This window comes from Lachnoanaerobaculum orale (genome assembly GCF_003862485.1).
Lineage (GTDB): Bacteria > Bacillota > Clostridia > Lachnospirales > Lachnospiraceae > Lachnoanaerobaculum > Lachnoanaerobaculum orale.
In genome coordinates, this window is record NZ_RRCM01000001.1 from 1297374 (window position 1) to 1355044 (window position 57671).

Consider the following 57671-nt stretch of genomic DNA (forward strand, 5'->3'; position numbering starts at 1 on the left):
AGAAAAACAAGTTGACAGAGCTAAGCTAATGCTTGAAAAAGGTAGCATCAAAAAAGAAAGGCGAAATCCTAATGACCCTGCCAGGTTTATTAGTAGCCTTGCGGTGACTGATGATGGAGAAAAGGCAAATGTACATAACTTTCTTAATACAGATAAAATAGATGAAGAAACTAAGTATGACGGTATGTATGCTGTCTCAACAGACCTACTTGACGATAATGTAAGTGAAATACTAAGTATAAGTGAAAAGAGATGGCAAATCGAAGAGTGCTTTAGAATTATGAAAACCGAGTTTGAGGCAAGGCCTGTGTACTTACAAAGAGTTGACAGAATTACGGCTCACTTCTTAACTTGTTTTTTAGCATTGATTATTTACAGATATCTTGAGAAAGCTTTAGAACACAAATATACATGTGAAGAGATTCTAAAAACCTTAAAGGATTTTAATTTTGCGTATGTAAAAGAGCAAGGTTTTATACCGCTATATAAAAGAACGGAGCTTACAGATAAGCTACATGAGATTTGTCATTTTAATACAGATTTTGAATTTATAACAAAAAGTCAAATGAGAACAATTAAAAAACAAAGTAAGGGAAAATAAAATACTATTTTTTTAGTTTCAAAACGAAATGTAAATACCCTCCAAAGCCGCTAAAACAAAGGGTTTGAAGGGTATTTTATCTTTCAAAACTGTCAAAGACGGGATTATGTATTTTGTTATATAATCGTTAGAATAAAATTAGAGGAGCATCAATCATGGATTTTGAAAAATTGAAATCATTTAGAAATATAAACAACAACTTTGCAAAATTACTCGGCATAGAGCTTACCGAGCTTTCAAACGGCTATGCCAAAGCCACAATGAAAGTCACAAAAGAATTTTTAAATCCCATAGGCTCAATACATGGAGGCTGCCTCTATACCATCGCCGACATAGCAGGCGGTGCCGCCGCAAGTTCCTACGGAATACATGTTACTACAATAGACGGCAACTTCCACTATCTGCGTGCGGGAATAAACACTAAGGAACTTTCCGCTACAGCCACCGAAATAAAGAAAGGAAAGAAAATCTCCGTATACAGCATATCTGTAAAAGATCAGGACGATGTCGAGCTTGCGGTCGGTATATTTTCATTTATGTCACTGGGGAAAGCGATAGAGATATAAGATGTATGAACTCCATATGCTCATGTTTTATATTTAACGAAAAAGTCTGTCACTGATTGTATACAATCACAATATCATAAAAAGCCCCATTTAAGCCATTCTCAGAAACAGATTGACAGACTTTTTATCCTGTAATACAATGGTTTTAGGTCAAAACAAGGGTTTTCACCTATTACTATGGCTTAAATGCAGTTGTGAGTACCTTACCTATAAGGAATGGAAACATTTTACCTCCACTTCAGTAAGTGTAGGTTTCACGTGAGTACCTTACCTATAAGGAATGGAAACTATTCTCTCCACCTCTTTGCCTTTTGCTTTAGATTGGTGAGTACCTTACCTATAAGGAATGGAAACTCGCCCTTTGCTATCTGCTTATGATATGAGGGTATTTTGTGAGTACCTTACCTATAAGGAATGGAAACATTATAAGTATCAGATTCCTTCTCTTGAAGTTTCCGTGAGTACCTTACCTATAAGGAATACACCCCAACCGGTATTTTGATATATCTGTTGGCTCTACCTTACCTTTAAACAACAAAAAACAGTAGCACCATTTTGATACTACCGCCTTTTTGTATTGTCTATATTTTATTTTCTTTTCTGATACTGTCTACTTCTTCATTTATTCCTCTAATATCTATTCCAAATCCCTTCTCACAGTTATCCTCTATGTCCTTACTTTTCAAATAATTTATATCCTTTGCAGAATCTGAATAACTATGATTTGATAAATGTACTGAAAAAGGTATGCCTTTTTGTATGACCATTTGTTTTAGACACATTCTGAGAACAGTTGATAAATCAATGCCCAGCTGATTACAAATATCTTCAGCATCAATTTTTAAATCCCTGTCAATCCTAAACTGTATTAAATCCTGCTTATTCAAATTTCCACTCTTCCCATTATCCAAGCCTCTTCAAATTCTTAATATAATTTACAATAAAATTTTTTAAGTTAATCATACTTACTCTATAGTTGGAATTTCCGTGGTTAAACACATTTCTGATTATTTTCAGAGTGCGGTGGCTTTGCAACAGAGGAACCACTTTAGCTCTAAAATCATCTAACACTATATTTCCAATCCTATCATTGTGAATATATCTGCTTTTTATTTCCAACTTATCACCTTGGTTATTGCTTCCGGGATAATAATAGCGCAAAGCATGATTTGTTAAATTTCTCCATTCTACATTCGGTTCTCTACTTCCCTCTATCAAATGATATACATAAAAAGCCAATTCCTTGCCTCTGTCTTGATTTTCAAACCTGAATTTATTCAAATATTTGTTAAATGCACTGTATTCATCCTCTCCAAAATTTTTCAGTTCTTCCCTATTAAAGTATAATATTTCTTTATCTTGATAATAATAAGGAAGCATGGATTCTATAAATGTAAGAGCCTGCTGAATCAATCCTCTGTTTACACACCAGATAATAAGGTCCAAAATATTGGGGTCTTTTAGCAGATCACCGTATTCATCTTTTATTTTTTGCTCAAAGATTCCCAATGATGTACCCTTTAATATACTGTTTCCGTCTTCACTTACTCCGGCTTCAAACTCTTCTCCAAGTTCTTTTAATCCCTCAAGGAACGGTTTTGAGTCGGACATCTGCGCACCTAATGAAATCTTTTGCATATGCTTTGTGATTTGCCTTGCGGTATTTTGTACAGCCGGATCCGCTCCGGTTAGATATGAAAACTCATTTTTACTGTCAAAGTATTCCGATAATACATCTGCATTACCGAAGTGTAGAAAATCATTGATACCTGAGAAAAAACTGAAAATATTAAAAGCAGCACTTTGGTCTTCTATTCTGCCTGAAGCCATATTTATACCCATTATCATCTTTGGTCTTATTGCTTCTCCCACTGATAACAATGAGATAACTGCACCTAGAGCAATTACTACATCCCTTAGTCCTCCATGAGTATCAATATATAGTCTGAACGATCTTTTTTCCTGATTCTTTTGACTGCGTATAAACTCTGCTGCCATTGCAATAGCTCCCAATTCATCATCCGGAAAATAACATTCCTCTTCCTTAGATGCAGGTATCAAAGGAACAGACGGATCAATTATATCCTCTTCCTGAAGTCTATGTTCAGTTGGAAGTTGATTCTTATATAATTTTATCACCTGATAGTTTATTTTATGTTTTCCTTTTTCAGGTGATTCATCAATTCTTTCTTTTAGGTAAGACACTGCACTGTGTATATTACCATTGTTGTCTGTTCCATTCTTTTCATCCTTTTCCAAGGTTTTCCTGCTGCAAAGCATTATAATATTTACCTCATCTTCAGGAGGCATTCGCTTCAAAAAATAACGTACTATACTTTCTCCTTGAGATTTGCAGTCCTCAATAATAATATCTTTTCCGTCGTTTCCTATACCTTGAAATTGATCTCCAATTTCCATTCTCGGGTGGTTTCTACCGTTAAATGTGCTGACAGCCATAAGTATTGTGGATGACATAATATATTCCTCCTCTTATAATATTTTACCTACTTTCTCTTTTCATCTTCCTTAAGTTCCATTACAGGTAATTTCTGCTCATTAATGTCTGTACTACCGGAGTTTAAAATATACTTAGGTTTATTGCCTCCCAATTTTAAATTCTCAGAAAACCACTTTGAAGAAGCCAAGTCATTTATTGCCGGAGTCTGACTCTTATCTTTTCGTTTATCTACCACATATGGGTAAGCTACTTTTGTATTTGCATCCAAATTAGTAAAAACAGTTATATCTAATATACTTCTCATGGCTTCTATTGATTTTTGCATATCAGAGAGTTCTTCTTTATGAATATTCCACTTCTCCAAATCACTGTGTATTTTTTTCGTATACTTATAATGCTCTTGGGTTTCTTCATTTTCATCAACTATACAATCATTGAAAATTCTTTCTTCAAGACTTTCTATCACAATCTTTGCACTTCCAAATCCAAGCGGTTTTCCATGTCCAAGCTTAAAACAAAAATTTCCGTCCGCTTTATTTTCACCCAAACATAATAAAGTAGCAAGTTCATCCAACTGTCTCTGTGTCAGATTCTCAAAATAGACTTTAAATTTAAAGCTTCCCTCATCAATGCCTTCCATTTTTGAGTCGATTTTTTTAATGTCCAAACTTCTTAGGGCTTTGTAATCAGGAATAAAATGTCTATAAAATTTTCTTCCTTTTATATTGCATTCAGCCGCATCATATCCCAAAGAATAATCGTTTACATCTGCATAGAATGGTAGATATGAAGGATGTGGTGTACGCAGTTCAGTAAGATTGTATTTCTTAATTGCTTTATCAATATTACCATCAAATATGGCATCAGTGATACGGATATGGCTACCAAAACCTTCCTCATCTCCTACCATACCAAATAAACTACAAGCTTTACAAAGTTTTTTCACATCATGGCATGGCATTCTGCCTTCATCATTTGTTCCCAAAATTTCATCTATTGATGTTTCATAACGAAATCTTCCAATATTGGCAAAAGAAAAATAGTACTTTACTTTTTTATTTTCACTTTTATTTTTCTTATACCATATCGGAAGTACAGCATTAGTTGCTTCTTCAAATCTCTTCAAGTCTACTTGTGTGTACCCACTGTGCTGATCTTTGTCTCCAGGTTTTCGAGAACTGACAAATTTTTGATTTGTCTTCTCATCCATATATTTTTTCTGTATTTCTTTTAATTGCTCAAAGCACTTCTCAATAACTTTAGATTCTTGTGATTCTACATTATTTTTTTCAAATATACTTTCATACTTTTTTCTATTAATATATTCGCCGATACAGTAGTAACCTAATATATATCCGTCTTTTTCATCCGCTGAAGTACCAAGTACTCTATATTGAGGTATTCTCTTTCCCTGCCTATTTTCAATATTCTTAACTACTCCTTTAAAGTAAACAGCTTCACCATAATTACCAATAACATCACTATAATTTACTGTTATCCCATTATCAAACGGTTTTGCACCATATTCTTCTATAGGAAGCAAATATCTTGTAGCTGAGTATAATTCCCATTTTCCATTTTCTTTTACCAGTAATCCGGGCAAAAAAGGGCTCTTTGTCCTTGCAGTAACATATTGCCCACTTCTTGCAGTAGAATAGCATGAATCTGTCAAGGCCTCATAAATGCTGCGAAGAGGACCTCTTATCGAGCTTCCGGGTATCACAGGCTTATCCCAAACTTTAAAAAAAGGATATGAAAAATGTTTTATCTCCCTGTTTTTCGTATTCTTTTCTTTTCTATCTTCTATCTCTTCTTTTTCCAACACATCCGGAATCAATAATGGAGTTTTGGGATATATACGACAAACAAAAACTCCTGTATGACTTTCGAGCTCTTGTTCCTGTTCTTCTCTATTTACTGTTTTGCTTCCTTCTGAAAAAGTATATGGATTTATAAAGAAAATTTTATCGCTGCTCTCATACTTATATTTTATTTTGTTATTTTTCCCATTCCACTTATTTTTATATTCGGGCATCCTTATTCTCCTTTCAAATCCTTACTATAGTCCCTTTTATCAGCACTTTCAAAGTCAACCAAGCGGTAATCCCTTATAAACGCCTGACCTGATTCATTATCCACTCCAAAATAATGACGAATTCTTATTGCGGCTCTGTCTAAATCCGCTATATCTTTTGGAAGATTATAACTTCCGCCGGCTGTTGTATTCATTACCCCGGGAGCTTTGTTTGACCTGCTTGTATCAATGTCAAGAAGCTGTACTTCATCAAAGTAGTCCACGCCTTCTTCTTTGTTGTCATCTTCCTTCTGGCATCTATAACTGAAATCTTTTCCTATATCACTTCTAAAGAGCTTCCATTCTTTGTTCTTGTCAAAAACACGAAGTTCCAGCAGCTTATTCACGTTTTTAATAATGTCTTTATTCCAAATACCTATATCAAATTTATCCGTATACTGTGCAACAAAGAATGTACCGTCTGTAGCATCAGGAAAGTCTTCATTTATCTCATTTAACACTTTTTCTATATCATTATTTTTGACCTGTATGTGTTCCATCCTCTGTCTCCTTTTTTCCAATCAATGCTTTCAAAGTCTCATATAGCTTGTCAAATACTACAGAGTTTGTTTCACCCTCAAGCTTACCTTCGTTCAGTTTTACTCCGTTTATTTCCAGTATGGAAAAAATACCTCTTCCCACAGATGTTGCTCCTCCGACTGCCAAATATCCTTCATGGAGGTCGGTTAATGTGGCCGCCAAAGCATTGATAAAATCATCCGAATATACCACAGCTGTATTATAAGGATCTCCAAAACTTATATCCAATGTAGTTTCCCCACCTATATATATTTTCTCTGTAAACAATGCGCCTTCTGCAGTACTTCCAAGGAATCTGTCGATAGCATTTCTTGAGATTTTTTTAAACTGCCCACCTGTCAGTTTGCTTTCATTAAAATAAATAAGTGACTTCTCTTTTACTTTACTGTTTACAGTACCGAAATAATAATAAGTTTGAATATCATCTTTACCTCTTTCAAATTTTTTGACCTTACTGCAATCAATCAGCTCTTCCATTCTATGGCCTATAGCTCCTGCCCAAGTGGTGCCGGGAATAACCGCCACCTCTTCCGATCCGTTCTTATCAAACTTTACAGTTGTCAGCTGCTCTTGATCAGGAGAAGATTCCTCATCACTGCATTCTGTGCTGTATCTTCTTATAGAAAGTCCTCCTTCCAATCTTAGTTTTAATGAAAGCTTATTATTATCTTTTAATGTCCATTTTTTATCTTCATTTAGAGTCTTTATCATATCTTCATATGAATCGCCAACTTTCCATGACTCGTCATCAAAAAGATTGAATTCCAACCAATCCTCTATACCATTATCAGGATTTTTTACAAGTTCAAAGCTTCTTCTGATGATTTCTACATCACATATTTTGCCATATCCCCTGGTAGTCTTTGCACCGAATCTGATATCCGTTTCTTTCCAGATTTTTGCAATATTTGTCAGCACTTCATCAGCTTTTACTTTTTCATTTATGTCCGATTGTTCCTCGGATATCTCTATAAAAGTTTGAAACTTACAATCACCTTCCAAAATTTCCCGGTCAAATTTTGCCTGTTTTTTTGCACTTTTATACTCATTTAGGGCAACACCGTCCCTTTGAGAAATACGGTATTTAGGATTTCCGTCCTTATCTTTATTATCTCCTACTAAAGTGGCATCATAAAATATGATTCTACTCTCTATAATATCGTCGTCACTATTGAACTTATTTCCTGTATTGGTTGGTGAATATCCAAAGTAATACTTCCACGCCTTCTCATCCATAATCCCCTGACAGGCTTCTCTAAGCACTCCGGCTACAGCACTTCCAGGAATATAAGGAATCCCCCTTGCATCACGTAAAATATCCTGATCTGTAATATCATTTCTTCCACTGCCGATACATAAAGGAGAGTCCGGTTGAAAGGTTATTTTTAAATAATGTTTTTTTATAATTTTCCCCATTTCACTGCTCCTGCTAATTAAATTTTTTCAAATACTTTTGATTTGCCAACAACTCAAGCATCAAGTTACCCCACCAACCAAGAATATGTGAATTAACTTTTTTCTCATCCGTCAGTTGGCATAACAAGCTGTATATTCTGCATTTTTCCGATTCATTATACTTATCCGTGTTTGCTCCAAGTATCTTTTTAATATCCAAACTGCCTAAATCATTTTTATCAGGTAGCTTTGTCCCGAAGAATCTCTCTGCAACTTTTCCGATCTCATTTCTTTCCGTATCACGCTTTATAGATACAATACGTTTTGCAAAATCAATATACTTCTCATTTGCAACCGATTCACTGTCAGGTAAAGTCTCTTTTACCATAAGATTCACACGCCCTATGGTAGATGGAGACATGATAAGCTTTGAATTGTCTTTATCCATTTTTACAAGCATATCTTCAAGTATATTTTGGTAAAGTACTTTATATAAGCTCTGTTTTAATATCTCTTTGACCTCATCATTAATATTAGAAAGCTCATTATCAGCTTTTGTAGATTTATTATCTTCATTATCCACTTTTAATTCGTATGGAAGTTCATCTCCTTTATAAATACTGACCTTCCCGAAGCCCTCTAAATTTCGTTCGCCTACATAATAATTTTTGATATCGACATCTTTCTCTGCTTTATATACAAATGTAGAACCTGACTCTATTCCTGCAATAGGAGCTTTTCTAAGATTCCAAACACCCGAATAACCATATATCATTGCAGGCTGTATGGAACAGAACGGGTAATCAGTCTCTCCTATTTGAATATCTTCATCCGCTTTTTCATTTAATAAGCCAAGCTGCTCTCCTATAATTTTATATACCTTCTTCGGCTCCTGTGTATATCCGTAATCATCAGAAAAAATACCTCTTGAAGCCAATGAAACATATATCAGCTCGCCTTTTTTAACATTAAAATCATTGATTATGTCGGTATTTAGCGATATAATACGGCATTTTCCATACTGCGCAGTCTTTGACTTTCCGAAACTGAAATTTGTCTTTCTTAAAAGGTTCAAAATAAGTTCATAATCCCTTCTGCCGCATATAATATTTCCTGCAAAGATTTGTCCTTCTTTCAATGCAGTCTGTGAATACAGCAGGGCATCATCACCTCTTCTGTGGTGATAGATGACCCTTTGCTTCGGCTCACAATCTAAAATATTCAATGAACCGGACTTATTTAATTTTTCAAGGTGTATATATTTGCCTTTTAATTTCTTTGGTTGATTTCCGTTTGCAGGATTATAGTCATCACTGCTATAACCTTGATTCTCTGAATATTTTAAGCTGTTTACATATTTCTTGCTTTTTTTCATCTTGTTTATGAATGAAGGTGCCGGATAAAAATTATGTTTTCCATCTGAAATATTAAAATCAGAATATATGGTATCTCCGTTTAAAAACAAACGAACAAACTCTTCATCATCTGCACTGTTACCCTCTATACCAAGATAGCTTCCTGCCAAAGTCCCCAACACAGACTTACCGGAAATATACTTAAGTGTAGTATTTTTATCATCTCCACTGATTATCAATGGCCCAAGATTTTCAAAAAATACAGTAATATTAAGTTTTTGATTTAAATCTTTATTTATTTCTACATTTTCAACAATTTTAATATTATCTTTTGTATCGGCTGCTTTATCCTCTGCCTTAAACTCGCATTTTACACATCCAAGTCCACGATTTCTATTCATACCTATATGACGAAGTGACTTACATATCTGTTTTAATTTATCTTCTTGACCATCCGGGTATTCTACCTTTGCAATGAACTCAAGTCTGTTTTCTTTATCAAAAGGTGAAAATTGATGGATGATTCTTGTAAATCTAAGTGAATTGTCATCCGCAACACCGTTTTCCATCCTTGTTTGCGCCTTCACATCGGAAAAAAGATCCAGTACTTCATAAGGTGATATATATTTTTTAATTTTTTTATTTTCTTGTAGAAGTTTCAGACCCACCTTTATCTGTTCATATCCTGATATATACGCATTCTCAATTTTGATACCCTTTGTAGAATCATCGCCGCTTACTCCAAACAGATAATTTAAAGGATCTGTAGATTCTTCCCACAATCCCGAGTCACTTAAAAGTTTTGCACATTCTCTTAAACACCCCTTCAGTCTTCTTGCCGGTATAAAAGGAAGTCCAAGATCATCATGCTCTACCTCGGAGTCAATAGTTCCATAGTATGAATATCCGTTTCCCGAACATAGATCCGAGTACAGTGTAATATGTATTTCACCTTGTTTTTTATTCTGCATTTTCTTCTTCCTCTTCTTTTGCCTTTCCATATCCTGTATCATACATACGTACAAGATCCTTTAGGAGTTTCTTATTATTTATAAAATACTCAACACTCTCAATATCTGATTTAAATCCCATGCTTTCCTTTTTATCTTTGGACATATGAGCTATAATTCGTCTAAGCTCTGTTCTTAGTGCTGATTCCGAAAGCGATACGGGGATTGCCAAACCTTTAATATTGCTTCTGCCAAGAAGTGAAAGCTTTGTATGGAAATCTTCAACATCTCCCAATGTAAGGAGATTATCCCCTTTCAGCTTTTCTATTATTTTTTTATTATCAGCCTCTTCTGTTGCTTTTCCTTTTTCCCAAGGCGGCAAGTTTTTATTTTTTACAGGTTTATAGTGATATGATGTCTTTTCTTCAATATTACTTTCCACCAACCAAGGTCTTGAATTATCATCATCTCCATTTTCTTTGCGAATATCACTTAACTTAAAGCCTATTCCGCCTTGACAGTACTCAAAGTCCATAAGATTGGCCAATGTCAAGCCATTTTCCTTCATATAATTTTTGCAGGTATCCTCACAGCACTGCTCAGCAATACGGTATGCATCTGAGAATGGTGTATGACTGTGGAAAATAGCCGCTCCGGCACATGATGAATATGGTGAAGGTATCTTTGAAAGATATTCTTTTATAATCTCATAAGATTCATCGGCTCTACATATGATAGTCATCTCATCTCCGGCTCCGATTAGGATTCTGCTTCTAAAATGTTTTTTATCTGAGGACTGCTTCTCATCTTCTTTTAACATATCCTTCTTTCTGTCATCAATAAAAGTTTTCTGTATTTTCTTGGAAAATTCTCTAAGTAAATTTACGCAGTCGTCATAATTTTTCTTTCCATTTAAGCATGCCTGTACCTTGGCACCCATAGCATTTCCGTCAATATAAAATATTGCCAACATGCTGTCTTCACCCTTTGTCTCGGCCACGATATTGTCTAATATCGTCTCACCCATCTCATCACTATGCTTCCCGGCTTCTTCCCAATATTTTTTCAGCTTGGCATTTGTCTCTGTAGAACATTTAAAATATGACTTTCCTGAAGCACTGATATCTTTCGGTGCATGATCATACATATAAGTCAAAGGCATTGATGATACCGGAGATGTCTGTACTATAGGCAAACTTCCATATGGCTGTGTACAAAGTGCAGTGCTTTCACGAAATCTGTGCCTTTGATACAGCCTCTCATAATCTCCCGGATTCTTGGAATCATCACTATGGTAGTTATCTTCTCTAATGTTTCCGATATATGTGGCAACTACTCTTAAAGTTCCTATCTCTTTAAGTATTTTCTTTGTAAAAATCTCTGTGGTCTTTTTCATTGCTTCTTCATTCTTATAAAGCATCAAAAAGTTTCCACCTCCGTCATAGACAATCTCACCTATATACTGATTACCGTTCATTCTCTCTTCAAATTCCTTGAAGCTGAATTTCTTAAGTTTATCTTCATTCGGATCATACCTAAAAACAGCATCACTACCTTTAAATTCTTCATTTATACAATCTCTATATACCTTTGCGGCATCATATAAGTAATCTTTAAACAAATCTCTGATTATTAAAGATGCTCCAACAATCTCCTTTAACTTTGAACTCTTATAAATAAATTCCTGTTTTCCTCGTATATCATACATACAAAGGACATAATCTTTTTCAGCCATAGCTTCTCCTTTAACAATATCACTTTTAAGACTTTGGTATCAGATCTGTTCAAACATCCCGAATCCTTGAGAATTCCTTGAGCCCAAACCTGTATCATATAAAAACTGCAAGCTTTCTATATCCGACTTTAACGTAAAACTTCCCTTCCAAGCCGTTATAAATATTTCACCTCCGAACTTTGTTACATATTTATTTCTTGCTATGTTAAAATCCTTATGTGGAAGTAAGAAGATTCCTGTACTGTTCTTTTTTCCTACTACAGCTTTAAATTTTCTTTGAAAGTTCTTTGTTAAGTAGTAATTAAAGTACGGATCTGTCGGTTCAAGATAATTTGTTTTTGTTTTCTCACCTTCCCGATATGCAATATCTACACAAACAGGTGACAGCATTCTGATTTCCAACTCTTCATCCAATATCTTGGTATTAGTAACCTCATATCGAATCAGAAAAATTCTCTGTCCTGCCAGTTCAAATACTTCTTCATTTTCCAATGCCTGCGCAAGTACCTCGCAGAAAAAAGGAACAGGACTTCTTATTTCCCACTCTATAACATTGTCAAACATTATTTTAGAACCCGACACTTGAAAATGACCATTCAACAAGCTGAATACAAAGAGTTTGAAACTTTGTCCTTCGGTTTGAAATCCTTTATTATGCAGAAAATCTGAGAATTCAGGATATTCAGAGAGTCTTTTATAAATAAATCCCTGTAGAATATGATGATATGAAATAGGTAACGCAAGCTTATCCTCTATCTGAAAATATAGTTTAAATTCCATGTCTGCTCCTTTATAAGCTCTTTTTTAATATCTTCTAAACTGTACAAATTCAAAAAGCATCTCTTTATGATATTTTCCTTCATCATCTTTCCACTCTTTGACATTGCGTTTACTGCAAGCTGCAACTAGATCTATACCTTCATTTTTTAACAGAGTTACCAATCTGAATGATAAAGTAAACTCTCCTTGTAAAAGTACTACCTTGTCATTAAGCGCTAATATTTTTTCTTTATATTCACTTGCCATGGCATCCAATTGTTCTTCCGTATACGCCGGATCTACAGGAGGAAAAGGAATCTCCTTGATATCTCCATAAATACTTGCTGCTTTTTTTTGTTTTTCGTCCCACATATCATATGGATGATTGGTAAAGTTAATCATGACTTACTCCTTTTATTTGATATAATTTTTCCATAAAAATATCCGGCACCAAGTATGCCGGATATTAAAATCAGATTTTCAATTTTGTGCTTTGTATAGTATTTAATATAATATCCCTCTTACTGTTTTGGCTTATCCATTTTCGAAGGTACTTTTTATATTAAATAAAGTTATCATTACCAATAATTAAGCTTTATCATAGTACTGTCTTTGTTATATAGCTGATAATATAACGGTACAAACTTTATATTGATTGGTAAATAATTAAATATATCTAAACAATATCGTAAGTTTTATTTATGGAAATGTCAATATGTTTATTTTTAAACTCTAATATCCAGACTTTCTGCCGAAGTTTTGTACCCACTCAAGAGTACCGTTATTGTTGTAGCATCCTACTCCTATAGAATCAAAGTCCTTATTGAGAATATTTTTCTTATGTCCTTCCGAATGCATCCATGAATCCATAACAGCTGCAGGATCTTTTTGTCCTTCTGCAATATTTTCTCCCCAATGATTATATCCGCTTGGAAAAGCTGAAAAACAATCCGAACCGTCAGGTCTGTCATGTGAGAACAACTCCGCAAGCTCATTGGCACGCAAGTGAGCTGTATCCATCAAGCTGTCATCCTTCTTTAATGGCGGAACACCGCGCTTTGCTCTCTCCGCGTTGACAAGTTCTATAACCTTATCCTCATACTCGTCTGTTGATATTTGCTTAGGTTTTTCATCGGAATACAGCTTTGACCAATCAAAACCGCTATTGTTCGAATTATTATTACCAGTACCGCTGTTATCCGAATAATTATAGGTATATGTGTATGTATTTGAATTATTACCTGCGTTATTATTTCTTTTATACGATGAATTAGTGTATTCTATATTCGGCTGATATGCACCGGTACTGTCTACATAGTATCCGTCAGGTGTATATGTATTCGCATCCATACGACCGCCGTTTGAAGGATTCAAATAATACCATACATTATTAAGTGAGATCCAACCGACACGCATATTTCCGTTTACAGCGTCCAAATAATACCAACCGCCGCCATAATTTAGCCAACCTGTTTGCATATACCCTGAAGCACCCATGTAATACCAAGTATTATTTATATCAATCCATGATGACTGTACATAGGAACCGTCGGAATATTCAAACCACCAACCTATCCCGTTTCTCTGCCAGCTTCCTACACTTGCAAAAGCAGGTACCGTCATAGCCACAGTTCCGGCCAACAGCGCCGATGCAAATAAAACACCCTTTCTCATAACATTTTCTCCTTTTACTCTACAAAAAAACATCTACGACACATATAATGCCATAGATGTATTTTAAAACTGTTAAATAAAAATGTAAAGACGGTTACGATAAAGTCTGTGACTTTATTCCATATATGCACCCTTCATCATGCCATTTATCCCTCCTACTCCTTACTGAAAATATATTAAAAAGATGTCGGACAAATACCCGACATCCAAAAATTATACCGCTTTTCCTGTATATAGCTGATAATATCTCCCCTTTTGTTCCAAAAGACTTTCATGTGAACCGCGCTCTATTATTCTGCCCTGCTCCAAAACCATTATTACATCCGAGTTTTTGATTGTTGAGAGCCTGTGTGCTATAACAAATGTTGTTCTTCCCACCATAAGTGAATCCATACCGCTTTGAACAAGCTGTTCCGTTCTTGTATCAATTGATGATGTAGCCTCATCAAGTATAAGTACAGGCGGGTCAGCCAAAGCCGCTCTTGCAATCGAGAGGAGCTGTTTTTGACCCTGTGAAAGATTGGCGCCTCCCTCATGTAAAAATGTATTGTACCCGTCCGGAAGTCTTTCTATAAAGCCGTCCGCATTGGCAAGTCTTGCAGCCGCTCTGCACTCCTCATCTGTAGCGTCAGGACGCCCGTATCTGATATTTTCCATAACGGTATCCGAGAAAAGGTTGGTCTCCTGAAGTACAACTCCCAGAGATCTTCTCAAATCGTCCTTTTTAATCTTTTCTATATTGATGCCGTCATATCTGATCTTGCCGCTTTGAATATCATAGAATCTGTTTATAAGATTGGTGATAGTTGTTTTTCCGGCACCTGTAGAACCTACAAACGCAATCTTTTGTCCCTTATTTGCATAAAGATTTATATCATGAAGCACTATCTTATTCGGAACATAGCCGAAGTCCACATCCTCAAAATCTATATTTCCCTCAAGTTTTGTATAGATTAAGCTTCCGTCACTGTGTTTATGCTTCCATGCCCATATGCCGGTTCTCTCATCAGATTCAGAGATATTTCCGTTTTTGTCTTCCTTGGCATTTACCAAAGTAACATAGCCCTCGTCACCTTCCACAGGCTCGTCCATAAGGTCAAATACTCTCTTACTGCCGGCTGCAGCCATAACTACGGCATTAAGCTGCTGTGATACAGTCATAAAAGGTCTGTTAAAAGCTTTTACAAGTGAAAGGAATGCGGCAATAGTACCTACAGTAACTCCCATATGTCCGCTTATTGCAAAGTATCCGCCAACGACAGCTATTACAACATAGCTTAGGTTGCCTATCTGAGCAACTATAGGCATAAGTATATTTGCAAAACCGTTTGCCTTTGTAGACGCATCATATAAGTCATTATTTATCTTTACAAATCCCTCTATGTTCTTCTCTTCATGGTTGAACACCTTAACGACCTTCTGACCGCTGATCATCTCTTCTATATATCCGTTTACCTTACCTAAAGTACTTTGCTGTATGCCGAAATACTTTCCTGAAAGACCTGCAGCCTTACCTGAAGCCTGTACGGAAATAAAAATCATTATAACCGACACTACAGTCATTATCGGACTTAGAATAACCATGGTGATAAATACCGCCACAAGTGAAAACAGTGCTTCCACAAGCTGTGGGAACGATATACCTATAAACTGACGAAGCGTATCCGTATCATTGGTGTATATCGACATGATATCACCATGTGAATGTGTATCAAAGTATCTGATAGGAAGTTTTTCCATATGTGCAAAAAGATTTCTTCTTATCACTCTCATGGTACCCTGTCCTACATTTACCATTATCCTGTTGTAGGTATAGTTTGCAACCACACCTAACAAGAATATGCAAATAAGTCTTAACAGCTCTTTTGCAAGAGGAGTAAAATCAGGATTTGTCTCCTTTGTAAGCGGAGTTATATAATTATCTATAATCTGTTGCATGGAAGAAGCGCTTATAGAGCTTACTATCGCGGAAATAATAATACAAATAAATACCGCAATAATACTCTTTGTATAATTCTTCATTACAAGTGAAATTACACGCTTCATGCTCTTACTTGCAACCACCTGTACAGTCTGGCTTATTCCACCCTTTTCTCTGTTTATTTCCGACATTATGCACCTACCTTATCAAAATCTGCATTGCCTTCCGCCTGTGCATTTGCTGTGGACCTGTATATCTCATTTGTCTCAAGCAGTTTCTCATGAGTATCAAATCCGACTACCTGACCTTTTTCAAGTACAATTATCTTATCAGCATCCTTTATAGAGGATATTCTTTGTGAAATAATAATCTTTGTTATATCAGGTATCTCTTCTCTAAATGCTCTTCTTATCTTGGCATCCGTAGCCGTATCTACAGCTGATGTGGAGTCGTCAAGTATAAGCACCTTGGGATTCTTTAAAAGAGCTCTGGCAATACATAGTCTTTGCTTTTGACCGCCTGAAACGTTTGCACCGCCACGCTCTATCCATGTATCATATTTTTCAGGCATTCTCTCTATGAACTCATCCGCACAAGCCAGTTCACAGGCTCTCTTTACCTCATCCAATGTGGCATTTTCATTACCCCAACGAAGATTTTCAAGTATTGTATCTGAAAACAACTCATTCTTTTGTAAAACTACACTTACCGCGTCTCTAAGTGCTTTCAGATCGTAGTCCTTTACATTCTTGCCGCCTATATATACGCTTCCGGCTGTTGCATCATAAAGTCTCGGTATCAAATTTATAAAGGATGTCTTTGAACTTCCTGTTCCGCCCAGTATTCCTATAGTCTGTCCTGAAGCTATATGTATATTTATATCTGAAAGTACAGGTTTACCCATACCGGCCTTATAAGAAAAGCTCACATTGTCAAAGTCTATGCTTCCGTCTGCTACTGTTTTGCAGGCATTTTCCTTTGAAGTTATATCGCTTTTTTCTTTTAAAACCTCTGCAATTCTTTTTGCACTTGCCTCAGACATTGTAATCATTACAACTGTGAATGAAAGCATCATAAGTGATATAAGTATGCTCATTACATATGAAAACAGTGATGTAAGTGCACCTGTTGTCAAGCTTCCTGAGGTAATTTGGCTTGCACCGAACCATGAAAGCGCTATTATACAGGCATATACCGTAAGTATCATAAGAGGGTTATTAAGTACTATCCTTGATTCAGCCTTTACAAAAAGCCTATAGATATTTGTAACGGCAACCTCAAACTTGGATATTTCTCTGTCCTCCTGTACATATGACTTTACAACTCTTATTCCTGAGATATTTTCCTGTACATTTGCATTAAGTGCATCGTACTTTTCAAAAACCTGATTGAAAAGTCTTACGGCACTTGTCATTATGATGATCAGTGCCAAAGAAAGGAAAAATGTTGCAATAAAGAATATAATTGACATTCTTCCGGATATGGTTACCGTCATTATAAGTGCAAATACAAGAGTTGCCGGTGCTCTCATAAGCATTCTAAGTACCATCTGATAAGCATTTTGGATATTTGTGATATCTGTAGTAAGTCTGGTTACAAGACTTGCTGTCGAGAAATTGTCAATATTTGAAAATGAAAAATTTTGAATATTTCTAAACATCGCTTCACGCAAATTTCTTGCAAAACCTGATGAGGCCTTTGCGGCAAATAATCCGGCAGCCACTCCGCAAAGCAGTCCCAATATTGCAAGTCCTATCATCACGGAACCGTATTTTACTACCGCACCGTAATCTCCCTTCATGACACCCCTGTCAATTATAAAGGTCATCATATATGGTATTAAAAGTTCAAATACCACTTCACCCAATATAAACACAACTGTGAGCAAGGAAGCGGTCTTGAATTCTTTTATATGTTTTGCCAATTCCTTTAACATATTTTCTCCTTTCTTGAATAAAAAAAAAATTGCACAAAATGTACAATCTTTTTAAAAAATGTAATACCTATCAATATAAAGATACATTTCATGCAGAAAAAGGGACTTGAACCCTCATGATATTGCTATCACACGGACCTGAACCGTGCGCGTCTGCCAATTCCGCCATTTCTGCTTATAACACCACGCGAGAGAAACTCACGTGGTAAGTATAATACAATATTTAAAATTATGCAAGCTTTGACTTAGCAACTTCAGCTAACTTTGTAAAACCTGCAGGATCGTTTACAGCTACATCTGCAAGGATCTTTCTGTTCATATCAACGCCTGCAACCTTAAGTCCGTGCATAAGCTTTGAGTATGAAAGTCCGTTCATTCTTGCTGCAGCATTGATTCTTGCGATCCAAAGCTGTCTGAACTGTCTCTTTCTCTCTTTTCTACCTGCGTAAGCACTTGCCAAAGCTCTCATTACAGACTGCTTTGCAATTCTGTACTGCTTTGAACGAGCTCCTCTATATCCCTTTGCAAGTTTTAAAACTCTATTATGTCTTTTCTTTGCATTTAAAGCACCTTTAACTCTTGCCATTTAAAAACCTCCTAACCCTTCGTCAACTTATAGATATGGTAAAATTTTCTTCATAACCTTTGCATTTGTTGCATCTGTTACGATATCTTTTCTAAGATTTCTTTTTCTCTTTGTTGACTTCTTAGTTAAGATATGTGACTTATAAGCTTTGTTTCTTACAAGCTTACCTGTTCCTGTTTTCTTAAAACGCTTTGCTGCTGCTCTACTTGTCTTTAGCTTTGGCATAATGAATCCTCCTTTTATTACAATATCTTTAAGCCTTCTTTGCTGATAAAAACATTACCAAACTTCTTCCTTCCGCCTTAGAAGGTTTGTCGATTGTCGCCACATCTGAAAGAGCCTCGGCAAAATCATCCAAAATATACTTTGACTTGAACATTCTTGCCATCTCTCTACCTCTGAATCTTAGAGTAACTTTAACTTTGTTTCCTTTCTCCAAGAATTTTCTGGCAGAACCGACTTTTGTATTAAGATCATTAGTGTCAATATTCGGCGATAAACGAACCTCTTTTATTTCTATTGTCTTTTGCTTTTTCTTTGCTTCCTTATCTTTTCTGGCAAGCTCATATCTGAATTTACCATAATCAATAATTTTACAAACAGGGGGTTTTGCCGTTGGTGCAATAAGAACCAAATCCAAACCTGCTTCCTCTGCTTTATCTCTTGCTTCGTTTATTGAAACTATACCTAATTGTTCACCCTCTGATGAAATAAGACGAACCTCTTTAGCTTTTATCTGTTCGTTAATCAATTGTTCGCTAATGTCTTTATACCTCCATTTTCTTTACCAATATAAAAAGGCAGATAGAAAACCATCCGCCCATAAAAATAATCATAACCTTGTATCCGACAAATATATTCACAATCTATCAGATATAAACAAACGTTATAGACCATAGTCACGCAATTGTGCTTGGTGAGGCGAACCTGCTTTCTTTCAACGTTTGTTATTCTACCATTTCTAAAGTCGGCAGTCAATAGCCTTTTCTTACTTTTTTATTACATTTTTCTTATGGATGAACTACTTCATATCCTTCCACATCGTAATAGCCTGCCGGGTCCTTGTCACCGCCAAACCATACATGTGAATAGTTCTTATCCATTGCCACACCTACAGTCTTTATAAACGACCATTCACCTTCTCCGATAATAACTGCATTATGTCCCGGTGAACTCTTCCAAAGATCAAGTGCAAGCTGTGGGTCGATACCTATACTGTGATATACGGAAATCTCATATCCGCTTCCTTTATAATCTGTAAGTTCACCGGGCTTATCCCACATTATTTCTGCGTGTGCGTGATCCGGAGTATATGCTCCGCCGCTCCAATTGCCGAAATGTGACCAGCTGTGTAAATTTCCCTGTATACCTCTCTCATCAAGCTGAAGCCTTGGAGTGTAGTCATGAGAATCCTCTACATGGGCTCTGGCAACAGTTGTCAAAGATTTTGAAAACGACAACTTGGACAGACCGAGGCTTTCCCTGTATTCATTTATAAGATAATAAAGATTGGCTTCCTCATCGCTTAATGAAAGCTTTTTAAGTTCGTTTACCACCTTTGTTCTTTCATCCTGCTCGCCTGTATTGTCATTTGATATAACTGTGGTCATAGGATCTGTAACAACTCCACCGGCAGGTACTACCTGATTTGACTGTGTGCTTGTATTTTGTTCATTATTCTCAGGCTGTTTACCGCTTTGATCATCACTGTCAGGTGAAATATTCTCTAAAACCTTGTCCGTATCCGCAACAGGTCCTATATTGTTTTCTGTAGCGGCCACATGACCGTTGTGTGAGTCGTTATTATCAATACTACTTGTATCCGAAGTTTGTGCCTGTGTACTTTCAGTATTGTCAGTCTCCACTCCCGGACCTACCAAATTTTTAAGTTCATCTTCATCGTCGGCAGGCTTTTGTATATTGCTTACAATACTCTTTTGATTGGCGGATTTTGACTCCTCTATTTTTTCTCCGTTTTCACGCACATACTGTCCGTCAGGAGTCCTTGAACTGACAAGCATAGCTCCGTCAGAGCCGACGTAGTAATTGTCCACCCATGAATCCTCTACCATATATCCGTTGTCATCAAAATAATACCACTTGTTGTCCAAACTTTTCCAAGAATCACTTGGGTATGAACCGTCAACCTGCACATACCACCATCCTCTTTCATCTTTTTGCCAACCCTGTACCAAAGGATCCGCCAGTGCGATTAACGACAAAAAACAACTTGTCAATAAAACTAAAATAAGCCCCAAGATCTTCTTGCTCAAACTCATAGCCAACTCCAAATCTTTCGTAATTTATAAGAATATATTAACACATCTTTACATCTATACACAATAGAAAGATTATGTATACTATTATATTGTTTCAAAGGCGCACAGTATATCATAATTTATTTCTGTATAAAATGCTCTTCTAAGATCAGAATAAGATGTGTATCTTTTCAGTAATACCATCATCTTTGTAATGGTAGCTTCAAGTGTCATGTCATAGGCTTCAATAAGATTAAAATCCTTCTTTACTTTTTGTCCTACCTGATAAATTTCCATGTTGGAACCCTCGTTGACCACCTGAGTCGCCATCACAATAAACTTACCCATCTTTTGCCACTTTTCCATCTCCGCATAAAACTTTTCAAGTACATTGTCGGGGATACCGCCCACTCCGAAACTTTCTATTACGATACAGTCATAGTTTTCAAAAAGGTACTCAAGCATCCCTTCCCTCATTCCGGGAATCACCTTAAGTACACATACCGAATCATTAAGATCAAGGAAAAACCTCACCCTCTCTCTCATAGGTATGTAAGGAATATACCTTATGATATGTTTTTCCTGTATTCTTGCAAGTATAGGAAAGTTCACACTGTGAAATGCGTTAAAAGATCTTGCCATCATCTTCTTTGCCCTTGTACCGGCGATAACATTCCCGTCAAATACCAATACTATATTTTGGGAGTAATCGTCACAGGCGTAGAGTATACTGTCTCTTAAATTGACCTTTGCATCAGTACCGTCTATATTTATCGGCTTTTGTGCTCCCGTTATAACTATAGGTTTTCTTGAATTTTGTATCATATAGCTTAGTGCCGCCGATGTGTACGCCATTGTGTCCGTTCCGTGCAATATCACAAACCCGTCATAAAAATCATAATTTTTCTTTATTGTGCCTGCAATATCTATCCAAATCTTAGGTGTAATATTTGTCGAATCGATATTGCAGATTTGAAGCACATCTATTTCACAAAGCTTTTCCACCTCAGGTACATATGTCAAAATCTCCGGTGCGCTAAGTGCCGGAGAAAGTCCTTCTCCCATCTGCTTTGACGCAATAGTACCGCCGGTTCCAATCACTAAAATTTTCTTCATATTCTCTCCTTGTCAGTATATAAGAATACAGTCAAACAGCTAAAAAAACAAGTATTATTGATTACAAAAAAATGACGCCCCGATTTCTCGGGACGCCATGGGCAATAATTTTTAGGTAGTTTGATTGTGGAATTTTACTTCCACGCTCCGGTATCATTCACATGAAATCCGTCCGGAGTATCTTCATTTATGAACATAGAGCCTAAAGGCCTTATGTCTTTGTTGTCGCCATAGTTCCAACGACCTGTGCTGTTGTCAAAGAACCATGTCTGAGCAGGCGGATTCGGATTGAAGTAATACCAATTTCCGTCAATTTTATCCCATGAGATATGCATATGTCCGTCGGCTCTGTCAAGGAAATACCATCTGCCGTCATCAGGATCATGATGCCATCCCTTTATCATCTCTCCGAAGAATCCGTCATGGTTCATTGAAAGGTAGTACCACTTATTTGTGGCTCTGTCTAAAAACCATCCGCTGTCCATGATACCGTCCTCTTCAAAGTGATACCACTCTTCCTTGGTTCTTCCCTCATAGGTGTAGCTTAACTTCTGCCAGCCTGTAACTCTCTCTCCGCTGTTTAACTTAAAAATCCACTTTGAATTATCAAGATTATTTTTCGCCTCTTCAGGATTTATAAGTTCCCAGTTTCCACTAATTCCTACAGCGATAGGTGTCTGTGCACCGAGGGTCTTTGATTTGCCTGCAGCGCCCAAGCCTCCACGGCCGCCACCGCCGCCTGAAGATCCGCGTGAATGAGAACCGTTTGAGCTTCCGCCGTTACTCTTCTTTCCTGCATTCTTAAGTGCAAGCTCAAGTGCATCATATGCCGCCTTTAACTCTCCTGTTGAAGCCTTTCTGTTGATTTTATCAAGCACAGCTTTAGCCGCATCTATAGCGTTTTGCAGCATACCTGTATTGGCAACATTAGGAAGAGCCGCTCTTGCCTGATTTATAAGATTTGACAAATCTGTTGCAGCCTGATTTCTGTCGACTCTGTCATTTGAGAAGAACAGATAAACTGTGGCATCCGCTAAAACTCTTGTAGTTGTATCGGTAGGTACAAATGAATCTCTGTCATCACTTACACCCTCATAATGCCATGTGATACCATTGTTATCTATATAATCTCTTGTAAGATTTGCAGTGTAGAGATTTGCATAATCTTCAATTACTCTTGTCTGTGCAATATGAAGAGTCGAAACAAGGTGATTGTCTCTTGCATCTCTTACCAAAACAGTTCTTACATCGTCAGGAAGCGTATATCCGAGTGCATAAGTGGAACCGTTTGAAACTGTAAGTGTAAACTCACCGTTATATGTAGGTGATGTAAAGTCCACTCCCGTATACGGACTTATACTTGAACTTCCGGCGTTTGAAGGTGAAGCAAGACTTCCTCCAAGCTCATAGAATCCGTAGTTTCTGTTGCCAAGCAGCGCTCCCGTTACAATATTTGCATCAAATGTGATATTGTTTCCGCTAGGGTCTGTATAGTCTTCCCATACACCGCTTACAGGATTCTTCTTTTGTACATTGAATGTAAGTAAGAATACAGATCTGAAGCTGTCGTCTGTCTCGTTAGCGATAGCATTTCTTGTAGCTACAGGTATACTTGATTTTATTATCTGTATTCTGAAGTCTCCGGCTTCATTAACCATCGGATATACCACACCTACATCCTGATTTGAATGTATACTGTCAACATAATCCTTAGCCCATGTATTTCCTGACGGTGAAGCGAATACACTCTGCAATCTTACAGGTGCATCAGGCATTGTAAATGAAATTCTGTCTCCTGAAATATTGTAACTTCTAAGTCCGCTTATTACATTCCAGCTTTGGAAAATATTGCTGTTAGTATCAATCGGTGCGGCTTTGATCTCAACATTTGTACCTGCCGCTACTCCCTGTAAAGGATTTGCTGCAGTAGCATTGCTGCCGTTGAAACGAAGCAGACTGTACTGTGGATTTGCATCTGCAATGATTGTGATATCACTGTTTGCATTAGGTATTGAAAGATTTGCAGTACTTACATCTGTAGGTACTGTAGTAGTCTGCCTTGTTACAAGGTCTATATTACTTCCTGTAGGTCTTGCCACTATCTGATAGTTTACATCAGGATCAAGGTTTTCAAATACAAGGTCACTTCCTGTAGGTGTTGTAAACGGATATACCACTCCGCCGGGTCCTATCAGCGCATAATCTGTATTTGCCGAAAGAGGTGAAACTGTAATCTTTGCTTTACCGCGGTGATTTGCATCCACCTCAACAAGAGGATTTATCGCAGTAGGTATTGTAGCCGATGTAGGTGTCGAAACATCGCTTCTTGGTATAGGCATTCCTACCGATACCACCGCACTTGGCAGTGCCGTATATACCTGATAATTTTGTCCCGGATTAAGCGCAGGGTCTGCTATCTCACCGCCTGTTGAAACAAGGTTTGCACCGTTTACTACACTCACTACATTTCCGCTGACAGGGTCTACGACTACATAGCGAAGTCTGCTGTCAATAGTTGTAGGGTCTATCTGTATTGAAGGTGTTCCGTTTGAAGGATGTAACTGTCCGTTAGCTGCAGGCGCATTTGCTACAAGAGGTGATGTCGGCTGAGCAAACGCTGTGAAAGTCTGTCCGTTCAAACTGTTAATAGGTGTAGTTGAATCAATAGGGTTAAAGTTACCGTCAAACCACTGTATTGTGTATCCCGTATCAGGGTTTACGTCAGTATATGCACTTAAGTCACCGAATGTAAGATTTACAGGGTTTCCGCTTGCATCTACATTTGCAATCTCTGCATCCTTACCCAAAGGTAGCGGAGAGATATGACCGCCTATATTGAAATGATAGGTGTTAAAGTTACTTGGTATCTTTGTAAACTTTGCTGTCAATATTATTGTATTCTTGCTGTTTGGAATTCCTGTAACAGTCTGAGGTGTACCGAGATTTAAGTTTACCTGCTGTGAACCAAGTTCCGACGATGTCTCCCAATGATCGAATCTGTATCCTGCATTAGGTACCGGATAATAAATCATATCACTCGGATTTATATTCACACTGTATGTAGTACTTCCTGTCGGAGTAATTCTTGAAAGATTGATTGCAGCATCTGTACCTACATTATAATCTGCAGCTGTAGGTGAATTTGCAACCTTTATACTTCCTCCTGCTCCGTTAATAGGGATAAGTTGAACTGTCGACTCAGGACTGGATGTATAAGTTACTATAATTTCCTTTGTTTTAGTTGGTCCTGTGTCAGCTGTTTCTAAATCAAAGAATTGATGTGAATCACTCCAGGAAGAGGCAATACTTGCTATCGGTGTTTTATATGAGTCATCCCAATTATCACCATTTAGCTGTGCCTTTGGAGTATTTCCGGCATCATACTTATAACCTACAAGCATCGGTACAGGAATCTTTATAAAATATGAGCCATTATTATATCCCGCTTTCATATCAAGATATGTAGGTATTCCATTATGATCTACTTCCTTATAAATCGTACCATTAAGTGAGCCTGCCGGCGAAGATAGGGGGAGCGACGTACTACCTTCAAACGTTTTCACTACAAACCTTGTAATATCGTTACCTCTATCATCCATGTATTTTATACGAAGTGTTGTTTCATATAACTCATTAGGATAATACTTATAAGTTACTTTTACATCCTGATTCGGCATTTGTCCAACTATCTTGCCCGGAGATAAAGTACCGGAGCTAAGACTGTTTGCAGACAAGCCTTCATAAGTGAAATCGCCTATACTTACACTGTCTTTAAGCAATGTATTATTTACAGATCCACTCTTTTCACTGTCAATAAAATTAATGGTTACACCACCAAGGTAATACCTGTCTGAAGATGTAGCATTACCTCTTATCGCATTACTTATTGTAGCACTTTGCTTTATATTCTTAGTACCTACATCAGTATACGCCGGTAAATCAAAATTATCCCTAATTATAGTTTTAGGAGTGGAATTTGGTGAATAATCAGGATAAATCTCATCTACAACTTGTAGTGTCTTTTTAATTTGACTATCTACATCATATTTAAATGTTATGTGCGTATCTTTATTTATCATTGTTCCACTCAAATTATAGTTTGAATCCAGACTGAATCCGGCATCTTGAGCGTTAAAATCTGTAACACTATCTGTAAAAGCTGTAGCAGTATCCGGTTTAAAAAATTTCACTGTATCATTCACATTTGTATTGGTTATCTTGAATCCATTAGGTACTAGCGGAAATTGAGGTATACCGTCCAAAACATGTCTATTTTCAATCTGTGCAGATGTTGGGATACCCGGCACATATATATTATTTTCAGTTTTATATTCAACTTTTAATTTATATGTCTTTGTTGTATCCGGTCCAAGCCTAGCATAATATGTTTTTCCATCACTTGGATAATTAATACTATCCATTCTCCAAAGCGGAAATCCATTTTTAGTATCAGTTAACCACTCTTTAATGACATATCCCTCAAGCCCCATTTCTTTCCAAGACTTACCAAACAATTTTCTTGAAGTATCATTGTCAAAACTTCCCTTATTAGGATCCGTTAAGTCAGGTTTTACAAAAGGTAAATATATATATTGATTGGTCCTATCAACTAACATACCGTTGAAATCATTACTACTTATATCTATCAATTTATTGGCAATTCCACCACTTGTATTTACATTTTGAATAATATTTTCTAATGAAGGATTCAAATCTGTAAAATTAAATTGAATAGTTGGACCTGTTGGAGCACTTGATGCCGCCCAAACCGGCAAACTTGCCGGCTGGGTCAAAACCATTGTTCCCACCAATAGGGAAGCAATTTTTCTTTTTATTTTTTTCATATTTTTCTCCGATATCACTGAAGCTTTTCACCGTTGGCATTTACTGTGTAGCCGTCCGGTGTCTTTTCATTCTCATACATGGAGCCATATGGTCTTGAAGATGTCTTTACATAATCCCATTTCATATCGGAAGCATTCCACTCATATGTAGGTGCAGGAACTTCAGGGTTGAAGAAGTAATCCTTTCCTCCGATATGTTGCCAACCTGTAAGCATAGCACCTGAATTGTTCATATAGTACCATCTTCCGTCCTGCGGATCGTGATGCCAACCTCTTGTCATCACTCCGTTGTTTTCGTCCATGTAATACCATAGGTTTGTATTGGTATCAAGTACCCATCCGAGAACCATCTGTCCTTCAAGTTCTCCCTTTTGGGTATTCATATAATACCAGTTACCTGTTGACGGGTCTTGCATCCATCCTGTAACCATTGTTGACTTTGCATCAAAGAAATACCATCTGCTGATAAGATTGCCGTTCTTATCCGGAATCTGAATCTTAGCCCATGAAGAATTGAGCGGAAGTCCGCCGTTCAATACAAAGCTCCAACCTCCCGTTACAGGATTTGTCTCCCACTTTCCGTCAGTTCCGAGTACAAAGCTTGTAACGTTACTTCCTTCAAGTGTTGCCTTGTTATTTGTAGTATTCTTCTCTCCCGGTGTCAAAAGTATTGAACCCCTTCCTGCTGAAGAGTTTCCGCCACCGCTTGCACCGCCGGTTCTTCTTACTCTGTCCGACAATCTGCCGTTTGATATATTGCTGTATCTGTTGATTACATCAAGCAGTCCGTCTATTGCCTGTTGAAGCTCGGCATAGTTTGCCATTCTTCTGTGGTCAATACCGTCCTTATCAAGTATATCTCTTGCCCATGCCAACGTATCCATAGCCTCAAGGATTTTGCTGCTGATAGTATCAGCCTCACCTGCCTTAAGATAAGGGTTTCCAAGTAAATCCTTGGCATTTTGAATGGTATCCGCCAGGTCTACTCTGGCCTTGTCAACCTTAGGCTTATTATTCTCATAGTAAGCGTATATAGTTGTTGCTTTTGTAATCTTCATTGACGGATCAAATACTGAAAGAGTATTTTCCTTCTTTGACCAGTTCTTATAATTATGTTCCACACCGTATATATCTTCAAAAGGTGTTACAAGGTTTCCGGCAATCTCTCCGTCCGCATATGCCTGAACAAGAGAATAATCAAGAGAATAATCGGTATCATCTACCGCCTCTTTTCTTCTTACCTTGAACTTGTGGTAGAAGTTTCTGCTTGTATCATTCAGATACTGATAGTCAAGTACCGGTTTGTTATCCACAAATACCACCTTGAATACCTTTGAATAAACCACTACATAGGTGTGATTGAGATTTGCCGTGAACTTGAACAGTCCCGCATTGTTGTCAAGATCTCCGACATAACTCATTGCAACAGGTGTACCTGTAGTCACATCAAAGATTTCATAGTCAAGCTGATCCGTATCGGCTGCAGGAAGCTGTGCCGTAACATCAATACTTGCGTTGGATGCTGTCGCTCTTCCGACCTTTCTGCCGTCTACATATCTTTCAAGCTCAATATCGAGTGCATATGCCGGAGTATATGCATCAGGATGATCCATACCTGAAACAGATACAGGCTTTACCAATGCACTCTCTGCATTGCTTGCATTTCTCTTTGAGAATATAACTCTGTAGTCAACCTTGGCACCGTTTACACCGATAAGTGATTGATCCTGCGGTGTTGTCAGTTCATGTGCGAGTGCAGGTATCTGATTCGGATCAAGTCCGAACTCTCCTACTGCTCCTCCTCTGATCTCTTCATCGGCATCAGCATCATCAGCCGCCACATTCGGAAGATCATATACCGCCTTAAAGACAATATTTGAGTTTGACATTGTGAATGTGTAATCATTTGTAGGTATTTTTCCGGTAACTCCTACCGCTCTTCCTGCAAGTACCTGCCAATACTTAAAGTTGTATCCTGCAGCATTTACAGGGTCTGCGTGTAAGCTTACAACTTCACCTGACTTGGCATCGGTGTAGCTGTTTGAACCTACGCTGTTGCTTCCTACACTTACCACCTCACCGTTTACAGTCTCAACAATGTACTTCGGTGCGTCTGCCATATCTCCCGGATTGGCTGTGATTGCGTTTCCGTCAGGAAGTTTTGTAAGCGGATTTGGAATTGAGGTATCACCCTTTCTTCTTGCCACAACAGTGTATGTCTCATTAGGATTCAAATTGTTGAAAGTAACCTTTGACGGATTGCCTGATGAGCCTATCCATCCGTTGTTACTTCCCGGATAATTTACCACATTTCCGCTTTCGTCGATAAGTGCATAATCCGCATCAGGATCGGCAGGATTTATAATAATCTGAGCCATTCCGTCATTGTCGGGATCATAACCTACGCTGTAGTTGTTATCAACTGTAGGAACATAGGTATCTATCGGTGAAGAAATATTGCTGCCTGTAACAGATGATGTAGGATTTCCGACCGTTGCAATAGTATCAGGTGTACCTTCCTGCACATCATAATGTGCACCCGGAATCAGATTAGGAACATTTGTAATACTTCCTACAGATTCACCTGTAACTACAGCTACAATCTTACCGTTCTTATCACTGATCACATATACATTGCCCGGCGTTGTACCGTTTATTCTTATTTCACCGCTTCCGTCACTTCCAAGATGACCTGTAGGTACTATAGAACCTATAGTAAGACCCCAAGTAACAGGATCCTTAGTAAAGTTTGCATAGTATGTCGCATGATTTACAAGCGGGGTTGTTGCCGTCATGGCACGGTTTGTACTGTCACTCCAGTTGGCAAAGTTATAGTTTACTACAGGAATAGTGCTTGGTAAGTCACTTTGAATCTGTCCCCATGTATAATCATAAGGCTTGTGAAGAGTTGTCGGTGTTCCCACACTACCGTTTGCATTTGCCGCAAAGTTTATATCAATCCACATAGAAGGATCTTCAACGAATTTTGCATACAATGTTAGCGGTAAACTTCCGCTCGGCAGCGGATCTGTAGGTACAACAGGTATGGTTGCGGCCGCATCCATATACCAACCGTCAAACTTATAATATCTGTTTGCACTTGTACTCGGAATACTTCCCTGAGCACTGAGCTTATTGAATGTATCCGCCTTTGCATTGCCGAGAGCACTTCCGTCACCTCCGAGGAATGTGGTAGGTGCTCCAAGCATTACCGAGCTTACACTTCCTTCGTTGTTAGGTGCCGCTGCAACCGCAAAGTTTATCGCTCTCCACTTGCTCGGATCGCGACTGAGCTTATAGTCCACACTGATCGGTCCTGTTGCAGATAAAGGCATTGCACCGTTTAGTGCTCCATCTGACGGATTTACACTTCCCCAGCTGCTTCCTGCAGGATTGATATCGGCAGTTGAATTGCTGTCCCAGATATATCCGTAAAGCTTATCTCCCACCGTGCTGCCTGCAGCAGGTATCTGCATATTTGTTATTGTAGATCCCGGTGCTATACCGTCAACACTGCTTGCAAGTACGCTGTTTGCTACCTCTCTGTCATAGAATCTGCGCACAAGGTTGTTTGAAGAATCCGCCGTGTAGATGTACCTGATTACTACATTCTGATTCGGCATATGTGCAGAAAATTGTCCTGTTGTCTGATCGTTTAAAATTACAAACCCCGGTGTGTCAAGTCCTGTATTACTATTTGGAAAAACCAAATTACCATGACCGCCTGCCAAAATATTAAAAGATGTATAATTGTACCCTGTGATTGAAGTATCCGGCTGACTTGAGAATATTTGTTCTGCATTTAGATCTCCTGTTTGATCAGGCGCTAATCTATTTCCTGCACTATCACGGTGTTCAACAGTATATTTAAATTTCACATTCGGATCAGCCTTATAACGATATGTTAAATCAATATCTACAGTTTTCATTGTTCCTGTAACGATATTTCTATTGTCAACGCTTCCTGCCGCATATGGAATTTGTGCTATAGTGTTAACTATATATCCGGGTATAGAACGTGGTAATGCAGTAAATGTCTGTGAAAAATAGCGTTGTACAGGAGCATCGCTACCGAAGTCTACCGGTAATGTCACATTTGAATTTTGATGTTTTACACTAACATTATGTAATGTCGGATCAATTGACCATGTGGCATATAAATATACATTGCCCGGAGTAGTAGGCTTTGGAAAAACTTTTATATTATGTACAGTATCCAATACCCCATCAAATGGAACTCCGTCTGTATCTACATCCGGCTCATATTCCTTATTAGCATTATTATTAGTATATGTCCTCCATCCTTCGAATTTATATCCCTGCTTTGTAGGAATAGGCAACTCACCTAAAGTAGTTGCTGTTGCATGTTCATCCGTTACCTCTTCTTTACTTGCCAAGGCATTACCTCCCTGAGTATCGAAATTATAGCGAACAACATTCTTTTTGAAATAAACATTGACAGTTGCCGGACCGGCTCCCATACTACCAATAATATTTCCTGTATACTTACCTGTTTGATCCTTTTCTGCAATAATTGTACTTACTGAAGAAGGTATAACAACTCTATCAAATACATATTTTTCATATGCATTTTCTAATTTAGGAAGATCGTATTTTATGCTTTTGCCTCCGGCAATTGACTTAGTAAACGGATTACTATCAACATGCTCGCCTTGGCTTGATGAAGAGAAATCCATACTTGTAAATGGTATATTCACACCTTCATCATCAATATAATTAATATTAAGTGTATAAAATGAAGCCTTCAGATAAAGGACACCTTGTGTTTGATTAGTTTCATTACCTATTTTGGTACCTGATTTAACCTGATTTCCGGGATTTCCCGGAACAATAGATTGTAGAGGGCTCTTATCTGCCTTTATTTTATTTATAATATATGGTGGCGAAACAGTTCCTCTTTCTGCGTAATCAAGCACTGTACTTCCTTCTTCATTGGATTCCGGTAGTCTTGAATTATCCGCCTCATTTATGCCTATTTCTCCTGTCAAACTTACACCCTTAGGAATATATAAATAGTTTGCTCCCAATCCTATATTAGAAGGTACAGATGTATTTGTAGTATCTATAGTAGTATTTCCTGTTACATTTACATTTCCGCTTAGTGTAAATGGGTATTCAATCTGTGTTGTGGTTGATGTATGTTCTGTAATGGCTTTTGCATTTGCAAGGCTTACAGCAGAAACATTATTTGTTGATTCATTACCTGTAATAATTACTTTTCCTGTACCGGAACTTGCTACAATCTTTCCGTCACCTTCTACATCTATAGCAGAAGCAGTCGGTATAACTTCTACTTCCTGTCCGGAAGTAGGGTCTATTTTTTTTGCAGGCTGAACTTTATTACCCGTAAGTGTAGTACCTGCTTTTAGATTCAGCTGACCGTTTACTTTTACAAGTGCTCCTGTTACCTTTGTATTTGCTGTATCAGTTGCAGCCTTATTACCGTCCAACACTATATTATTAAGAGTTACTGTCGTTCCTTCAGGTACATCTATAAGATTTCCTGTAAAATCATTCTTACGAATAAGTTTCTTTACAGTACCTTCCGGCATATCATTTGGATGATTACTATAATATCCAGGTTTATTAGGTTCAGATGCAGGTGCTCCTACACTCATATTGCCAATCTTATCATAAATACTGGTCTGGATTGTAAGACTTTTTAGTTTAGCCGTATGACCATGTGAATCTTTATCCCATGTGATAGTTTCTGAAACAGCTGTGTCATCCATAACATAAATATATGCCTTCTCTGTTCCACTTTCGACAATTTCTTTTACAGCATCGTTTATACTTGTATAAGGTCTTGTTACATAACCGGTAGAAGAACCGTTTTGACCTCTATAATTAGGGTCTACATAGTAAACCGATACTCTCATAGAAACTTCAAATGTGGCACTCTTTGTCTGTCCAGGTGCCAAATCAAAGTAGGCTGAAAAAGCAGCTGCAGAGTCATAACCCTGTAATAAGCTATCTTTAGATTTTGCTAAAGCAAAACTAGTATGATAAATATAACTTCCACTAGTAATATATGATGGTGTAAATTCAAATTGACCTGCCCATACTCTTCCATCTCCTGACTTTACCTTTACATCAAAGTCAGACAGTCTGTATGTATTATCCGGTGAATCAATCTTTTCCGTATCCCAAGATGGTTTATTATATAAATCTTGTGCCTGAGCATCGGATAAATTCGCCATCATATGTAGATGTTTACCACCTTGTGTAACTAAAATAGGTGCCTTATCATGATTATATAGGAATGTATCAGACTCATTACCTATCATAAACTTTACAGGATCACTCGTTGTATTAGCTACTGTATATGTTACAAGCAAATTCTTATCGTCATCATCCGGTTTTATTTCCTGACGAACTTCTATTTTTGTTCCTGTAGGTTTACCCGGTACAGGAATTTCTGTAATACCACCGTTATATGTAGCATGAAATAACTTTATCGGAAAAACATTTGGATCTATAACTTTATATGTGTAGTTTGGTGCTGTTCCTGTAAGAGTACCTGTATAATTAGCACCATCCAGCTTAGCCTCTTTTGGTGTTATATTATCTCCCATATATGGTGTAAAGGGAGTTAAATAACCCGGAGCATCTCCTACGCTATCAGGTCTTGGTTCTCCAAATCCATAGTATGTAGCCCAATAATCTTTTCCAAATGCAGTTCGAACTGTAGTACTATAACCTTTATGTGCAGCATTTCTTGCAGAATCACTATCATCTATCACTGCAGCTACATTGAATGAATTAGTATTACCTATATTATTTGATCTTGTCTCTGCCAGAGCAAGTTCCATGTAAGCATCTGCTGGATCATAGTTAGTATTTCTACCTGTCGTCAGCCCTGCTCCCATCTTCTGAAATGTAAATCCTGTAGATGAAGAAGAACCGTAGCTTACTCTGTTATTGCCTGAACCACTTGTAGTCATATAAGGATATCTGTCCCCGTTATCTGTCAGGCTTGTGTTAGGGACAAGGCTGCTAGCCCTTGCATCCATCTCCCCAAAAGGCAGCCCTGTAGCCACCATCAAAAAGGATAAGAGACCTGCCAACAGTCTTTTACCCTTGTGCTTATTTTGTGTCATATATCACCTCTATAAGTTTTTGTACAAAATAAAATCACTATATTATTTTATTCCTCCATTAAACATAAAGACATAAAATCAAACTTATACACTTGATAAGAAAGAGCCTCACCTAGCCCAAGCAAAACTCTGCGATTTTATCTCTTTATACATTTTGTTTGCCCTCTTGCATAGGCAAACTGCCCAATAATATTAAAATTGCTCTTAGCCCTAGAGCACACAACTTCTATAGATCTAGCCCTTATCCATATAAAGTTGTATATTTTCTACTATCTTGCATCGTAGAAAATCATAAAATTAACCGATTAACCCTACACCTCCTTATATCAAAATTTGATTTTAAAAATCCCTACTATTTTACTCTATTTTTTAGGTTTTTGGAACTATCAAATGATACATAGAAAATTATTTTCTTAAACTTTTATTAAAATTACCACTATCATATCCTTATGTCGTTTTTATGCATTAAAAAAGTCGTATGAATTTTCAATCCGATTCACACGACTTTTTATCTTTATAGTTCAGGCAGGAAAATAATATTTATACTGCCTGTTTTTTCATTCTCTACTATCTGAGTATCTATATGGAAAAGCTCTTTTATATTCTCACTTGTAAGCATCTCTCTCGGAGTTCCGATCTTGAATACTTCCCTCTTTTTCATCAGTATGATTCTGTCACAGTAGGTAGCCGCAATATTAAGATCATGAACACAGCAAAGCATGGTAAGCTTTTGTCTTTTTAATATATTCATTATCTGATACTGATACCCTATATCCAAGTGATTGGTAGGTTCATCAAGTATTATAAGCGGTGCTTTTTGACTTAACGCTCTTGCAAGTAATGTTCTTTGCTTTTCACCTCCGGAAAGTGAAAGGAAGTGCCTCTTTTCATATCCTTCAAGACCTACTTCCTTAAGATATTCAAGTACAATCTCTCTGTCCTCATCGCTGTCTCCTGAAAACATCTTCTGATGTGCAAATCGTCCAAGCATTGCCATATCATATACCGTCATATCAAAATCCACAAGATTTTCCTGTTGCATTACGGACATTTTCTTTGCAGTCTTTTTGTTGGACATTTTAAAAATCTCTTCGCCGTCTATATATGCAGCACCGCTGTCCGGAGTGTAAACCTTATAAATATTTTTTAGAAGTGTAGACTTACCGCAACCGTTCGGCCCGACTACTCCTACAAACTCGCCCTCTTTAACACTTATATCAATACCGTCTATTATAAGCTTTCCGTCAATAGAATATGTAATACCCTTTGTTTCAAGTTTCATCAGCCTTTTCCTCCCATTCTCGATTTTCTGATCAAATACAGAAAGAAAGGTGCACCGAAGAATGCCGATACAACTCCTATCGGTAACTCCTCAGGAGAAATAATCACTCTTGAAATCACATCCGCCAGTACTAAAAATGTGCCTCCCACCAATGTGGCGGCAGGTATAAGTCTGGTATGCTTACTTCCCACTACACTCCTTGTTATATGTGGAATTGTAAGTCCGACAAAACCTATTACTCCGCTTATAGACACTATCGCACCTGTAAGCAATGTTGTCACCAAAATCATAATGAGCTTTAATCTGCCTGTATTTACACCAAGTGTAAGTGCAACATCATCTCCCAAAAGCATAGCATCAAGCATCTTTCTGATTGCATATATCACGATAAAGCATACAACAAATACAATGGCAACATAGACCAGTCTTTCCCATGTTGAACCGCTTAGTGAACCCATCATCCAATACTGAGCGGTCTTTACCTTATCGGATCCCGTTCTTTGCAGATAAATCATTATATTTGTCAAAGCTCCGAACATCGCCGCAACAGCTATACCTGCAAGAATAAGTTGTGTCGCTGTAACCTTATTTCTGATTTTAGCTATTTGAAGTGCAATCACTATAGATATAACGGCACCGATAAACGCACCCAATACAGTACCGTACTGTCCGTAAAAAAACATTGATCCGTACATAATCATAAATACGGCACCTGATGATGCACCCTGTGAAATACCGAGGACATACGGATCCGCCAAGGTATTCTTTGTGAGTGCCTGCATCACAATACCGCAAAGTGTCAGTCCGGCTCCTACAATAAATGCGGTCAAAACTCTCGGAGTGCGGATATCCCAAATGATAGACTCGATACTGTCATCCCATGTAGGTACTACTACTCTCCTACCGCTGATTTTATTTGCCAAAAATCCTATTACATCGCCAAACTTGATATCCACGCTGCCAAGTACGATTGAGACTGCAATGGATACAATCAGTGCGGCAATCATTATAAATATAAAAAACAGATATGCACCGTTTGACTCAAGCGGTAAAAAATGCTTTTTAAATTTTTTCATACTGTCTCCTAAAACAAGACTGCCACCAAAGTGACAGCCTCCAATCTAAAACTTATTTGAATTTATCAGGATAGAACTGCTGTGCCATAAGTTTTATGGCATTTGCTGAACCCGCAGATCCCTGCATATCTGAACAACAAGCGCTGTAGATCCTTCCTTCCTTTACAGCACGAAGGTTTTTTGTAAACTCATTTGTCTCAAGGAACTGCTTCTTTGCCTCGGTATCGTGATCATAGTCAAGTATAAGAATTACATCAGGATCTCTTGCAACAACCTCTTCCCATGAAGGTGTAGCCCAGCCCTTGTCTATATCATTAAATATTGAAAGACCGCCTGCAAGCTTTATCATATCTCCCGGTATGCCTTGACAAGCTGTAAAAGGTGCATCCTCACCCGAGTCATATACAAATACTGAAACAGGCTTTTTATAAACATCATCACCAAGTGTCTTCTTTACATCTTCTATAGTGTCTTTCATAGCCTGTACTTTCTGATTTGCAAGGTCAGTAACACCGAAGATATGTCCTAAAGTATCATAGTCCTTATATACATCTTCCATAGTTGCCTTATCTGAACATGAATATGGGAAATACGGAATAATATTATTCTTAAGACACCAGTCTACAGAGAAGTTGCTGTCTGAGAAAAGTGAATCCCAGCCTATCATAAAATCAGGCTTTAATGCAAGAATCTGTTCCTTTGACGCCTTACTTAAATTCTGACCGTCAGGAACTATCTTATTCAACTTATCTCTTGCAGGAAAATCATTTACAGTATCAAGGCAAGCTCCTCTGGTATATCCTGCTATATGATCCTCAAGTCCGAGATCCAAAAAGAAATCCACCATCTGGTCACCGTCTGCCACCACTCTCTTCGGTGCGGATGTAAATGTCTCTTCCATATTTTGTCCGGCACCCGATCTCTCAAGATTTAATGTGATTGTATAAGGCTCATAAGCCTTATCGCCTGACTGTGCCTCATTGCTGACCTTCTCCACATCCTTTTTCACAGAGTACTGATCGCCTTTAGAACCGACTACTCTCTTTTGAGAACTGCAAGCAGACATACTCACTGCTGTAATACAAAGTCCTGTCAAAATTGCCAACTTTTTCATAAATACCTCTTTTTAGTAATGTTATTGTGTCTTATGAATATCAATTCATAACATTTAGATATTCTAACACTTCCAATAAAAAAGTCAATATTCAAAATTAAATTTTAAGCAATATACCTATACCCCTATACTATATAAAAGTCGTGAAAATTCTATTTCAACTCCAAATTCCTTGCATTATACCAATGAAATCCGTTATCTTTACAATATTTTTCAATCTCTTGTAAAGTCACTATATCAGCTTTGTACTCCGTTAAAAACACCTTAAGTCCATCCATTTTTGCTTTATTCAAATATTGTATAAAATATTCACGGTCTTTAGCTGATTTTTTACCGTATTTTTTGTTTTCAAAGTCAATACTTGTAAATACACATTCCTGATTGACTCCGTCAAACATTTCCTTTGATTTTTTCTCATCTATACATTTGCTTACAAATATATCTCCGCCGTTTATTATAGTATTAAGATTATACTTTCGAAGCGCCTTTAGTATAAAACAAAGTCCGCCAAATATCTTTTCATTCTCAAACTGATAATACACATCACAGTTATCTATAAAAAAACCGTCAAAGCCTTTATCTGCGATACTTTTCCCAAGATCATTTACTATAAGATTTTGCCAGTTCTTATCAGATACGTCCATCCATGACTCATCTTCCCAGTTCTCATATGTACCAAGTGTTTTATCTTTAAACTCCTCATAGTATGGACGATAGTTTTCCAAAGATCCTATATTAAGATAGGCATATATCTTTTTATTTTTCTCATGTAGTTTCTTTATATCATCCTTATCATATTCTGTAGATTCAAGTACAAGGACTTGGTAATTATTAAGCTTTATTCCATCTTCTTTGCTGATGCCTATAAATACACCGTAATATTTATTCGACATAAAATCAGCTTTAGCAAAAGTAAAAAGAACAATACCGCAGACAATAGCCAAGACGATAAGCACGAATTTCTTCATATGAAAACTCCTTTCTATAGTTGTACATCCTATTTATATCAATTATAAATGTTTTAATCAAGTATATAATCTTACATAAGGTAAAATATACTTGACATAATGTAATTATAGAGTTATATTGATGATGTAAAACATATATGACATTTTGTCTGAAGGGAGTTTTTATGGAATATATTATGATTGGTTTATTTATTGTAGGTGTATTTGAAGTTTTGGCTTTTAATTCAAAAAAGTCGAAAGAAGAATATGATGAAAGGCAGTTGGCTGTTAGAGGACGCGGTTATGCTTATGCATACTTTACCGTAATGATACTTTCACCTTTACATATATTCACAAAAGATACCCTATCATTACCTGTTTCAAATGATCTTATAAGTGTCATAATACTTTTTATATCAGGTATTGTGCTGAATACTTATATTGTTTTTAATGACGCTTACGGCAGTTATAAAAGAAATAATTATAAAAAGTACTTTATCACCTATATAATTATATTTTTATTAAATGCCTACTACTTAATAAGGTCTGTATCAGATCACACATTGTTTAAAGACGGAGTATTACAGTTTAGAGAAGGTATAAATCTTATCGTAGCTGTTGCCTTTATTATTTTAACTTTAAATTTGGTAATAAAATTGATGATAGACAGATGTAAAAAAGATGAGGAATAAGGGGAAACTATGAAAAACCTTAAATTAAAATCCGCCAGAGCTGCCAAAGACCTCTCCCAACAGCAGCTTGCGGATCTGGTAGGAGTCAGCCGTCAAACAATAAATGCTATAGAAAAGGGAGACTACAATCCCACAATTCGCCTATGTCTATCCATCTGTCGCGCACTTGATAAGACTTTGGATGAATTGTTCTGGGAAGAAGAATAAGAGGGTGCTTGCCCTCTTATTTTATCTCCATCCTGCAAACAAATCCTGTATTCTCACCGTTAGTAAATCTCACCTTCCATCTATGAAATGCTGCTACCTTCTTAACTATCTTTAGTCCAAGTCCATGTTTTCCGACGCTTTTGGTCTCAGCATATGCATTTTGATTAAGTCTTTGTAAAATTTCCTCCGGTACTCCGCTTCCGCTGTCTTCTATCTCCAAAAATATTTTCTTATTTTCTTTATATAGATTTATATAGATGCTGCATCCTTCAGGATTGTGACGAAAAGCATTATTTAAAAGATTTATTACGGCTCTTTCAAACAATTCTTCATTTAATGAAACTTCATATTTTTGCAACTCGTCATCTATGTTCAGTTCAAAATCATACTTGGACTGTGCATCAATATCAAGTGAATTTATCATATTACTTACAATCTTTCTGATAAGTGTACTTAAACAAACCTTGCTTTTTTCAAATCTTTTTGTACCGAAGTCGAGCTTACTTGTAATATTTAAATTCTCTACCAATGCTCTGATGCGAAGTCCCTGACTTTCAATAATCTCGGACTTTCTTTTTATTTCATCCATACTGCTTTCTTTCGGAATCATTTGTGCATTACCTAAAATAACGGCAAGCGGTGTCCTGATATCATGAGAAACTCCGGCAATCCACTCTACCCTTTCTTCCTCTATTCTTCTTCGCCTTGCTTTATACATCCTTATCGAAACAAAGATAAACAAAATTATGTTAAAAATAAATAATACAGGAGTTATTTCCAGGAATGTCAAAACATTATTCGCATCATATTCCAAAGTATATTTCCATATATCCGCATTCAGCTTTCCGACTATAAGTAATCTGTCTTCACTGACTATATAAGTACGTACAGGATAGTCATCCAGATAATACCTTGTAAACTTGGCCACATCCTGTAAAGTATACTTTGATTTTTTCAAAGATTCAGGCATATTTTCAGACCATGTAATATTTCCGGTACTGTCCAGTAAAAATGCAAATTCGTTATTCTTTTGTAACTGTGTGCTTTCTTCATCACTTAAAACATATTCACCGGTATTGTATGATAAGCTGTCCATTATTTCGCTTGCATCTGTATAGTTTATATCTGAGCTTTTATACATCACAGCCATACAGATTATGAAATCCACAAACAATATGGCTACGGCAAAAACAAGTACCCATAGTATAAATTGCAATCTTCTCTCCAGGCTTTTTCTCATATCTTCTCCATCTTATATCCCAAACCTCTAACCGTCTTTAGAAAAATCGGTTTTGAAGGATCTTTTTCAATCTTTTCTCTCAAATGACGCATATGTACAATTAAAGAATTTTCAAGTCCGAAGCTTCCGTCCGGCCAAAGCTCTTCACAAAGCATATCTGTAGTTACTATCCTACCTCTATTTCTATAAAGAATTGAGAATAATGTAAGTTCTTTGGCTGTCAAGGTTATGACATCTCCATTCTTTTTTACAATACCTCCCTCTATAGAAACTCTGCTTTCACCTAAAACAATATCTGATGTATTTTCATCAAGTGAATAACATCTTCTAAGTACCGCACCGATACGCAGTAACAATTCTTTTGGAAGGAAGGGTTTTGTTATATAGTCATCCGCTCCCAGTCCAAGACCATGGAGTCTGTCTTCATCCTCATCTCTTGCCGACAGGAAGATTACAGGAAGTTTAGGAAATATGCCGACCCTTTTTAATTCCTCATAAAAATCAAATCCGTTGCCGTCCCCAAGCATTACATCAAGTAAAATAAGATGAATCTGAGTGCTGTCTATTTTTTCTCTTCCTTCTTTTAGATTATCGGCATATTCTATATCAGTATATCCGTCATTTTTTAAAATGTCTCCTAAAACCTTTGATAATTCCGCTTCATCATCAATTATCAGTATTTTACAGTCTTTCTTTTCCATATATACTCCTAAATTGTTTTGTTTTCTTATTATATCGTATTTAAGTAAAGTCGCTATATAAAAATAGTTTTCTTAATGTAATCATAATGTGGAGATAATCGAATCAAATTGTTCTTAGAATAAAACAAGAGTTATACTTGTTGTCCGGACAGACTTATACTATAATGTTTCACTATAAATTTGCTCAAATTTTTAGGAGGAAAATCAATGAAAGTCTTATTTGTAAACGGCAGCAGTCACAAAAACGGTACTACAATGCAGGCTGTAAAAGAAATGCAAAAAGTATTCGAAGCTCAAAATATAGAAACAGAGGTAATTCAGCTTGGAAATAAGCCTATACAAGACTGTATTCAATGCGGATACTGTTATACACATGCCAAATGCGTATTTAATGACGATGTAAACGAGTTTATAGAAAAGGCAAAGGAAGCCGACGGTTTTATCTTTACAACACCAGTATACTACGCTCACCCGTCAGGAAGAATACTTTCATTCCTTGATCGCGTCTTCTATGCGGCAGGAAGTATTGAAGAAAATCCTTTTAAGTTTAAACCGGGAGCATCTGTTGCTGTAGCAAGAAGAGGCGGAACAACAGCATCTTTTGACGTGCTCAATAAATACTTCGGTATTTCCGAGATGCCGATAGCCGGCTCAACCTATTGGAATATCTCACATGGGGCAGTAGCCGAAGATGCCGCTAAAGACCTAGAGGGAATGCAGACAATGAGAAATCTTGCAAAAAATATGATTTGGATGATGAGAAGTTTTGCACTCGCAAAAGAACATGGTATCCCTTATCCTGATACTAAAAAAGACGCACATACAAACTTCATAAGATAAAACTAAGCGATATGGGATATTCCATATCGTTTTTTAGTTTCAAGTTTAAACTCTTAATGTAATCATAATGTAGAGATAATCTTCATTTAATCTTCATTCATTATCATACTCACATATCAAGCAAAAGGAGAAAAACAATGACTGAAACAATACTTGAAACAAAAAATTTAACTAAAAAGAATCGTGTACATGACTTATCCATGAGTGTACCTAAATCCTGTGTATACGGATTTCTAGGACCTAACGGAGCGGGAAAAAGTACAACATTAAAAATGATTTTAGGACTTATAAAGAAAGACTCGGGAGAGATAAAACTCTTCGGTGAAAAAGTTTCAAACAAGAATCTGTTAAACCTGCTTCATCAAGCAGGCAGCCTTATAGAAAATCCCGGTGGATACCCTCATTTAACCGGACTTGAAAATATGCAGATCATAGCAAAGTTAAAGGGTGTTAAAGAAACTGAAATAGAAAAAGCTCTAAAAACGGTAAGACTGTATGAACAAAGAGATAAAAAACTTGCCGCCTATTCTCTCGGTATGAAGCAAAGGCTCGGTATCGCTATGGCACTTCTCGGAGATCCGAAATTACTTATACTGGATGAGCCTACCAACGGTCTTGATCCTGCCGGAATAATGGAGATAAGAAAACTAATAACTTCCCTGCCGAAAGAAAGAGATATAACTGTAATTATCTCAAGCCACCTGCTCAATGAGATAGAACAAATGGCTGACTATGTAGGTATTATAAATCATGGTCAAATGCTCTACCAGGGAAAGCTCTCAAGTCTTGAATCATCAGGTAAGAGTTTGGAGCAGATTTTCCTTAAGCTTACAGGGGAAAAGGAGTCACTATGAAACAAATCAGTTTAAATAAGTCAATATCCATTGAATTTACAAAAAATAAATTCCTGATTTCCGCATCATTATTATTTATTGTAACAGGACTAAACTATTTCTACATCTCATATGGAGATTTACCTAAAGGACAGGAATGGCAAATGATCTTCAGTTCGATTCCGTTTTTGAATACAATGTTGATTTCCATTATGATGTCGGTACTGGCAAGCAGATGTATTGATATAGAAAATAAGGGAAACATGTGGAATACTCTTCCAACACTGGAAAGCAGGAAAAAACTCTTTTCTTCCAAACTTTTATTCGGCTTAATACATATAGCTTTATTTTGTTTTATACAGACAATAATGATTTTGTATTTAGGTATTAAATTTATGATTGGTGGAGGATTCCCAATCTTTGCATTACTTCAGACTGAATTTGCAGAGATTATTTTCGGAATGATTATATTTCAGCTTCAATGTCTGCTGTCATTAAAGTTCAGGAATCAATTTGCAGCACTTTCAATCGCATTCGGAGGTACACTTGCAGGTGTATTCATTGCTTTTGTAAGTAAAGCGGCACTAACTCCATGGTCCGTACTTTTTTCTTTAAGTACCGTTACTATGGATTATGACTCTGCTACAAGAAATATGCTGCTTTCATGGAATGCAATAGATATAAAAGCGATATTTATAAGCTTTTTATATTTCTTTGTTACATATAAGCTTAGTCTATCCGTATTTAATGATCCTGAAACAGGTAATTTTAAGATTGCTCATGTACATAGGAAAAGCAAAAATGCTCATACCATATTGCCGGCCGAACTTGTCAAGATGAAGCGAAACCCTGTATGGATTCCCTTTGCATTGATTCCGTTAATTTCTGCCTGTATCGGTATTATAAATTTCCTTTCAAATCAAGGAGTCTTATCATTTGATTGGGCGGATCTTTGGACACAGGAGTCATTGTTCTTAGGTATGTTCTTCCTGTCACCTTTAATTGCAATACTTGCAAGCCTTGATTTTCGCATGGAACATCTTGGAACCAACTGGAATATAATGCTTACATCAAGTTCACGCTTCAAAGTATTAAAAGACAAGTGGCTTACCGTAGCTGTCATTTCAACTGTTTGTATGTTATGGATTGCATTTATCTATGTTGTTTCAGGAAAGCTTATCGGGATTACCGGAAGCATACCGAAAGAATTCTATTTAAGAATCCTTGCAAGTATCCTTTGTATAATTGCCGTTTCAAGCTTTCAGTGTATGCTTTCACTGATCATACCGTCATTTGCAATACCTGTAGGACTTTCCTTCCTTGGAAATATTTTAGGACTTCTCCTCACAGTAAAGGGATTTTTCTATGCAACACCGTTTTCAATGCTTATATACTCTATGGGCAGCACAAATATAACCGGTGAAATAAATCTACCTGTTGTAATAATAACTTGTATACTTTATATTTTCATTTCTTTTGCTATAGGATTGCTTTATCTGAACAGAGCCGATATAAAAACGGGGAGGTAGAGGAAGATTTAACAAAAATACAGTCTTGATACTTATTGAGATTGAGGCTGTATTTGATGTTTTTTATTAATTGCCTCCTCTCTTTCTTTATTAAAATCAACTTCGTCTTTATTTTCTCTTCTTATTGCCTCTAATCTTTCAAATGCTTCCATTTTTCTTCTGTTATTACTTTTCTCTCTTAAGTCCAGATACATCAAATCCGCATCTATATATTCGCCGTTTATTTTTGAAAAAGCAGGCATCCGGCCGATTTTTACAAATCCGAACTTTTTATATAGGCTGATAGCACGGATATTATCACTCCTTGTATCAAGGTTTATGATTTCTATTCCATTATCCTTAGCAAAGGAAATACATTTTTCTAAAAGTGCACTACCAATTCCGCTTCCCCATTCCGATTTGGCAACACTTATAGCAAAGTTTGCTCTGTGACTCATTCTTCGCTTCATACCGCTTATATTTGCACATCCGACTATATCATCATTTTTCCATGCAAAATACATCACAGATTTCGGATCCGAATTGATTCTTTTGATAAACTCTTTCTCTACCTCAGGTGTATCTCCTATACCTTCTTTTCCGAAGCTTAGATTATCGGTTTGTGCACCTACAAGCTTTGTGTATTCAATCAGCTTAGCTGCATCTTCAGTTCTTGCTTCTCTTATTATAATATCCACTATCATCTCCTAAATTTTACATAGTAAGTTTTGAAAGTTTTCCTTCCATTTCTTTATAGATTCCTCCATAACCCTACAATATTCCAAATAACCTATATTCTCACTATTTTGAATATATATAGGCATTTTATATATTTTAGGATGTTCATTTTCATATGAATGTATCTCTTTATAACTCCATGTCGTTGACTTATTATCCGGGTAAATTATACCGCATATATTTCCGCCTGATATAAGCAGGTAGGATAACAGTTGATGAATGTCGTCATCTTTATCCCAACCCCAAAACTTATACTTGGCATCAAAGACATTTTTTCTTTTATATTCATCTCCCATTTCAATAAAATCGGGATACCAATATTCTCTATTTGACCATTCCAATGCTCCTGCAGATCCGTCAGTCAACAAATGTCTGTACTTGTATTCTTTCAATAGCTTTTCTGCAACAAATTCCTCCCAAAGCCACGATATGTCAATTAACAGACTAAATGACAGTTCTTTAGAATTGTCAAATATATTTTGTCCTGATTCGCTCAATATCATAATTGCAAGTTTTCTCGCTTCTTCATAGTCTCGGTACATTGGATGAGCGATTTCTCTTCTGCAACTTATAGTATCTGCATAGTTGATATTCATTCTATATGATGGAGTGGCATTTTCTATCACACTCACTATCTCATTCAACATCAGTTCATTATTTAAACACGCTTCCCACACTTCAAAATGATTACAGATAATATAATCCAGCACCTGACGCATTAAGCATAATATTTCATTGTCATAGGTATACTCTCTTATTTTATAAGCTGTTTTACCCATAAAAGGTGTATTAAGCCTTATATGCCTGTCAATATCTATAGAGCCCTTAAAATTGTAGTCATTGTACTTACTACTATTGTATTCTTTATACAGTCCGCTGCCATACGCTTCCACGATTTTACTCAGAAAAAGGATTATCAAAATAATGATATAATTACTTTCTTTCTCACTGTTGACATCAATATTAAAAATATTCACACCGTAAACACTACTCAACAGGTAAAGAAGGAAATATTGCTTTTCACCGATATCAAATCGGGAAGTAATTTCTATTCTCATACTGTTTTCATTTTGTGTTGACATAGATATGACTCCAACCCAGTTATAAGTATATATCTTACTGTTTCTTATCTCTATAACCGTATCGTTTTCAAAGCTCTCTCTTTTCGGTACAATGACAGAATTATGCTCTTTCATAAGCTTGTTTACAGAACTTACAGATTCTATATAACTTTTGCACACTTCATGTATATGACCATCTTTTCTTCCATCTTTACTCTCAGAAATAAAAGTATAGTATTTATTTGGTTGTTGATTATCTGTAAGAGTAATTGCTCTTTTATCTCCCATAGACTACTCCTGATCATCCTGAATACTGATAAAGCCTTTTCTTATATATTCAACCTCACTTTCTTTGCCTCTGCCCTTGACATACTCATTTAAAATTTGTGATATATGATTGTCCCAAACTTTTTCTATTGCTTTTTCATAATCTTTACTCTCATCATAGTACAGCTTAATTTTGGCAAAGTACGAAGGACCAAGATGATAATGCCTGCTAAGCTTTAATTTGTCCACAATAGCATCATTAATATAGTCTATTTTAGTTTTATAATTTTCATAATTTTGCTCAAGTAGGGTTTCTACTCCCATAGACTTTAATACATCATCCATCACTTCATCAGGTTTTACCTCATACCATGCAAAACGTCTTCTCAACGCAAAATCAAACACCTCGACGCTTCTGTCTATATCATTCATAGTACCGATAATGTAGACATTTGAAGGTATAAAGAATTTATCGTTATCCTTATTTATAAAAAATGTTTCATCCGTTGCCAATGCGGAATATTGTGTTGAAATCGCCCCTTTTATTCCCCTGTAATCCGGATCAAGGCAGTACATAATCTCCCCCAGCACCTTTGAAATTTCCGCACGATTTATTTCATCAATAATAAAGATGAAACTTGGAAGTTTACTTAGGTCAAACTCTGTAATATCCTTACTCTTAAATATTTTTTCCAGTTCTTCCCCAAGTTCATATTCTTTTATTTTCGCTTTCCAAAAATCCTTAATTGAATCATCTTCTCCGACCAGAAACTCATCTATAACTTCAGAAAACTTATCTATATTATCAACCTGAACTCCTGCTGCAAGTATTCTTTCTATTACACCTGCTCTGCGGCAAAAAGACTTGAAAGAACCATTTTTAAGTGAATACTTCAGCTCATTACCTGACAAGTCGGGTCTGATACCGTCTATAAAGTCCGTATAGTCATATGACGGATGAAACTGTACCATATCCATTCTGACTTTCTTGATTTCTTCTTTTTTATTTTCAGTTTCGCATAAGGTATCAAACAGTATATCCGCTATAATATTTCTTGCCGAGTATGTCTTTCCGGTTCCCGGTGCACCGTTCATAATAAGTTGCTTATTTGACAATAGTAAACCATACTGAGGAGTATTTTCTATTGTCATCTGTTTAATCAGACAGTTGATGATATCATTTATTCCTTGTTTGACTCTTTTAGGTATTGTACCATTTGCAGAGTAATCTTTTTTTTCTTCACCTGCTTTTTGTGTTTCAAAACACCAGTTTTTTCCATACAATAAACCTTGTCCATTACCATTTTTCAAGCTTTCAATTCCGTTTTTACAAATGTCTTTAAGGCTGCTATTATCTATTTCTGATAAACGATCATTGAATTCATCACTTAGATTCTCGTCTTTGCTCGGCTGTACAAATTTTCTTGTATATCCTGACCATTCATCACCACTTATTCCGACTATAGCCAAGAAATTTTTCTGAACGTCATTATTATCTACAACATTATTATTATCATCCAGAGTTCCCACTCCACCCAGAGCCATTGCCATAAAAAAGCAAAATGCATTCTTTCGCTCTTCATCTTTTGATACTTCTTCAAAAGTCTTTTCAATTGTTTTCTTAAAGCAAATATCCTCATCACTTAAAAGTTTCTTTATATCCGCAAATGTTGAATCAAGTGTAAGTATACTCATAAATTTTTCTCCTTTTGTATAATATAGGCTATACCCTATATTTTTACAATATCTAATCCTTTACTCTTCCATCTCACTTTTATCATTATATCACTAATATTGTATATTATTCATGACATAATTCTAAGATACGCCTTAGAACTATTGCTTTTCACTCATTTCCGGTGAGAATGGGTATGAAAAAAGGACGTCAAACTGTTAAAGTAAAACGCCCACATCAAAAAATTCACTTTTCTTAAAGCTGTGACAGAATTTCTCCAATATCCCCGTCAATACAAACACTTCTATCATTTATCTTCTCAGGGCAGAAGGCTTCTCCATAGTTTAAACAGGCATATACCGACTTTTTATTGTCATATGTCATCTGCCAGAAAGGATATTTTATAATTACAGGTGTATTTGCTCCTACTCCAAGTTCCAAAAAGAGTATATGCAGGTTTTCATGTCTTCTTATAAAATCAGCATAATTTCTTGAAGCATTATGCCAGCCTTCATCCTCTACGAAAGTATTATCAGCTCGAAGATTTGTAGTCACATCATCACCGCTTGGAGTCTTCGGTATAAGTTCAGTAGGTATTTCCATAAGAATCTCTCGATCATTAGGTACTATAAATACACCGTTATCATCTTTAATAAATCCCTGTGCTTTTAAGGCTTTTTCTACCCACTCCTTATTATCAAAGGTATCTTTACAATCCGGATTTGTACTTTGAAAAACTCCGTAATCTCCCTGAGTGTAGAAAAGTCTTTTCTTATCAAATCCTGCTCTTTGAAACTGATGGTCTACATTTGTGGTAATTACAAAATAGTCCTTATCCTTAACCAATTCAAGTAAGTCCTTATATACAGGTTTTGGCGCATCAACATATCTGTTAAAATAAATATGCCTTGCCCACCATGCCCAAAATATCTCTTTCTTTGGAAAAGGATAAAAACCTCCTGAGTATATATCTTTTATACCGAAAGCTTTTGCAAAATCAAAGAAATACTTATCAAATCTTTCACCGGTGTATGATAATCCGGCAGATGTGGAGAGGCCTGCACCGGCTCCAATCAAAATTGCATCACAACTTCTAATTTCATTCTTTAATCTTTGTAACTGCTCTTCTCTGTCGCCGGTTCCATACTTAACTCTGCCCTTAAAATACTGCATTGCAGCTATTCCTTTATTGATAGACTCTCTGTAACCGTCAGATATTTTAAAAACTTCAATATCCATAGTTCTGATCCTTTCTGTGAATTTTCTAAAATAATTAATCCAATAATGTTTTCCAATTATCTGATTTATAAGCCTCAAAACACATTTTGATTTGTTCTACAGTATTTTTCTCTGTTGCCAGTTCAGGTAATTCTGATATTGAAAAATAACGATATTCCGTCGTTTCATTATTTTCTTCAAATTTACCACCAATTACAGAACATTGGACAAAAATTTTACATATTCCATATGCATAGACGGGTAGATTATGTTTTGATCTGTCCTGAATCGCTATTACTTTTTCCGTGATAACATCCAATCCTGATTCTTCTTTAACCTCTTTTACTACATTTTCACCTACTGATACATTCACATCCACCCATCCTCCGGGTAAAGACCATTTGCCGTCATTTTCATGTACAAGAAGAATTTTTTCATCTTTAAAAATGGCGGCTCTGGTGTCAAGTTTTGGTGTCTGATAACCACTTTCATTGCAGAAAAGATCTTTAACTTTCATATTTGGAATATCCGTCATAAATGAAACCATTTCTGCAGAAATATCTCTGATTCTCTGATATCTTTCTTTATCATATATATCTTTACAATAATTAAGACCTATCTGTGCCAGACTCTGTAATTCTATTGCCCACTGTAACCAACATTCTTTTTTATCCATAGTTCCCTCTCGTAATATTTCTTATCTTCATCCTTAAATACATTAAATATTATTCTATCAATTTTGCCTTGATTTTCTTTTAACCATTCTCTTACAGTTGCTACTGCAATTTCAGCTGCTCTTTTATTCGGAAAATGAAATACTCCGGTAGATATACAGCAAAATGCCACGCTTCTCAATCTGTTTTCAACGCAAAGATCTAAAGTGTTTTTATAACAGTTTTTAAGATCTTCTTCATTCCTTTTGCTAAGTCCCCCTTGTACAATAGGGCCGACTATATGAACAATCTTTTTTGCGGGAAGATTGTAAGCATCTGTGAGCATAGGAATTGCTGTAGGTTGTTCATAATCTCTGCCATAACGAATCCTTAGCCGGTTCATTTTTTTGTTACATTCATTTCTTAGCTCCACACCGGCAAATGTATGTATACAATTATCAATACAGCTATGCATAGGAATAAAGCAACCGAGCATCTGTGAGTTTGCAGCATTAACTATTGCATCCACCTTCAGCCTTGTAATATCTCCCTGCCATATAGAGATATCATCTTCCACTTTATCTATATCCGAAAGATATACTATACCGTTTTCATTTATAGCTTCTCTAAGATATTCATCCTGTATTTTTAATACCTCAGTATTCATTTCCCTCGGCATTCTGATATTCATAAGAGAACGTAATATTCTTTTCTTCCCCTCTGTATCTACAGGTACTTTTAAGTTCTTATAATCTACGGAATCTTCTTTAAAAGCTTCTATGAGATAATCAAGTCTTTCATTTTGATTCATACTTGCCTCCTTCAAAAACAGAACATATAATAGTTGTAATATAAATAATTACATCAAACTTGTCAATACTTTATATAAAAAAAGATGCCTGTTTAAGCATCTTTCAGTCTTTAATCTCTTTTATACCCTTTTCAATATCCAAAAGAGTATAGCTTTTCATCTTGTTTTCCATCGCTTCCTGTATTTCACCAAGCTTACCGTCCAATATTCCATGTATATTTTTTCCTACAGGACAAGCAGGATTCGGCTCCTCATGGAAATGAAACAGTCCCTCTTCTTTAACTGCTTCAACCGCTTTATAAATATCATAAAATGTTATCTCAGACGGATCTTTTAAAATCTCTATACCTCCGGTTCCTCTGACTACATTTATAAGTCCGGCTTTCTTTAACTGAGAAAGAATATTTCTGATAATTACCGGATTTGATCTTATACTGCCTGACAGAAAGTCACTGGTTATCTTCTCTTTATCTTTAAAATATTCTACACATGCAAAAATATGTAATGCTATTGTAAATCTGCTTGATATCTGCATTTGTATACTCCTTTTTTAATAAAATAATATAGCCTATTTAATGTAATGTCAACATTTACATTAAATATAAATCTACACACCCGTCTCATGCATCCTCTTATGCTCCACACTGTTTATATAATCATCATGACTGTGAGAATGTTTTTCTTCTGAAACCAAATGAGAGTGAGTATGCTCATGCTTAATTACATGCTTATGTGTTGAGCCGTTATGTGTATGAACAATCGTATGTATATGGTAATGAATATGATTTTTTAACATCGTATCATATACAACAATCACGCTTCCGATTATCATAAATATAAGTCCGATAAAATAAACTTCTGTCAATCTGTCACCGTCTACAACAAATGATAAGAATGTACCTATAAAAGGAGCTATTGCATAGTATGCACTTGTTTTGGCGGCACCCAAATCTCTCTGTGCCCTGATATATAAAAATATACTGAGACCATATGCCACAAACCCAAGCAACATTGAAATCAAAATATATTTTATATCAGGTATCCTCTCCCCAAGTATTATTGCAATTATAAATGAACCTGTACCTGAAAATATCCCTTTTAATATCACTATCTCATAAGTACTCTTATTTGAAATCATTCTTGTACAGTTGTTTTCAAGCCCCCAACAACATGTTGCAAGTATTACAAACAATGAGCCCAAAGAGAATTTAAAACTTCCGCTTCCTTCAAATGATAGAACTATGCTTGATAATGTAATAAATCCTATGGCAATCCACAGCCTTGATGTTACAACCTCTTTGAATATCAAAAGAGCGATAAGTGTGGTCGCTACGATTTCAAAATTTCCAAGTAATGATGCATTTGAGGCCGAACCTATATTTATTCCGATCATTAAAAATATAGGTGCCAAAATATCAAGAACAATCATCCCTAGAGTATATGGCAAGTCTGTCTTTGACAGCTTTTCAATATTCTTCTCTCTTTTTGAATTAAGCAGATACATTATACCTACACCGATTCCGGCTCCCATATACAAAAATGAAGCCATAAATGTCGGTGTGACATTTTTTAAGAGTACTTTAGAAAAAGGAGTATTTATCGCATAGAATGTTGCCGCAAGTAATGCCATTATTACAGCCATACTTTTTTTGCTCTTATTCATATATCTACTCCTCCAAAAAATTCATATTCGGCCAAAGCTTTCTTACCGCTTCATTCGGATACTCATTGTCTATAAACTGCTCTATTACATTCCTTGCTTCAGGATGTTTTTTTCTGTCTGTAGTCCTTATCATCACCATTGAAGTGACCGTTCCGTTGCAGATAAAAAACAGTGCTATAACAACTGCAAGGACTGAACCTGTGACAGGTGGAATTTTCTCTATAAACTTTGAAAAAGGAGGGTATATAAATTTAAACCATACCAAAGCCACTATGCCCCAAAAGAACATAAACAAAAGATTTGTTCTGCCGTCAATATTAAAAGGCATATGTGAATAGTCCCAAAACTTCATACCGAAGAATACTTCAGTAAATACGGAGCACAAGTATTCAAATACTCCTCCAAAAAAGAAGCCTGATATAAATATAGACAGATTATTCTGCCTTTTTACTTTTGAAAGTGCTAAGGTAAGTATTACCGCACCAAGTCCCCACACAAGGCTGAAAGGTCCGAGTACAAAGCTTGAGCGTCTCATAAGTTCATGGCCTACAATAAGTACATATATGGTTTCTACGATATCTCCGATAAGTGAGGATATAAACAGCACCCAAATAAGCTTAGCGGCATTTATTCCTCTTGCAAATATAATGCCCTGTTCTTCAAGTAATTTATCAGCATCTGAAATACCTTTATTGCTGTCTTCAAAATCATCTGATAAAAGACTTGGGTAAATCTTATAAATTCTCTTCCAGATGTTTTTTGAAATCCATTCTCCAAAAGTATTTTTTCTCTTGGCTATATTGCTGTCCATACTTTGCATAGGGTATTTTCTGACAAAAATATATGTAAATACAATATCCGAAATTAAAAGCAGTAAAAGAACAAGGGCAATTATATTTACTATTATTCTTGGAATCAGCGATACCAAAGAAAATATAATAGGCTGTAAAGTTTTTAAACAGGTAAAACATACGGCTATTATAATAATCGCATTTATTAAACTAATCTTCAGGCTCTTACCATATCCCAACCTTTCAGGGCTTATTTCCTTTTTTAAAAGAAGCCTTTGTGAGAAAAACAATCCCAGCTTATCCAGTATAAAATAATCTATAAAAGCCATCATAAGCATTCCGTAATAGCTGACATTTTTCCCTGATGATACTATTATCATCAAAGTCATAATCAAGGCAGGACATATAAGAATCGGAATATTTAAAACACCTGTATTTATATACTTTTGTTCTTTTAAACTGTATATAACCGTATTCAGTACCCAAGCCAAAAGCCCGTATATAAAGAAATATATAATTAAGTCCGCACCGCCAAATAACTTCATAAGACTCCTATTCTAAACCATACTTTGATAAATCCACTTTATTATCTTTAACTTCTATTCCCTCAGCCTCTAAAAGCTTTCTCTGTTCGCCCATTCCTCCAAAGGCAAACTCAGGTGCAAGCTCACCTTTTGAATTGACTACACGAAAGCAAGGGATATTGTCAGGATCGGGATTTTTATGAAGAGCATTTCCTACCGCTCTTGACATCTTTTTATTCCCCGCCATCTCTGCCACCTTGCCATAAGTTGCCACACGGCCTTTCGGTATTTTCTTTACCGCCTCATATATTCTTTTTGTAGGTGAATCCGTTACCAAATCATAGCTTTCAGCAATCATCCTCTTTATATCATCTTCCTTTATACTGCCGTCAAGTATTATTGTATTCCAATGCTCCTTATTCTGATGATACCCGGGAATGACTGAAGCATATGTACTTCTCCAAAAGTCTCTCCAAGCAGGGTCAACTTTTACATTTAAATTTACAAAACCGTCTCTTTCATAAATACAAAGAAAGGCCTTCTTGCTTCCTTTTATTCTAAGAAGTTTCCAATCAGCCTTTCTAAACGGAGTATCAATATATGTATTTTTAAACGAAAGTCCGAAGCTTACAGCCTCCTCTATAGTCGTCATATATACCCCTTTATAATATTATTTAAAACATATCATAAGAATTTTCATCAAGTAATGCACTGTCAAGTCCTTCTTGAACCTGCTTATCTAAAGGTTTTATATCCATGCATTTTCCAAGTACCTTAAGTATAATTACGGTAAGTATAAATGAGTACACAGCAATAAATATAACTGACAAAGTCTGTACCAAAAACTGATGTACACTGCCGCTTACTCCGTTTACAGACTTGCTTGCAAAAATACCTGTAAGAATAATTCCGCTAAATCCGCCTATTCCGTGAACTCCCCAAACTCCAAGTGCATCGTCCCATCCTTTTTTCTCTTGGAATGACAGGGCTATATTGCAGATGATTCCTGCAAGTAATCCTATAACTATTGCAGATCTCATATTCACATATCCTGCTGCAGGGGTTATTGTGGCAAGTCCTGCAACGGAACCTGTAAGTACATCTACAAAGTTTACTTTTTTTCTTACAATCTGTGCATATATACACCATGAAACCATTCCTGCCGCAAGTCCGATTGCGGTATTTACAAATGCTGTAGCAGCCAAAACACCTGCCTGCAATGCACCGCCTGCATTAAATCCGAACCACCCGAACCACAAAAGTCCGGTTCCTTCAGCAGCCGCCATAAGATTGCTTGGTGACATCTCTCTGTTTTCGATATTTCTCTTTCCCAAGAAAAGTACAGCTGCCAATGCCGCAAATCCGGCTGTGGTATGGATTACCGCACCTCCTGCAAAGTCTACAAAGCCGAGACTTGCCAAAAATCCCTGTCCCCATACCCAGTGGCAAACGGGAACATATACCAAAATTGTCCAAAAAATCAAAAGACCTATATATCCCTTCATATTAAGTCTTTCCGCAAATGCACCGCTCATTAACGGCACTGTAATAACACAAAACATCATTTGGTATGCAAAGAAAAGTGCAAAAGGAATTGATGCGGCATATACTCCGCTCGGCACAAAGTCTATATGACTGAATGCAAAATAGTCTGTAATATTACCGATTATTCCATGAATATCCTTGCCGAATGCAAGTCCGAATCCTCCAAAAATCCACAGCATAGTAATTATACCCATAGATATAAAGGATTGTAACATCATGTACAAAACATTTCTCTTTCTTGCCAATCCTCCGTAAAAAAATGCAAGTCCGGGCGTCATAAGGCAAACCATTGCGGTTGCCAGCATCATAAACGCTGTATCTCCGTTATTGATAGTCATAATATACCTCCATAAACTACAATATTCCTCTATTTTATCTTATTAAAAGTAAATGTGAATACACAACAGTCAACTTCGTCATAATAACCTAAAATATGAAGTATTATTTAATAAGTATAATCATTTTTTTATTTTCAGACTCTTTAAATATTCTTTTTTCTCATCACTGATTCTAAGACTTTCTACCGCCTTTTGTATAGCCTTATTATGGGTCCATATTTCAAGGCTCCTTTTTTCAATAAAGGGAAGTATTCTCTCATACTGCTTTGCCAGTGCCGTTGCAAAATACCAGGCAATCATCATATTTACATAGTATTCATCGGACCTTATATTTGAAACTGTCTCGAGGTAACTTATATCAAAATCCTCATCTAGGAAATGTTCCATAAGCATACCGATACCGAATCTAACAGTATATACTTTATCAGATTCCAGCCATTCTTTTATATATGCAATCAACTCCTTATGATTTTTTTTAAATACTTTCGGTGAGAGCTGGTCACAAGTTGCCCAGTTATCTACATAAGGTAAAAATTCATTCACTTTATCAACGCAGCTCTTAAAATCCTTTATTTCAGATACAATAAATGCATGGAGCTGATTCTCATCAAAATATTTATGTGGTAATGAATGCAAAAATTCTTCGATATCTTCTCTTTTAGCAAGTTGCTTGGCATACTTTCTAAGTTCAGGTGTTCTTACCCCTATAAAAAGACTCTTATTAACTGTAGGTATCAACTTACTGTTAAAATCTCTGTAATCCATATCCTGCATTTTAAACAATTCCGCTCTTATCTCATTTAAGTTCATATAAGACTCCTTTTAAATCCAAAGTTTTACCGATTCTTTACCTCATAAGTCGTATTATAATCTATATTACAACCAATTCCAATATGGTTGCATTTTAATATAACAGGAGGGAATAGATATGAGTCAAAACAAATTATTTTTGATAATACCGATATTTATTGTTGCAGTAAGTTTATATGTATTTACTGCGGGTTTGAAAAAGAAAGAAGAAAATTTTCCAAATGATGAAACCACACAATATTCCGGTAAAGTAAGTAATATATCTCAATCCGGTAATCTAAAAGAGATCTATCTTGCAGGTGGTTGCTTTTGGGGGCTTGAAGCCTATATGCAAAAGATAGATGGTGTTGAGGATGCTGTCAGCGGATATGCAAACGGTAAAACCCAAAATCCGAAGTACCAAGATCTTCATACAAGCGGTCATGCTGAAACTGTAAAAGTAATGTATAATTCCGATATAGTAAGCCTTGAAGATCTTCTGGAGTATTACCTTCGTGTAGTAGATCCTGTAAGTGTAAATAAACAGGGAAATGATACAGGTACTCAGTATAGAACCGGAGTATATTATACAAATGAAGAAGATAAAACTATAATAGAAAAGATTCTGGCAGCTGAACAAACTAAATATGACAAACCTATCGCAATAGAGGTTTTACCTTTAGCTCAATTCTTTGATGCTGAAGATTATCATCAGGATTACCTTGCTAAAAACCCCGGTGGATACTGTCATATAGACTTATCTCTTGCAGATAAACCATTGGATAAGAAAACTGAAACCCAAACTAAGGAGCCAAAAATAGATATTTACAAATATCCAAGACCTTCAGATTATGAACTCAAAAAACAGCTTACAGATGAGCAATACCAAGTTGCTATTAACAGTGATACTGAAAGACCTTTTGCAAATGAATATTGGAACAATTTTGAAAAGGGAATTTATGTAGATATTACAACAAAGGAACCACTCTTTGTCTCAACAGACAAGTTTGAATCAGGTTGCGGTTGGCCAAGTTTTTCAAAACCTATAAATGAGGATGTAGTAAAATACAGTGAAGATGACAGCTTCAATATGAACAGAACTGAGGTAAGAAGCCGGAGCGGTGATACACATTTAGGTCATGTTTTTGATGACGGTCCTAAAGAATCAGGTGGCAAAAGATACTGTATCAACAGTGCATCTCTTGAATTTATTCCATATGAAAAAATGGATGAACGAGGATATGGATACTTAAAATATCTGCTTGAATA

44 protein-coding genes, 1 tRNA gene, 1 pseudogene and 1 CRISPR repeat array (1 of these 47 only partly in view) are annotated in these 57671 nt (G+C 36.4%); of the genes and pseudogenes, 8 read left to right on the plus strand and 38 right to left on the minus strand.

The window, feature by feature from the left end:
* Positions 1-601: pseudogene (locus EHW90_RS13795) on the plus strand (IS1634 family transposase); the annotation flags it as partial.
* 155 nt (positions 602-756) lie between these two features.
* On the plus strand, positions 757-1167 hold the full coding sequence (locus EHW90_RS06275) for a PaaI family thioesterase (RefSeq protein ID WP_124952032.1): 411 nt from the start codon (positions 757-759) through the stop codon (positions 1165-1167).
* A gap of 194 nt (positions 1168-1361) precedes the next feature.
* Positions 1362-1654: direct repeats of the CRISPR family, unit length 30 nt; unit sequence GTGAGTACCTTACCTATAAGGAATGGAAAC.
* A gap of 94 nt (positions 1655-1748) precedes the next feature.
* On the opposite strand, the gene EHW90_RS06280 is transcribed toward EHW90_RS06275, so the two are convergent.
* The 24 genes from EHW90_RS06280 to EHW90_RS06395 all read right to left on the minus strand — a co-directional run bounded on the left by EHW90_RS06280 (position 1749) and on the right by EHW90_RS06395 (position 38329).
* A complete protein-coding gene (locus EHW90_RS06280; RefSeq protein ID WP_124952649.1) occupies positions 1749-2054 on the minus strand; it encodes a type II toxin-antitoxin system RelB/DinJ family antitoxin in 306 nt (101 codons plus the stop codon).
* 16 nt (positions 2055-2070) lie between these two features.
* A complete protein-coding gene (locus EHW90_RS06285) occupies positions 2071-3642 on the minus strand; it encodes a TM1812 family CRISPR-associated protein (RefSeq protein WP_243113926.1) in 1572 nt (523 codons plus the stop codon).
* Between the two features lie 29 nt (positions 3643-3671).
* Complete coding sequence (locus EHW90_RS06290) at positions 3672-5660, minus strand: TIGR03986 family type III CRISPR-associated RAMP protein (RefSeq protein ID WP_124952033.1); 1989 nt, start codon at positions 5658-5660, stop codon at positions 3672-3674.
* A 2-nt stretch (positions 5661-5662) separates the two neighbouring features.
* Positions 5663-6199 (minus strand): type III-D CRISPR-associated protein Csx19, encoded by a 537-nt coding sequence (gene csx19, locus EHW90_RS06295; protein ID WP_124952034.1) that lies wholly within the window; start codon positions 6197-6199, stop codon positions 5663-5665.
* Positions 6174-7655, minus strand: a complete 1482-nt coding sequence (locus tag EHW90_RS06300; RefSeq protein WP_124952035.1) for an RAMP superfamily CRISPR-associated protein — start codon at positions 7653-7655, stop codon at positions 6174-6176. Before EHW90_RS06300 ends, csx19 begins: the two co-directional genes overlap by 26 nt.
* A gap of 13 nt (positions 7656-7668) precedes the next feature.
* Entirely contained in the window at positions 7669-9960 is a 2292-nt protein-coding gene (locus EHW90_RS06305) for an RAMP superfamily CRISPR-associated protein (RefSeq protein WP_243113927.1), read from the minus strand.
* Positions 9950-11674 carry a hypothetical protein gene (locus EHW90_RS06310; RefSeq protein ID WP_124952037.1) on the minus strand — a complete coding sequence of 575 codons (1725 nt, stop codon included), beginning with the start codon at positions 11672-11674 and terminating at the stop codon, positions 9950-9952. The genes EHW90_RS06305 and EHW90_RS06310 overlap by 11 nt, the downstream gene beginning before the upstream one ends.
* Before the next feature lie 39 nt (positions 11675-11713).
* Complete coding sequence (gene cas6 / locus EHW90_RS06315) at positions 11714-12454, minus strand: CRISPR-associated endoribonuclease Cas6 (RefSeq protein ID WP_124952038.1); 741 nt, start codon at positions 12452-12454, stop codon at positions 11714-11716.
* Between the two features lie 24 nt (positions 12455-12478).
* Positions 12479-12835 carry a hypothetical protein gene (locus EHW90_RS06320; protein WP_124952039.1) on the minus strand — a complete coding sequence of 119 codons (357 nt, stop codon included), beginning with the start codon at positions 12833-12835 and terminating at the stop codon, positions 12479-12481.
* Positions 12836-13165: 330 nt separating this feature from the next.
* Positions 13166-14107 (minus strand): CAP domain-containing protein, encoded by a 942-nt coding sequence (locus tag EHW90_RS06325; RefSeq protein WP_124952040.1) that lies wholly within the window; start codon positions 14105-14107, stop codon positions 13166-13168.
* Positions 14108-14320: 213 nt separating this feature from the next.
* On the minus strand, positions 14321-16219 hold the full coding sequence (locus EHW90_RS06330) for an ABC transporter ATP-binding protein (protein WP_124952041.1): 1899 nt from the start codon (positions 16217-16219) through the stop codon (positions 14321-14323).
* Complete coding sequence (locus tag EHW90_RS06335) at positions 16219-17964, minus strand: ABC transporter ATP-binding protein (RefSeq protein ID WP_124952042.1); 1746 nt, start codon at positions 17962-17964, stop codon at positions 16219-16221. Before EHW90_RS06335 ends, EHW90_RS06330 begins: the two co-directional genes overlap by 1 nt.
* 91 nt (positions 17965-18055) lie before the next feature.
* Positions 18056-18139: transfer RNA gene (locus EHW90_RS06340), tRNA-Leu, on the minus strand.
* A gap of 54 nt (positions 18140-18193) precedes the next feature.
* Positions 18194-18550, minus strand: a complete 357-nt coding sequence (rplT, locus tag EHW90_RS06345) for a 50S ribosomal protein L20 (protein WP_009445971.1) — start codon at positions 18548-18550, stop codon at positions 18194-18196.
* A 27-nt stretch (positions 18551-18577) separates the two neighbouring features.
* Positions 18578-18775 (minus strand): 50S ribosomal protein L35, encoded by a 198-nt coding sequence (gene rpmI, locus EHW90_RS06350; protein WP_002603682.1) that lies wholly within the window; start codon positions 18773-18775, stop codon positions 18578-18580.
* A 28-nt stretch (positions 18776-18803) separates the two neighbouring features.
* Positions 18804-19301 carry a translation initiation factor IF-3 gene (gene infC / locus EHW90_RS06355; RefSeq protein WP_009445969.1) on the minus strand — a complete coding sequence of 166 codons (498 nt, stop codon included), beginning with the start codon at positions 19299-19301 and terminating at the stop codon, positions 18804-18806.
* Positions 19302-19560: 259 nt separating this feature from the next.
* On the minus strand, positions 19561-20829 hold the full coding sequence (locus tag EHW90_RS06360) for a CAP domain-containing protein (RefSeq protein ID WP_124952043.1): 1269 nt from the start codon (positions 20827-20829) through the stop codon (positions 19561-19563).
* 84 nt (positions 20830-20913) lie between these two features.
* The gene (locus EHW90_RS06365; RefSeq protein ID WP_124952044.1) at positions 20914-21924 is read right to left on the minus strand and encodes an asparaginase; all 1011 of its coding nucleotides are present in this window, start codon (positions 21922-21924) and stop codon (positions 20914-20916) included.
* A gap of 134 nt (positions 21925-22058) precedes the next feature.
* Positions 22059-26768: an N-acetylmuramoyl-L-alanine amidase family protein gene (locus EHW90_RS06370; protein WP_124952045.1), complete on the minus strand. Its 4710-nt coding sequence runs from the start codon at positions 26766-26768 to the stop codon at positions 22059-22061.
* Positions 26769-26782: 14 nt separating this feature from the next.
* Positions 26783-33889 (minus strand): InlB B-repeat-containing protein, encoded by a 7107-nt coding sequence (locus EHW90_RS06375; RefSeq protein ID WP_124952046.1) that lies wholly within the window; start codon positions 33887-33889, stop codon positions 26783-26785.
* Between the two features lie 514 nt (positions 33890-34403).
* On the minus strand, positions 34404-35171 hold the full coding sequence (locus EHW90_RS06380; protein ID WP_167456749.1) for an ABC transporter ATP-binding protein: 768 nt from the start codon (positions 35169-35171) through the stop codon (positions 34404-34406).
* Positions 35171-36247, minus strand: a complete 1077-nt coding sequence (locus EHW90_RS06385) for a FecCD family ABC transporter permease (protein WP_124952048.1) — start codon at positions 36245-36247, stop codon at positions 35171-35173. Before EHW90_RS06385 ends, EHW90_RS06380 begins: the two co-directional genes overlap by 1 nt.
* A gap of 52 nt (positions 36248-36299) precedes the next feature.
* Positions 36300-37361, minus strand: coding sequence for an ABC transporter substrate-binding protein (locus EHW90_RS06390; RefSeq protein ID WP_124952049.1), 1062 nt, complete (start codon positions 37359-37361; stop codon positions 36300-36302).
* Positions 37362-37513: 152 nt separating this feature from the next.
* Positions 37514-38329 (minus strand): endo alpha-1,4 polygalactosaminidase, encoded by an 816-nt coding sequence (locus EHW90_RS06395; protein WP_124952050.1) that lies wholly within the window; start codon positions 38327-38329, stop codon positions 37514-37516.
* A gap of 164 nt (positions 38330-38493) precedes the next feature.
* Between EHW90_RS06395 and EHW90_RS06400 the strand changes: the two genes are divergently transcribed.
* Together EHW90_RS06400 and EHW90_RS06405 are read left to right on the plus strand one after the other, a co-directional pair.
* On the plus strand, positions 38494-39000 hold the full coding sequence (locus EHW90_RS06400; protein ID WP_124952051.1) for a hypothetical protein: 507 nt from the start codon (positions 38494-38496) through the stop codon (positions 38998-39000).
* Positions 39001-39009: 9 nt separating this feature from the next.
* The gene (locus EHW90_RS06405; protein ID WP_007591857.1) at positions 39010-39207 is read left to right on the plus strand and encodes a helix-turn-helix transcriptional regulator; all 198 of its coding nucleotides are present in this window, start codon (positions 39010-39012) and stop codon (positions 39205-39207) included.
* Between the two features lie 16 nt (positions 39208-39223).
* Here the strand turns inward: EHW90_RS06405 and EHW90_RS06410 are convergent, their stop codons facing one another.
* Complete coding sequence (locus EHW90_RS06410; protein WP_124952052.1) at positions 39224-40447, minus strand: sensor histidine kinase; 1224 nt, start codon at positions 40445-40447, stop codon at positions 39224-39226.
* Positions 40444-41148, minus strand: coding sequence for a response regulator transcription factor (locus EHW90_RS06415; protein WP_124952053.1), 705 nt, complete (start codon positions 41146-41148; stop codon positions 40444-40446). The genes EHW90_RS06410 and EHW90_RS06415 overlap by 4 nt, the downstream gene beginning before the upstream one ends.
* A 207-nt stretch (positions 41149-41355) precedes the next feature.
* Between EHW90_RS06415 and EHW90_RS06420 the strand changes: the two genes are divergently transcribed.
* The 3 genes from EHW90_RS06420 to EHW90_RS06430 all read left to right on the plus strand — a co-directional run bounded on the left by EHW90_RS06420 (position 41356) and on the right by EHW90_RS06430 (position 44350).
* Positions 41356-41988 (plus strand): flavodoxin family protein, encoded by a 633-nt coding sequence (locus EHW90_RS06420; RefSeq protein ID WP_124952054.1) that lies wholly within the window; start codon positions 41356-41358, stop codon positions 41986-41988.
* Positions 41989-42125: 137 nt separating this feature from the next.
* Complete coding sequence (locus EHW90_RS06425) at positions 42126-42842, plus strand: ABC transporter ATP-binding protein (protein WP_124952055.1); 717 nt, start codon at positions 42126-42128, stop codon at positions 42840-42842.
* The gene (locus tag EHW90_RS06430) at positions 42839-44350 is read left to right on the plus strand and encodes an ABC transporter permease (RefSeq protein ID WP_124952056.1); all 1512 of its coding nucleotides are present in this window, start codon (positions 42839-42841) and stop codon (positions 44348-44350) included. The genes EHW90_RS06425 and EHW90_RS06430 overlap by 4 nt, the downstream gene beginning before the upstream one ends.
* Positions 44351-44382: 32 nt before the next feature.
* Here EHW90_RS06430 and EHW90_RS06435 read toward each other — a convergent pair whose 3' ends face one another.
* The 12 genes from EHW90_RS06435 to EHW90_RS06490 all read right to left on the minus strand — a co-directional run bounded on the left by EHW90_RS06435 (position 44383) and on the right by EHW90_RS06490 (position 56423).
* Positions 44383-45027, minus strand: coding sequence for a GNAT family N-acetyltransferase (locus tag EHW90_RS06435; RefSeq protein WP_330507747.1), 645 nt, complete (start codon positions 45025-45027; stop codon positions 44383-44385).
* 9 nt (positions 45028-45036) lie between these two features.
* On the minus strand, positions 45037-46416 hold the full coding sequence (locus EHW90_RS06440; protein WP_124952058.1) for a 5-methylcytosine restriction system specificity protein McrC: 1380 nt from the start codon (positions 46414-46416) through the stop codon (positions 45037-45039).
* A gap of 3 nt (positions 46417-46419) precedes the next feature.
* Positions 46420-48090 (minus strand): McrB family protein, encoded by a 1671-nt coding sequence (locus EHW90_RS06445; RefSeq protein WP_124952059.1) that lies wholly within the window; start codon positions 48088-48090, stop codon positions 46420-46422.
* 235 nt (positions 48091-48325) lie between these two features.
* A complete protein-coding gene (locus tag EHW90_RS06450; protein ID WP_124952060.1) occupies positions 48326-49309 on the minus strand; it encodes an SIR2 family NAD-dependent protein deacylase in 984 nt (327 codons plus the stop codon).
* Between the two features lie 34 nt (positions 49310-49343).
* A complete protein-coding gene (locus tag EHW90_RS06455; RefSeq protein ID WP_040458024.1) occupies positions 49344-49964 on the minus strand; it encodes an NUDIX hydrolase N-terminal domain-containing protein in 621 nt (206 codons plus the stop codon).
* Positions 49928-50752 carry a protein-ADP-ribose hydrolase gene (locus tag EHW90_RS06460; RefSeq protein ID WP_124952061.1) on the minus strand — a complete coding sequence of 275 codons (825 nt, stop codon included), beginning with the start codon at positions 50750-50752 and terminating at the stop codon, positions 49928-49930. Before EHW90_RS06460 ends, EHW90_RS06455 begins: the two co-directional genes overlap by 37 nt.
* Before the next feature lie 103 nt (positions 50753-50855).
* Positions 50856-51287 (minus strand): Rrf2 family transcriptional regulator, encoded by a 432-nt coding sequence (locus tag EHW90_RS06465; protein WP_124952062.1) that lies wholly within the window; start codon positions 51285-51287, stop codon positions 50856-50858.
* A gap of 72 nt (positions 51288-51359) precedes the next feature.
* Positions 51360-52415 carry a DMT family transporter gene (locus EHW90_RS06470; RefSeq protein ID WP_124952063.1) on the minus strand — a complete coding sequence of 352 codons (1056 nt, stop codon included), beginning with the start codon at positions 52413-52415 and terminating at the stop codon, positions 51360-51362.
* A gap of 4 nt (positions 52416-52419) precedes the next feature.
* A complete protein-coding gene (locus EHW90_RS06475) occupies positions 52420-53751 on the minus strand; it encodes a putative ABC transporter permease (protein WP_124952064.1) in 1332 nt (443 codons plus the stop codon).
* A gap of 7 nt (positions 53752-53758) precedes the next feature.
* Positions 53759-54382 carry a methylated-DNA--[protein]-cysteine S-methyltransferase gene (locus EHW90_RS06480; protein WP_124952065.1) on the minus strand — a complete coding sequence of 208 codons (624 nt, stop codon included), beginning with the start codon at positions 54380-54382 and terminating at the stop codon, positions 53759-53761.
* Positions 54383-54404: 22 nt separating this feature from the next.
* On the minus strand, positions 54405-55613 hold the full coding sequence (locus tag EHW90_RS06485) for an ammonium transporter (protein WP_124952066.1): 1209 nt from the start codon (positions 55611-55613) through the stop codon (positions 54405-54407).
* 120 nt (positions 55614-55733) lie between these two features.
* Positions 55734-56423 (minus strand): DNA alkylation repair protein, encoded by a 690-nt coding sequence (locus EHW90_RS06490; protein ID WP_124952067.1) that lies wholly within the window; start codon positions 56421-56423, stop codon positions 55734-55736.
* 118 nt (positions 56424-56541) lie between these two features.
* Between EHW90_RS06490 and msrAB the strand changes: the two genes are divergently transcribed.
* Positions 56542-57671, plus strand: partial view of a bifunctional peptide-methionine (S)-S-oxide reductase MsrA/peptide-methionine (R)-S-oxide reductase MsrB gene (msrAB, locus tag EHW90_RS06495; protein WP_124952068.1) — the 5' portion only. It continues 1 nt past the right edge of the window; the window shows 1130 of its 1131 coding nt (coding positions 1-1130); its start codon is at positions 56542-56544; its stop codon straddles the right edge of the window (only 2 of its three bases are visible, at positions 57670-57671).

Excerpts from the sequence above, each read along its gene's own strand:
- EHW90_RS06305 (WP_243113927.1), bottom strand. The coding sequence starts at position 9,960 with ATGCAGAATAAAAAACAAGGTGAAATACATATTACACTGTACTCGGAT.
- EHW90_RS06460 (WP_124952061.1), bottom strand. The coding sequence starts at position 50,752 with ATGAATCAAAATGAAAGACTTGATTATCTCATAGAAGCTTTTAAAGAA.
- EHW90_RS06425 (WP_124952055.1), top strand. The coding sequence starts at position 42,126 with ATGACTGAAACAATACTTGAAACAAAAAATTTAACTAAAAAGAATCGT.
- EHW90_RS06445 (WP_124952059.1), bottom strand. The coding sequence starts at position 48,090 with ATGAGTATACTTACACTTGATTCAACATTTGCGGATATAAAGAAACTT.
- EHW90_RS06415 (WP_124952053.1), bottom strand. The coding sequence starts at position 41,148 with ATGGAAAAGAAAGACTGTAAAATACTGATAATTGATGATGAAGCGGAA.
- EHW90_RS06450 (WP_124952060.1), bottom strand. The coding sequence starts at position 49,309 with ATGGATATTGAAGTTTTTAAAATATCTGACGGTTACAGAGAGTCTATC.
- rpmI (WP_002603682.1), bottom strand. The coding sequence starts at position 18,775 with ATGCCAAAGCTAAAGACAAGTAGAGCAGCAGCAAAGCGTTTTAAGAAA.
- EHW90_RS06360 (WP_124952043.1), bottom strand. The coding sequence starts at position 20,829 with ATGAGTTTGAGCAAGAAGATCTTGGGGCTTATTTTAGTTTTATTGACA.
- EHW90_RS06465 (WP_124952062.1), bottom strand. The coding sequence starts at position 51,287 with ATGCAGATATCAAGCAGATTTACAATAGCATTACATATTTTTGCATGT.
- EHW90_RS06285 (WP_243113926.1), bottom strand. The coding sequence starts at position 3,642 with ATGTCATCCACAATACTTATGGCTGTCAGCACATTTAACGGTAGAAAC.
- EHW90_RS06335 (WP_124952042.1), bottom strand. The coding sequence starts at position 17,964 with ATGTTAAAGGAATTGGCAAAACATATAAAAGAATTCAAGACCGCTTCC.
- EHW90_RS06325 (WP_124952040.1), bottom strand. The coding sequence starts at position 14,107 with ATGAGAAAGGGTGTTTTATTTGCATCGGCGCTGTTGGCCGGAACTGTG.
- cas6 (WP_124952038.1), bottom strand. The coding sequence starts at position 12,454 with ATGGAATTTAAACTATATTTTCAGATAGAGGATAAGCTTGCGTTACCT.
- EHW90_RS06320 (WP_124952039.1), bottom strand. The coding sequence starts at position 12,835 with ATGATTAACTTTACCAATCATCCATATGATATGTGGGACGAAAAACAA.
- EHW90_RS06380 (WP_167456749.1), bottom strand. The coding sequence starts at position 35,171 with ATGAAACTTGAAACAAAGGGTATTACATATTCTATTGACGGAAAGCTT.
- EHW90_RS06275 (WP_124952032.1), top strand. The coding sequence starts at position 757 with ATGGATTTTGAAAAATTGAAATCATTTAGAAATATAAACAACAACTTT.
- EHW90_RS06475 (WP_124952064.1), bottom strand. The coding sequence starts at position 53,751 with ATGAAGTTATTTGGCGGTGCGGACTTAATTATATATTTCTTTATATAC.
- EHW90_RS06365 (WP_124952044.1), bottom strand. The coding sequence starts at position 21,924 with ATGAAGAAAATTTTAGTGATTGGAACCGGCGGTACTATTGCGTCAAAG.
- EHW90_RS06385 (WP_124952048.1), bottom strand. The coding sequence starts at position 36,247 with ATGAAAAAATTTAAAAAGCATTTTTTACCGCTTGAGTCAAACGGTGCA.
- EHW90_RS06400 (WP_124952051.1), top strand. The coding sequence starts at position 38,494 with ATGGAATATATTATGATTGGTTTATTTATTGTAGGTGTATTTGAAGTT.
- EHW90_RS06490 (WP_124952067.1), bottom strand. The coding sequence starts at position 56,423 with ATGAACTTAAATGAGATAAGAGCGGAATTGTTTAAAATGCAGGATATG.
- EHW90_RS06290 (WP_124952033.1), bottom strand. The coding sequence starts at position 5,660 with ATGCCCGAATATAAAAATAAGTGGAATGGGAAAAATAACAAAATAAAA.
- csx19 (WP_124952034.1), bottom strand. The coding sequence starts at position 6,199 with ATGGAACACATACAGGTCAAAAATAATGATATAGAAAAAGTGTTAAAT.
- EHW90_RS06470 (WP_124952063.1), bottom strand. The coding sequence starts at position 52,415 with ATGAATAAGAGCAAAAAAAGTATGGCTGTAATAATGGCATTACTTGCG.
- EHW90_RS06480 (WP_124952065.1), bottom strand. The coding sequence starts at position 54,382 with ATGACGACTATAGAGGAGGCTGTAAGCTTCGGACTTTCGTTTAAAAAT.
- EHW90_RS06455 (WP_040458024.1), bottom strand. The coding sequence starts at position 49,964 with ATGGATAAAAAAGAATGTTGGTTACAGTGGGCAATAGAATTACAGAGT.
- EHW90_RS06410 (WP_124952052.1), bottom strand. The coding sequence starts at position 40,447 with ATGAGAAAAAGCCTGGAGAGAAGATTGCAATTTATACTATGGGTACTT.
- EHW90_RS06330 (WP_124952041.1), bottom strand. The coding sequence starts at position 16,219 with ATGTCGGAAATAAACAGAGAAAAGGGTGGAATAAGCCAGACTGTACAG.
- EHW90_RS06375 (WP_124952046.1), bottom strand. The coding sequence starts at position 33,889 with ATGACACAAAATAAGCACAAGGGTAAAAGACTGTTGGCAGGTCTCTTA.
- EHW90_RS06390 (WP_124952049.1), bottom strand. The coding sequence starts at position 37,361 with ATGAAAAAGTTGGCAATTTTGACAGGACTTTGTATTACAGCAGTGAGT.
- EHW90_RS06300 (WP_124952035.1), bottom strand. The coding sequence starts at position 7,655 with ATGGGGAAAATTATAAAAAAACATTATTTAAAAATAACCTTTCAACCG.
- EHW90_RS06440 (WP_124952058.1), bottom strand. The coding sequence starts at position 46,416 with ATGGGAGATAAAAGAGCAATTACTCTTACAGATAATCAACAACCAAAT.
- EHW90_RS06395 (WP_124952050.1), bottom strand. The coding sequence starts at position 38,329 with ATGAAGAAATTCGTGCTTATCGTCTTGGCTATTGTCTGCGGTATTGTT.
- EHW90_RS06370 (WP_124952045.1), bottom strand. The coding sequence starts at position 26,768 with ATGAAAAAAATAAAAAGAAAAATTGCTTCCCTATTGGTGGGAACAATG.
- EHW90_RS06485 (WP_124952066.1), bottom strand. The coding sequence starts at position 55,613 with ATGACTATCAATAACGGAGATACAGCGTTTATGATGCTGGCAACCGCA.
- EHW90_RS06430 (WP_124952056.1), top strand. The coding sequence starts at position 42,839 with ATGAAACAAATCAGTTTAAATAAGTCAATATCCATTGAATTTACAAAA.
- EHW90_RS06310 (WP_124952037.1), bottom strand. The coding sequence starts at position 11,674 with ATGGCTGAAAAAGATTATGTCCTTTGTATGTATGATATACGAGGAAAA.
- EHW90_RS06420 (WP_124952054.1), top strand. The coding sequence starts at position 41,356 with ATGAAAGTCTTATTTGTAAACGGCAGCAGTCACAAAAACGGTACTACA.
- rplT (WP_009445971.1), bottom strand. The coding sequence starts at position 18,550 with ATGGCAAGAGTTAAAGGTGCTTTAAATGCAAAGAAAAGACATAATAGA.
- EHW90_RS06405 (WP_007591857.1), top strand. The coding sequence starts at position 39,010 with ATGAAAAACCTTAAATTAAAATCCGCCAGAGCTGCCAAAGACCTCTCC.